This window comes from Nostoc sp. (assembly GCF_036919615.1).
GTDB lineage: Bacteria > Cyanobacteriota > Cyanobacteriia > Cyanobacteriales > Nostocaceae > Nostoc.
Genome location: NZ_JBALCN010000083.1, coordinates 1 through 55,738, shown reverse-complemented (window position 1 = coordinate 55,738; position 55,738 = coordinate 1). Strand labels below are relative to the sequence as shown.

General features: G+C 42.0%; 52 protein-coding genes and 4 pseudogenes. 31 read left to right on the top strand and 25 right to left on the bottom strand.

The annotated features are described in order from the left end of the window. The first annotated feature begins 205 nt into the window (after window positions 1–205). Window positions 206–2,500 carry an FAD/NAD(P)-binding protein gene (locus V7K48_RS23355; RefSeq protein WP_335075804.1) on the top strand — a complete coding sequence of 765 codons (2,295 nt, stop codon included), beginning with the start codon at window positions 206–208 and terminating at the stop codon, window positions 2,498–2,500. 13 nt (window positions 2,501–2,513) lie between these two features. Here the strand turns inward: V7K48_RS23355 and V7K48_RS23350 are convergent, their stop codons facing one another. Both V7K48_RS23350 and V7K48_RS23345 read right to left on the bottom strand, forming a co-directional pair. Then, window positions 2,514–3,044, bottom strand: a complete 531-nt coding sequence (locus tag V7K48_RS23350; protein WP_335075802.1) for an SDR family oxidoreductase — start codon at window positions 3,042–3,044, stop codon at window positions 2,514–2,516. Then, window positions 3,025–3,204, bottom strand: coding sequence for an SDR family NAD(P)-dependent oxidoreductase (locus V7K48_RS23345; RefSeq protein ID WP_335075800.1), 180 nt, complete (start codon window positions 3,202–3,204; stop codon window positions 3,025–3,027). The genes V7K48_RS23350 and V7K48_RS23345 overlap by 20 nt, the downstream gene beginning before the upstream one ends. 435 nt (window positions 3,205–3,639) lie before the next feature. On the opposite strand from V7K48_RS23345, the gene V7K48_RS23340 reads away from it, so the two are divergent. Next, on the top strand, window positions 3,640–4,593 hold the full coding sequence (locus tag V7K48_RS23340; protein WP_335075798.1) for a D-2-hydroxyacid dehydrogenase: 954 nt from the start codon (window positions 3,640–3,642) through the stop codon (window positions 4,591–4,593). 57 nt (window positions 4,594–4,650) lie between these two features. Here V7K48_RS23340 and V7K48_RS23335 read toward each other — a convergent pair whose 3' ends face one another. From V7K48_RS23335 to V7K48_RS23310, 7 genes are all read right to left on the bottom strand, one after another. Then, complete coding sequence (locus V7K48_RS23335) at window positions 4,651–5,523, bottom strand: bile acid:sodium symporter family protein (protein ID WP_335075796.1); 873 nt, start codon at window positions 5,521–5,523, stop codon at window positions 4,651–4,653. Between the two features lie 162 nt (window positions 5,524–5,685). After that, window positions 5,686–8,067, bottom strand: a complete 2,382-nt coding sequence (locus V7K48_RS23330; protein ID WP_335075794.1) for an arylsulfatase — start codon at window positions 8,065–8,067, stop codon at window positions 5,686–5,688. Between the two features lie 13 nt (window positions 8,068–8,080). Continuing rightward, window positions 8,081–9,139, bottom strand: a complete 1,059-nt coding sequence (locus tag V7K48_RS23325) for a formylglycine-generating enzyme family protein (RefSeq protein ID WP_335075792.1) — start codon at window positions 9,137–9,139, stop codon at window positions 8,081–8,083. 489 nt (window positions 9,140–9,628) lie between these two features. Then, window positions 9,629–10,120, bottom strand: coding sequence for a GNAT family N-acetyltransferase (locus V7K48_RS23320; RefSeq protein ID WP_335075790.1), 492 nt, complete (start codon window positions 10,118–10,120; stop codon window positions 9,629–9,631). Window positions 10,121–10,481: 361 nt separating this feature from the next. Next, a complete protein-coding gene (locus tag V7K48_RS23315) occupies window positions 10,482–11,330 on the bottom strand; it encodes a class I SAM-dependent methyltransferase (protein ID WP_335075788.1) in 849 nt (282 codons plus the stop codon). Window positions 11,331–11,374: 44 nt separating this feature from the next. Then, window positions 11,375–11,539, bottom strand: coding sequence for a hypothetical protein (locus V7K48_RS35125; RefSeq protein ID WP_442949462.1), 165 nt, complete (start codon window positions 11,537–11,539; stop codon window positions 11,375–11,377). Next, complete coding sequence (locus tag V7K48_RS23310; RefSeq protein WP_335075786.1) at window positions 11,491–12,123, bottom strand: hypothetical protein; 633 nt, start codon at window positions 12,121–12,123, stop codon at window positions 11,491–11,493. The genes V7K48_RS35125 and V7K48_RS23310 overlap by 49 nt, the downstream gene beginning before the upstream one ends. 274 nt (window positions 12,124–12,397) lie before the next feature. Between V7K48_RS23310 and V7K48_RS23305 the strand changes: the two genes are divergently transcribed. The 3 genes from V7K48_RS23305 to V7K48_RS23295 all read left to right on the top strand — a co-directional run bounded on the left by V7K48_RS23305 (window position 12,398) and on the right by V7K48_RS23295 (window position 14,733). After that, entirely contained in the window at window positions 12,398–13,069 is a 672-nt protein-coding gene (locus V7K48_RS23305) for a glutathione S-transferase family protein (protein WP_335075784.1), read from the top strand. An 84-nt stretch (window positions 13,070–13,153) separates the two neighbouring features. Continuing rightward, window positions 13,154–14,020, top strand: a complete 867-nt coding sequence (locus V7K48_RS23300; protein ID WP_335075782.1) for a CmcJ/NvfI family oxidoreductase — start codon at window positions 13,154–13,156, stop codon at window positions 14,018–14,020. Window positions 14,021–14,151: 131 nt separating this feature from the next. Further along, on the top strand, window positions 14,152–14,733 hold the full coding sequence (locus tag V7K48_RS23295) for a beta-class carbonic anhydrase (RefSeq protein ID WP_335075780.1): 582 nt from the start codon (window positions 14,152–14,154) through the stop codon (window positions 14,731–14,733). Here the strand turns inward: V7K48_RS23295 and V7K48_RS23290 are convergent. The 5 genes from V7K48_RS23290 to V7K48_RS23270 form a co-directional block, all read right to left on the bottom strand. Beyond that, on the bottom strand, window positions 14,711–15,754 hold the full coding sequence (locus V7K48_RS23290; RefSeq protein WP_335075778.1) for an Mrp/NBP35 family ATP-binding protein: 1,044 nt from the start codon (window positions 15,752–15,754) through the stop codon (window positions 14,711–14,713). The genes V7K48_RS23295 and V7K48_RS23290 overlap by 23 nt on opposite strands. 14 nt (window positions 15,755–15,768) lie before the next feature. Beyond that, on the bottom strand, window positions 15,769–16,728 hold the full coding sequence (locus V7K48_RS23285; protein ID WP_335075776.1) for a HEAT repeat domain-containing protein: 960 nt from the start codon (window positions 16,726–16,728) through the stop codon (window positions 15,769–15,771). A gap of 19 nt (window positions 16,729–16,747) precedes the next feature. Then, window positions 16,748–16,975, bottom strand: coding sequence for a 4Fe-4S dicluster domain-containing protein (locus V7K48_RS23280; protein WP_012408944.1), 228 nt, complete (start codon window positions 16,973–16,975; stop codon window positions 16,748–16,750). Between the two features lie 188 nt (window positions 16,976–17,163). After that, a complete protein-coding gene (locus V7K48_RS23275) occupies window positions 17,164–17,625 on the bottom strand; it encodes a GNAT family N-acetyltransferase (protein ID WP_335075774.1) in 462 nt (153 codons plus the stop codon). Window positions 17,626–17,649: 24 nt separating this feature from the next. After that, entirely contained in the window at window positions 17,650–18,432 is a 783-nt protein-coding gene (locus V7K48_RS23270) for a class I SAM-dependent methyltransferase (RefSeq protein ID WP_335075772.1), read from the bottom strand. Between the two features lie 203 nt (window positions 18,433–18,635). Between V7K48_RS23270 and V7K48_RS23265 the strand changes: the two genes are divergently transcribed. Further along, window positions 18,636–18,785 (top strand): hypothetical protein, encoded by a 150-nt coding sequence (locus V7K48_RS23265; protein ID WP_442949461.1) that lies wholly within the window; start codon window positions 18,636–18,638, stop codon window positions 18,783–18,785. Window positions 18,786–18,982: 197 nt separating this feature from the next. Beyond that, a pseudogene (locus V7K48_RS23260) lies at window positions 18,983–19,216 on the top strand (RNA-dependent DNA polymerase); the annotation flags it as partial. A gap of 288 nt (window positions 19,217–19,504) precedes the next feature. On the opposite strand, the gene V7K48_RS23255 reads toward V7K48_RS23260, so the two are convergent. Further along, window positions 19,505–19,900 carry a hypothetical protein gene (locus V7K48_RS23255; RefSeq protein ID WP_335075770.1) on the bottom strand — a complete coding sequence of 132 codons (396 nt, stop codon included), beginning with the start codon at window positions 19,898–19,900 and terminating at the stop codon, window positions 19,505–19,507. Window positions 19,901–20,994: 1,094 nt separating this feature from the next. On the opposite strand from V7K48_RS23255, the gene V7K48_RS23250 reads away from it, so the two are divergent. Further along, complete coding sequence (locus V7K48_RS23250; RefSeq protein ID WP_335075768.1) at window positions 20,995–21,303, top strand: four helix bundle protein; 309 nt, start codon at window positions 20,995–20,997, stop codon at window positions 21,301–21,303. Window positions 21,304–21,777: 474 nt separating this feature from the next. Here V7K48_RS23250 and V7K48_RS23245 read toward each other — a convergent pair. Beyond that, window positions 21,778–22,064 (bottom strand): annotated as a pseudogene (locus V7K48_RS23245) (hypothetical protein); the annotation flags it as partial. 186 nt (window positions 22,065–22,250) lie between these two features. Between V7K48_RS23245 and V7K48_RS23240 the strand changes: the two are divergent. The 6 genes from V7K48_RS23240 to V7K48_RS23215 all read left to right on the top strand — a co-directional run bounded on the left by V7K48_RS23240 (window position 22,251) and on the right by V7K48_RS23215 (window position 26,449). Further along, window positions 22,251–22,571 carry a 2Fe-2S iron-sulfur cluster-binding protein gene (locus V7K48_RS23240; protein WP_335075766.1) on the top strand — a complete coding sequence of 107 codons (321 nt, stop codon included), beginning with the start codon at window positions 22,251–22,253 and terminating at the stop codon, window positions 22,569–22,571. 140 nt (window positions 22,572–22,711) lie between these two features. Then, window positions 22,712–22,927: a hypothetical protein gene (locus V7K48_RS23235; protein ID WP_335075764.1), complete on the top strand. Its 216-nt coding sequence runs from the start codon at window positions 22,712–22,714 to the stop codon at window positions 22,925–22,927. Between the two features lie 240 nt (window positions 22,928–23,167). Further along, complete coding sequence (locus V7K48_RS23230) at window positions 23,168–24,229, top strand: DUF3326 domain-containing protein (protein ID WP_335075762.1); 1,062 nt, start codon at window positions 23,168–23,170, stop codon at window positions 24,227–24,229. Between the two features lie 142 nt (window positions 24,230–24,371). Continuing rightward, window positions 24,372–24,977, top strand: coding sequence for a CPBP family intramembrane glutamic endopeptidase (locus V7K48_RS23225; protein WP_335075759.1), 606 nt, complete (start codon window positions 24,372–24,374; stop codon window positions 24,975–24,977). Window positions 24,978–25,086: 109 nt separating this feature from the next. Next, window positions 25,087–25,362 (top strand): GAF domain-containing protein, encoded by a 276-nt coding sequence (locus tag V7K48_RS23220; RefSeq protein WP_335075757.1) that lies wholly within the window; start codon window positions 25,087–25,089, stop codon window positions 25,360–25,362. Window positions 25,363–25,585: 223 nt separating this feature from the next. After that, window positions 25,586–26,449 (top strand): isocitrate lyase/PEP mutase family protein, encoded by an 864-nt coding sequence (locus V7K48_RS23215; RefSeq protein ID WP_335075755.1) that lies wholly within the window; start codon window positions 25,586–25,588, stop codon window positions 26,447–26,449. A gap of 256 nt (window positions 26,450–26,705) precedes the next feature. On the opposite strand, the gene purN is transcribed toward V7K48_RS23215, so the two are convergent. Continuing rightward, on the bottom strand, window positions 26,706–27,368 hold the full coding sequence (purN, locus tag V7K48_RS23210) for a phosphoribosylglycinamide formyltransferase (protein ID WP_335075753.1): 663 nt from the start codon (window positions 27,366–27,368) through the stop codon (window positions 26,706–26,708). Between the two features lie 270 nt (window positions 27,369–27,638). Between purN and V7K48_RS23205 the strand changes: the two genes are divergently transcribed. Together V7K48_RS23205 and V7K48_RS23200 are read left to right on the top strand one after the other, a co-directional pair. Continuing rightward, window positions 27,639–27,944 carry a caspase family protein gene (locus V7K48_RS23205; protein WP_335075751.1) on the top strand — a complete coding sequence of 102 codons (306 nt, stop codon included), beginning with the start codon at window positions 27,639–27,641 and terminating at the stop codon, window positions 27,942–27,944. 133 nt (window positions 27,945–28,077) lie between these two features. After that, window positions 28,078–28,275, top strand: a complete 198-nt coding sequence (locus V7K48_RS23200; RefSeq protein ID WP_335075749.1) for a hypothetical protein — start codon at window positions 28,078–28,080, stop codon at window positions 28,273–28,275. A gap of 37 nt (window positions 28,276–28,312) precedes the next feature. On the opposite strand, the pseudogene V7K48_RS23195 reads toward V7K48_RS23200, so the two are convergent. After that, window positions 28,313–28,393: pseudogene (locus tag V7K48_RS23195) on the bottom strand (phosphoribosylglycinamide formyltransferase); the annotation flags it as partial. 36 nt (window positions 28,394–28,429) lie between these two features. Between V7K48_RS23195 and V7K48_RS23190 the strand changes: the two are divergent. Further along, the gene (locus V7K48_RS23190) at window positions 28,430–29,311 is read left to right on the top strand and encodes a carbohydrate ABC transporter permease (RefSeq protein WP_335075747.1); all 882 of its coding nucleotides are present in this window, start codon (window positions 28,430–28,432) and stop codon (window positions 29,309–29,311) included. A 113-nt stretch (window positions 29,312–29,424) separates the two neighbouring features. Here the strand turns inward: V7K48_RS23190 and V7K48_RS23185 are convergent, their stop codons facing one another. Further along, window positions 29,425–29,997 carry a thermonuclease family protein gene (locus V7K48_RS23185; RefSeq protein ID WP_335075745.1) on the bottom strand — a complete coding sequence of 191 codons (573 nt, stop codon included), beginning with the start codon at window positions 29,995–29,997 and terminating at the stop codon, window positions 29,425–29,427. A gap of 186 nt (window positions 29,998–30,183) precedes the next feature. Here V7K48_RS23185 and V7K48_RS23180 point away from each other — a divergent pair, with 186 nt between their 5' ends. The 7 genes and pseudogenes from V7K48_RS23180 to V7K48_RS23150 all read left to right on the top strand — a co-directional run bounded on the left by V7K48_RS23180 (window position 30,184) and on the right by V7K48_RS23150 (window position 41,524). Next, window positions 30,184–30,927, top strand: a complete 744-nt coding sequence (locus tag V7K48_RS23180; protein WP_335075743.1) for a ferritin-like domain-containing protein — start codon at window positions 30,184–30,186, stop codon at window positions 30,925–30,927. 737 nt (window positions 30,928–31,664) lie between these two features. Beyond that, a pseudogene (locus V7K48_RS23175) lies at window positions 31,665–35,414 on the top strand (nitric oxide synthase oxygenase); the annotation flags it as partial. Window positions 35,415–35,510: 96 nt separating this feature from the next. Then, window positions 35,511–36,098, top strand: coding sequence for a hypothetical protein (locus tag V7K48_RS23170; protein ID WP_335075809.1), 588 nt, complete (start codon window positions 35,511–35,513; stop codon window positions 36,096–36,098). Window positions 36,099–36,113: 15 nt separating this feature from the next. Next, window positions 36,114–36,266 (top strand): nitric oxide synthase oxygenase, encoded by a 153-nt coding sequence (locus V7K48_RS23165; protein WP_335075806.1) that lies wholly within the window; start codon window positions 36,114–36,116, stop codon window positions 36,264–36,266. Window positions 36,267–36,645: 379 nt separating this feature from the next. Beyond that, window positions 36,646–39,123 carry an adenylate/guanylate cyclase domain-containing protein gene (locus V7K48_RS23160; protein WP_335075741.1) on the top strand — a complete coding sequence of 826 codons (2,478 nt, stop codon included), beginning with the start codon at window positions 36,646–36,648 and terminating at the stop codon, window positions 39,121–39,123. A 4-nt stretch (window positions 39,124–39,127) separates the two neighbouring features. Next, window positions 39,128–40,585, top strand: coding sequence for a mechanosensitive ion channel domain-containing protein (locus V7K48_RS23155; protein WP_335075739.1), 1,458 nt, complete (start codon window positions 39,128–39,130; stop codon window positions 40,583–40,585). A gap of 591 nt (window positions 40,586–41,176) precedes the next feature. After that, the gene (locus V7K48_RS23150; protein ID WP_335075737.1) at window positions 41,177–41,524 is read left to right on the top strand and encodes a winged helix-turn-helix transcriptional regulator; all 348 of its coding nucleotides are present in this window, start codon (window positions 41,177–41,179) and stop codon (window positions 41,522–41,524) included. 82 nt (window positions 41,525–41,606) lie between these two features. Here the strand turns inward: V7K48_RS23150 and V7K48_RS23145 are convergent, their stop codons facing one another. The 3 genes from V7K48_RS23145 to V7K48_RS23135 form a co-directional block, all read right to left on the bottom strand. Then, a complete protein-coding gene (locus tag V7K48_RS23145) occupies window positions 41,607–41,999 on the bottom strand; it encodes a salt stress protein, Slr1339 family (protein WP_335075735.1) in 393 nt (130 codons plus the stop codon). 28 nt (window positions 42,000–42,027) lie between these two features. After that, on the bottom strand, window positions 42,028–42,633 hold the full coding sequence (locus V7K48_RS23140; protein WP_273764637.1) for a vWA domain-containing protein: 606 nt from the start codon (window positions 42,631–42,633) through the stop codon (window positions 42,028–42,030). A 250-nt stretch (window positions 42,634–42,883) separates the two neighbouring features. After that, the gene (locus V7K48_RS23135; RefSeq protein WP_273764635.1) at window positions 42,884–43,489 is read right to left on the bottom strand and encodes a vWA domain-containing protein; all 606 of its coding nucleotides are present in this window, start codon (window positions 43,487–43,489) and stop codon (window positions 42,884–42,886) included. A 411-nt stretch (window positions 43,490–43,900) separates the two neighbouring features. Here V7K48_RS23135 and V7K48_RS23130 point away from each other — a divergent pair, with 411 nt between their 5' ends. From V7K48_RS23130 to V7K48_RS23120, 3 genes are all read left to right on the top strand, one after another. Continuing rightward, window positions 43,901–44,632: a PAS domain-containing protein gene (locus tag V7K48_RS23130; RefSeq protein ID WP_335075733.1), complete on the top strand. Its 732-nt coding sequence runs from the start codon at window positions 43,901–43,903 to the stop codon at window positions 44,630–44,632. Between the two features lie 6 nt (window positions 44,633–44,638). Then, a complete protein-coding gene (locus tag V7K48_RS23125; protein WP_335075731.1) occupies window positions 44,639–47,071 on the top strand; it encodes a PAS domain-containing sensor histidine kinase in 2,433 nt (810 codons plus the stop codon). Window positions 47,072–47,474: 403 nt separating this feature from the next. After that, entirely contained in the window at window positions 47,475–48,536 is a 1,062-nt protein-coding gene (locus V7K48_RS23120; RefSeq protein ID WP_335075729.1) for a PstS family phosphate ABC transporter substrate-binding protein, read from the top strand. Between the two features lie 436 nt (window positions 48,537–48,972). On the opposite strand, the gene obgE is transcribed toward V7K48_RS23120, so the two are convergent. Together obgE and V7K48_RS23110 are read right to left on the bottom strand one after the other, a co-directional pair. Further along, complete coding sequence (gene obgE / locus V7K48_RS23115; protein ID WP_335075727.1) at window positions 48,973–50,001, bottom strand: GTPase ObgE; 1,029 nt, start codon at window positions 49,999–50,001, stop codon at window positions 48,973–48,975. Between the two features lie 74 nt (window positions 50,002–50,075). Beyond that, entirely contained in the window at window positions 50,076–50,753 is a 678-nt protein-coding gene (locus V7K48_RS23110; RefSeq protein WP_335075725.1) for a Mo-dependent nitrogenase C-terminal domain-containing protein, read from the bottom strand. A 443-nt stretch (window positions 50,754–51,196) separates the two neighbouring features. Between V7K48_RS23110 and V7K48_RS23105 the strand changes: the two genes are divergently transcribed. From V7K48_RS23105 to V7K48_RS23090, 4 genes are all read left to right on the top strand, one after another. After that, on the top strand, window positions 51,197–52,297 hold the full coding sequence (locus V7K48_RS23105; RefSeq protein WP_335075723.1) for a glutamate--cysteine ligase: 1,101 nt from the start codon (window positions 51,197–51,199) through the stop codon (window positions 52,295–52,297). A 513-nt stretch (window positions 52,298–52,810) separates the two neighbouring features. Further along, window positions 52,811–53,167, top strand: a complete 357-nt coding sequence (locus tag V7K48_RS23100; RefSeq protein ID WP_335075721.1) for a hypothetical protein — start codon at window positions 52,811–52,813, stop codon at window positions 53,165–53,167. Between the two features lie 382 nt (window positions 53,168–53,549). Further along, complete coding sequence (locus V7K48_RS23095; protein ID WP_335075719.1) at window positions 53,550–54,089, top strand: Dps family protein; 540 nt, start codon at window positions 53,550–53,552, stop codon at window positions 54,087–54,089. Between the two features lie 324 nt (window positions 54,090–54,413). Continuing rightward, complete coding sequence (locus V7K48_RS23090) at window positions 54,414–55,181, top strand: ChaB family protein (RefSeq protein ID WP_335075717.1); 768 nt, start codon at window positions 54,414–54,416, stop codon at window positions 55,179–55,181. A 72-nt stretch (window positions 55,182–55,253) separates the two neighbouring features. On the opposite strand, the gene V7K48_RS23085 is transcribed toward V7K48_RS23090, so the two are convergent. Continuing rightward, the gene (locus V7K48_RS23085) at window positions 55,254–55,619 is read right to left on the bottom strand and encodes a TIGR02588 family protein (RefSeq protein WP_335075715.1); all 366 of its coding nucleotides are present in this window, start codon (window positions 55,617–55,619) and stop codon (window positions 55,254–55,256) included. Window positions 55,620–55,738: the final 119 nt, after the last annotated feature.

Genomic DNA, 55,738 nt, shown 5'->3' with positions numbered 1-55,738 from the left:
AACGCTACGTAAATACACTATCTCAAAAGTATCCTAGCGTTATCATTTCATTTGGTTAGCCACCTTTAGATTTACTTTATAAATAGCCTCTAAGAATTTATAAGAAATCAAATCTGAATTTTTTTAGCTGGGTTGGAAAAGTATTTAGTTCCAGTAAAGAGACTTGATGAAATCAGCGTAACTATTGATTCTAGCTAAGACCGCCATGAACCCTAGTTTTTTAACTGCCCATACTCCAACCACGATCGCTATTGTTGGCGGAGGTTTTAGTGGTTCTCTAGTCGCTACCCACCTATTGAAGACTGCCAGTCAACCTCTCACCATTAAGCTGATTGAGCGTAGCGATCAAATTGGCAAGGGAATTGCCTACAGCACGGATACCAACTGTCATTTGCTGAATGTATCGGCAGGCAATATGAGTGCATTTGCCCACGATCCAGGACATTTGTTACGTTGGCTTCAGCACAACCGCGATGAGTTAACAGCATTTTTTTCAGAAGAAGTCAATGCCAGTACCTTCATACCTCGTAAGGTCTATGGTTTATATATTCAATCAGTTTTGGCAGAAGCAGAAGCCACAGCACCTAGTGATGTGCGACTAGAACGCTTGACCGATGAAGTGGTAGGGCTACAGCCTGAAGAAAAAGGCGCAATGATTTCTCTGCGTAGTGGTCGCTGTTTTGCCGCAGACAGAGTTGTGTTGGCATTGGGGAACTCACCTTCTGCACCTCCCGCCATACAAAACGCCAACAGTAATGATGAAAGTTATCTACGGAATGCTTGGTCAGCCGATGCCCTAGCAGACCTTGATGCTGATGCACCTGTGCTGCTAATTGGTACAGGACTGACGATGGTGGATATGGTTTTATCTCTGAGCGATCGCCAACATCGGGGCAAAATTTATGCTGTGTCCCGACGAGGATTATTTCCCTTAAAACATCAAGCGGCTCAACCTTATCCCTGCTTCTTGACCTCAGAAAATTCACCAAAAAGTGTACGCGGCTCGTTACGTCGGTTACGTGCCGAGGTGGAAATTGCTGCTGCCCAAGGCTACGACTGGCGAGCAGTAATTGATTCTCTGCGTCCCATGATCCAGAAAATCTGGCAAAAACTACCGACCGAGGAACAGCAACGTTTTTTGCGTCATTTGACACCCTATTGGGATGTGCATCGTCACCGCATTGCCCCAAAAGTGGCGGATGTTGTCACTGAAATGCTGGATTCTGCTCAACTCACCATTACCGCAGGGCGGATTCGGGAATATCAAGCTTTGCCGGACGGTGTGGCAGTGACTGTGTGCCAGCGCAAAACCCAAACTAATAATATCTTGCAGGTTGGCCGGGTAGTTAATTGTACGGGGGTAGCAGCAGATTATCGCCGATCGCCTCATCCTTTGATTACTAATTTGCGATCGCAGAAATTAATTCGCCCCAATGCCATCGGTTTAGGATTAGATACAGATACCCACGGTGCTTTATATGCAGCAGACGGTAACGTTTCGACGCTGTTTTATACCTTGGGAACTCCCCGCAAGGGCGACTTGTGGGAAAGTATTGCCGTTCCAGAATTACGGGCACAGGCGCAGGAATTATCTAAGGCGTTGTTGCAGTCGCTACCAGTACGTGTGCGGACTATTGCGACGATGCCTTTGTTAAGCGTAACTGATGGCAGTGCAGAGATACCCCAGTCAACTTTCCTATTTCGGCAATTTTTTGACCCTGAAACTAGTAGTTACACTTATTTAATTGCTGATCGGCAGACAGGAGATGCTGTTCTAGTCGATCCTGTATTAGAGCAAGTTGACCGCGATTTGCAATCATTGGATGAACTGGGATTAAAGCTACGCTACTGTCTAGAAACTCACCTTCATGCTGATCACATCACAGGAGCAGGCAAACTTAGGCAAAAAACAGGTTGTCAGGTGATTGTTCCTCAAAATACTGCTGTGACAAAAGCCGATCGCTCCCTTGTCGGTGACGAAATCCTAGAGGTGGGATCGGTAATCATCGAAACAATTTCCACGCCAGGTCACACCACCAGTCATATAGCATATTTGGTGAACAAAACCCATCTGTTAACTGGTGATGCCTTATTTATTCGTGGTTGTGGACGCACAGATTTTCAGGGAGGCGATGCTGGAACTCTATACGATATGGTGACACAACGCTTATTCGCCTTGCCAGATGATACTTTGGTATATCCTGCCCATGATTATAAAGGACGCACAGTTTCCACCATTGGCGAAGAAAAGCGGCTTAATCCCAGATTTAGCGATCGCAGCCGTAGTCAATTTATTACCATCATGAATAATCTCAAATTGAGTTATCCCCAAAAGATGAATGCAACAGTACCTGTGAATGAATACTGTGGTGATTTTATTCCTCAAGAAAGCTTAGATCAGGCTACAAGTTCGGCAACAGATGAAGAACAGAAACAAATAGAACTCACAGTCATGACTAATACAGAAATCTACAATGATTACTTTGCTATGTATATCTAAAGCAGAGTGAAAATCAAAATTTTTCTACCCAAGGTCGCAATTCAACTTCCCAAGTCCAAGCATTGCGAGGTTGGCGGAGAATGTTCAGATAAGTTTGAGCGATGGCATCTGGATCAAGTAAACTATCTGGTTGATTATCTGGTTCTATCCGGGTAGCAGAACGAATTCCTCCATCAATCACAAAATGCGCCACATGGATATTCTGAGGAGCCAATTCACGGGCAATGCTTTGAGCCAAACCCCGTAAAGCAAATTTACCCATTGCAAATGGTGCAGACTGAGGATAACCCTTAACACTGGCGGAAGCACCTGTAAAAAAGATAGCTCCTCTACCCACAGCTAACTGACGTTTTGCCGCCGCTTGTGCTACTAAAAAGCCATCATACGCAGTAATTTCTAGTGTTTTGGCAACATCGGCTGCGTCAAGTTCCACAAATGAACCCCGAACGCGCCAGCTAGGATTATACACAACCAATGTTGGTACTCCTAGTTTTTGTTCGACATCTGTAAATAGTTGTTCAACTTCATCTAGTTGAAGAAGCATCGGCAGTAAAACTGACGGCTCCAATTTCATCAGATAATGCTTTGAGCTTATCAATTTGTCGCGCTGCTAAAGCAATAGTAAAGCCTTCTTTTGCCAATAAACGGGCTAGTGAGGCACTGAGTCCACTACCAGCCCCAACAATCAATGCAATATTTGCCATACCTTTGATTTTTTCCTCATAATTTCATACAAACTCTCACCCTATAGAGTGATTAGCAATTTGTGATAGACTAAAAACTACAATAAATCTATCGATAAACAGTATTTTGCAGTTCATGCACAGTATCATGGAAATTCAATCCAGATCAAGTCTGCTTGGATTCCAAAAATATATATAGGTGATCCCCAGAGTCTGAATGACGGGTTACGAGAACGGGAACTAGCACCGCGTGTTCGCAAATCGTAGAATTTGTCTTTACAAGAAAGTGGGGTGAGACTTCATCTTTACTCTGGAAGTAGTAAGGAAAACTGTTAACTAGATTATGCGATGGTCGCTTTGCGAACCGCCGCAGGCATCGCTGTCTGCTCGTGATAGATGAGTAATCAGCAACATCCTCAGTAATTCAAAAATTAACATGGTATAAAGGATTAACGCGTGGTCAAACTAATTTTACCTATAGAGCTTGCTGCCGAGATTGAGCCACATCTACCATCGGATACAAAATTTGTGCGGGTAGATAGTGATGGTAATTTTGATGGTGATGCTAGTGATGCTGAAGTTTATCTCAGTGGGTTAGAATTGAAGCCCACGACTCTACATAAGGTGCTGGCAGCTGCTCCTGGAATACGTTGGCAACAGACTCCTAGTGCTGGTGTGAATCACATCTTGACACCCATTTTTCTCGAATATGATATTATCCTCACTAATGGCGCGGGGGTTCATGCAATTCCCATTTCAGAATTTGTCTTAACTTTGATCCTCTATCACGCCAAGCAGTTACGGGAACTGCAAGCAGATCACGATCAACGCATATGGGAAAAAAGCTGGTTAGTACTACCAGAGTTAGCAAATTCAACTGTGTTAATTCTTGGGACTGGGAATATAGGTCAAGCGATAGCATCTCGCGCTAAAGCATTTGGAGCGAGAGTTTGGGGTGGTCGTCGTCGTCCTGAACCTCTAACAAACTTTGATAAAATCGTCGTTGGCAATGAATGGCACGCATTGTTACCAGAAGTTGACTATTTAGTTGTAGCCACACCTCTGACACCAGAAACCAAAGCCTTAATTGATGAAACAGTACTGTGCTCGCTACCCAGTCATGCTTATTTAATTAATGTGGGTCGCGGTGCAGTTGTAGATGAATCAGCTTTAACTAAGGCTCTCACTGAAGGCTGGATTGCAGGTGCAGGATTAGACACAGTTTCTATTGAACCCTTACCGCCAGAAAGTCCTCTATGGTCATTACCTAACCTCTTGATTACACCCCATACTTCCGCAATTTCCCCAGCATTGAAAGAACGCATTGCCGCCTTGTTTCTCGATAATTTAGAGCGTTACCGAGTCGGTCAGCCTTTAAGAAATGTAGTCAATAAGCAAGCAGGATACTAAACAAGCTCCTGACTTTTTGTCAAAATGAGCAACAGAGATATTTTTGCAGTTAGGATTTCAACCTTCTACCTGCTCTATCTCTACACTGGTTCCTTGATCTAATTCTATGAACTTTGGCCCGGCGATCAAAACTACGATCATCATTAAAATACTCGTCACCATGATGATGCTCACTACGCTTGGATCTTCAAAATTACTTGTAGCTACTAATAATGCTGCGGCAAAATTACGTTGAGCTGTTCCTACTCCTAGCACTCGTTGAGTATCGATACCAGGGCCGCCCAAAAGATAACCCACAGTAAAAGAGAAGACTATGAAAACGGCACAAACTAAGATTGCACCTGTTTGTAATAAGCCAATGATATCGTTAGTGTGAACTATCAGCCTGACAACCAGACCTAAAAGCAATCCAGCATTAGATAATTTGAACAAAATTGGCTGGATAATGGGGGCGATCGCACTCAATTTTGCTTTGATGAATAACCCAATGATTAATGGGCTGACCATCATTAACAATAAGGGTTTGGCAATGTCCCAGGAGTTAATTTGTACACCTTCCACCACTAAGGGCAATACAATCGGCATATAAAAAATTGTGCCCAGCATTAGCAACATCATTAATCCCACCGAGAAAGCTATATTGCCTTTGACTATGTAGGCAAGTTTAGGTAGTGCTGGAGGCCCTGATGCTACTGCCATGATCAGTAAGCCATCTCTGAGTGGTTCACTTAAATGTACTACTTGTAGTAACAAATATACAAAAAGCGGCACTAGCACAAAATTTGTCAGCAGCGATGATATGACTAAGCGAAGGTTGCGGAGTGGTTCCCAAATCTGTTGTACAGTTAGACTTAACCCTGCACCCAGCATAGTGAACACGATAAATGTAAAAAGTGCGAGTTTGTCGATTAGTGACAAGATTTCGTTCATGATTTTTTTCTCACGCAGAGACGCAAAGGGGCAGAGGAGCAGGGGGGCAGGGGAGCAGGGGAGCAGGGGACAAGGATGGAATTATTGAACAAGTCTCTCCCTTGTCTCCCCCCTCTTCCTTGTCTACCTTGTCTTTTCTCCATGCCCAATGCCCAGTCCCTATTACTTCAATTCCAGGGTGACTTGCTGTAAGTTGCCGGTGAATGCAAAGGGTGTTTGGTAAGTATCTACCGCAGGTGTGCCAGTATCTTGACCAACATCAAAGGTTTCATCTAAACCAAATCGGTAGCCTATGGTTTTATCAATGCGGCCTTCTGCAACCTGCTGATCATTAATCAAGAGCTTACCAGTACCACCTGCTCCCGGAGCGCCACCATCATAAGTAAAGTCAAATTTGATTTGGGATTTGCCGATCGCAATTGGTTGAGAAGATTGAATGATTGTGCGATCGCTATTTAATAAGTTGTAAGCAAAGGTGGGTTTACCTTCTTTCAAAAAGAAACTCCAACCCGCAAAACGTCCGCCTTGGGTGACTAAAACGCCTTCAGTACCAGATGAAGCAGCATCCACATCGGCAGTGATGCTAAAGGAGCGATTTTTAATATTGGGAGCGCTACCTTCGGGAATCCCTGCAACAGATGTGTAATAAGTAAAGCTATTGCGTCCTGTGATTAGGTTGGAACGGATTTTGACATCAAACCGTTGAAGTAAGCGATCGTCCAAGGGTAGAACTTTATATTTCTCTGCTTCCTTCAGAAATAGATTTTGTAGTTGCGCTAACTTGTCAGGGTTCTGCTTGGCTAAATCGTTGGCTTCACTAAAGTCTTTGGTAATATCGTATAGTTCCCAATTATCTTCATCGAAGGTGGTTTTGGAGACACGCTCCCAAGGTAAGCGTCCATGACGGGCGGCTGCTACCCAACCTTGATCGTAAATGCCACGATTGCCAAGCATTTCAAAATACTGGGTTTTGTGATGGGATGGTACAGCAGGATCATCAAAGCTATAGACAAGGCTAGTACCTTCGATGGGTTGTTGTTTTACACCGTTGACTACCTCTGGTTCTTCAATCCCCACAGCTTCCAGAATTGTAGGCGCAATATCAATTACATGATGGAATTGGCTCCGCAGTCCACCACGATTTTTGATGCGTTCGCCCCAAGCCACAACTAAACCATTGCGGGTTCCGCCGAAGTGAGAAGCAATTTGTTTTGTCCATTGGAAGGGGCTATCCACTGCCCAAGCCCAAGCTGCATGAAAATGATTGAAGGCTTTCGGCCCACCTAAATCATCTAAAGCCGCGAGAACTTCTTGAGGACTTTCTGCTACGCCATTAAAGACTTTTAATTCATTAACACTACCTGTTAAGCCGCCTTCAGCACTCGCACCATTATCGCCGGCGATGAAAAAGACTAAGGTATTATCTAATTCACCAAGTTGATCAATCGCGTCAATGACTCTACCAATTTGTGCATCGGTATGGCTGAGGAAACCTGCAAATACTTTCGCCTGACGCGCATAAACTTTCTGCTCGGTGGGAGTGAGGGAATCCCAAGCCGGGAGTTCCGCCGGGCGAGGAGTCAGTTTAGTATTGGCGGGAATTACACCCAAGGCTAGCTGACGAGCAAAGATGTCTTCGCGTAATTTATCCCAACCTCGATCAAATTTACCCTTGTACTTGTCGATCCATTCCTTAGGCGCATGGTGTGGGGCATGGGTAGCGCCAGTGGCAAAGTAGGTAAAGAAGGGTTTATCAGGAGCGATCGCTTGTTGGGTACGAATCCACTTAATTGCATGGTCTGCTAAATCGGGGGTGAGGTGATAATCAGGGCGATTTGGTTTCTGAATATGTTGGGTATTTTCCACCAAAGCTGGACTCCATTGATTGGTATCACCGCCCAGAAATCCATAAAAGTACTCAAAACCTAAAGCTGTGGGCCAGCGATCGAATGGGCCGGCTGCACTGGTTTCATAGTCTGGGGTATTGTGCCATTTGCCAAAGGCCGCCGTGTTATATCCATAATTTCGCAATACTTCGGCGATCGTTGCTGCACTTCTAGGTAAAATCGCAGTATAACCTGGATAGCCTGTGGCTAACTCCGTAACCACACCTGTACTCACAGAATGATGGTTGCGTCCTGTGAGCAATGCGGCTCTGGTAGGAGAGCAGAGTGCTGTAGTGTGGAATTGGTTATAACGCAATCCCCTTTCTGCTAGACGGTCTAAATTAGGCGTATCGATCAGACCGCCAAAGGTGCTGGTTTGTCCAAAACCGACATCATCAAGCAACACCAACAAAACGTTTGGTGCATTTTCTGGAGCCTTAATAGGTTTAGGGAAGTCTGGTTGGGATTCTTTGTAAGTAATGCCAATTTTGCCTTGAAAAGATGGTTGGGGTAATGGCAATTTGTCGCCGTAGTCCGCCCAAGCAGGTAGAGGTAAGAGGCTAGAAAATATTAGCGTCAGGGCTGTCAAAAAGGCGATCACACCAGAAGTTAACTTGAGAGATACATACAAAGAATCTTTCTTGTGAGGATCAGTCATACAATTTTGGATTTTAGATTTTGGATTTTGGATTTATAAATAGTGTGCTGGAAGGCAAATTTTTAACTAGCCGAAACCCGATATGAGTAGTTCCCGTATCGGGTGATTCTGACTCCCGCGCCGCCGGACGGAAGCGGCTACAGTAATTGGGAGCGCAGAGATATGATCCCCCCTTAATTACGTGTAACTTTGATTCATCGGGCTTTTTGGGATCAAAGCTTTGATTTAAGGCAATAGGATTAATTTGATCGGATTTGCGATCGTGTCCGACTTGAAAAAAATCAGTAGTCCATTCCCAAACATTGCCGGTCATGTCATAGAGTCCATAACCATTGGGTGCAAAAGAACCGACGGGAGCAATGCCCAAGTGACCATCGGCTTTAGTGTTGAAAAAGGGAAAAATTCCTTGCCAAGTGTTGGCTTTATGTTCAGAATATTTATTGCCCCAAGCATAGGTTGCACCATCCAAGCCACCACGGGCGGCATATTCCCATTGAGCTTCGGTGGGTAGGGATTTTCCTGACCATTTGGCGTAGGCTAGGGCATCTTCGTAAGCTATGTGAACAACTGGATAATTGGATTTGCTAGCGATGCCTGCAACGGGCTGCACCAACGCACTGTCTGGGCCAAAGGGATGTTGCCAATTCGCGCCAGTAGTCCAATGCCACCAACTCAGAAAGGAAACTTGCTTGACACCTGGTTTTGGCATCTCAAACACTAGGGAACCCGGTAATCGCTGCTCATCGGGTAAATCGGGAAACTGTTCTTGAGATAAGGGACGCTCTGCAACTGTCACATATCCTGTTTCCTTGACAAATTCACTAAATTGTGCATTTGTTACCTCATATTTATCAATACAGAAGTTAGTCACCGTTACATCTCCAGGCGATCGCTCTTCCACAAAACTGGAATTATCAGACCCCATTTTGAACGTTCCTCCTGAAATCATCGCCATACCTTGGGGACAGGGATTGACTGTGGCTGCCAATGCGGTTGTATTGATGAATAAGAGTGCGATCGCTATTCCCTGAATAAATATTAATGTGAGAAAGCAATATTTTTTTCCATACATAATATTCTCACTTTTGCTATTTCTAATTGAATGCCTGTAGTTCATCAATAAAATTCAACTTTTCTTAAAACTTATATCATTTTGGATTTTAGATCAACAATCCCCCTTTTCGTTGTATTTTTCAGTAATCTATTTCTCGCATTACATTATTTATTGTCGAAAAATCTATATTTTATAACAATATATCTTAAGCAAACTTTCAATCTTTGATACTATGCAGAAACTGTTAACTCTAAACTCAGGCTAATTTACAATAAATATCTTTATTTATGTTAAGGGACTTCCAAGAAATAAATTACCCAAATAAACGCAGACGCATTTGCGGAGCGTCTCGTCACAGGCTACCACAGAGGCATAGATAAATGAGGAAGAGAGAGTTTTTGAGCTATTTTTTTATTTGCAATTTCCTAAAATACTAAAAACCGATTAATTTACCGATGTTTTATCTAATATTGATAAATTACATCTTGTGAAAATATAAGTCAAGCACTATATATATTTAGCTACAAAAAAGCTTAACACCACCTCAGTGAGATATTGGTGTAGCCACAAAACCAGTTTTGATACCCTTCTTAAACCCAGTTTTTCGTAAAACTGGAGTACTTCCTTGGTTTGACTTCCACTTTGGAGCATTACTTTGTAACAATTATGACTCCATACAGATTGTAACGCATGATGTATCAGGCACTTTCCTCCACCTTGGCGACGATAATCGGGATGAGTAATTACATTCTCAATTAGTCCATAGGGACGAGCGCCTCGCGTCAGATTAGGGACGATCACCAAAATACAAGAGGCAATTAAGTTTCCCTCCCAGTCTGCTACAAAGCAATTAATCTTGCTATCGCTCAATATTTCGTTCCATATTTTCTCAAGAGTTGATGCATCAGGTAAGGGAGCATCCGTTGGGTTCAGATGTTTGTACAGATATAGCAGTGCTGATAATTCATCTTGCTTAACGCTGCGTATTGAAATATCCATAATTTATCTAAGGTTTTAAATTGCTTTGTAAACCCATATTTAAAACTTAGCCTCAGAGGATAGATTAGTTTTTAAAGGGTACGAAGTTGAGTCACAAAATCTTGTGGCATCTTTCTCCCTAGTCTTTGCTCAATGACAGCAAGACAATCAGCCATTTTGCAACCTTATAAATAACAAAATGGCTTTTTCAAGTTTCAATATCAGGCCAAACTCGGCGACAAATTCAACAAGAATACGATTACCCAATGTCTCGCTGTCTACCAATACTCCATCACAGTTGAAAATAACCAGTTCTGTTTGCACTTAATATTTATTTTTCTTAATTAACTAAGGTTTGATAAGGTTAATGTGCATCTTGCTGTCAGACTGCCACTTTTTTAGCAATAGCCATAATGTGAGCGCTCACACCTAGCGTAGAAGGTTCAGTCTCTATCCAACGAATAGCTTGTAGGAGTCTTTGACGGCAACTTTGTTCACTCCAATGTTCCTCAAAATTTTGTAGTAATTTGCCTGGGCCTTCTATGGCTAACAGCTTTTCACAATATAACCCTGCTTCTTCTACCTCTGCTTTTAGTTCATCAGGATGATGAAAGAAGGCTGTTGTAAAGTAAGCAGGATGGTTACTCGGATTACGATGCTGCCCTTCAAGCAAGTCTTGATGAGCAATTTCCACAAACTTCGGATCGTCTAGCCATCCCCGAAATAAACCGTCTAAAAGCGAAGCAAAGCGAGAACAAGCAACGCCAAAAACAAGACCTCCGCTCTTTAAAACACGATCAGCCTCGCGTAACGCTTCTATGCGATCGCTACGTTCGATCAAGTGATACAGTGGCCCAAATAGAAGAACTGCATCGACGCTGTTGTTTGCTTGATTTAACTGACGGGCATCTCCAACTTCTGCGCTTGCAAGTGGATAATCTGGCTGAACCTGAGAAGCAGAACGGGCTTGTTCTACGTGCAAAGGAACTGCATCAATCAGATGAACTTTATACCCTAGCTGGGCAAGCCAACAAGCATAGATGCCTGAGCCGCCACCAACATCGAAAATCACTGCGGGAGGAGGAGGCAAGTAGCGGCTAAGAAGCTCTTGGGTGCGAACTAGTTCAATCGGATTTGTACGCTTTGATAAGCGTTCAGCTTCTAAACCACGCTCATAATGACCTAGTACCTCATCTAAAAGCGGGTTTTGTAAATTAGACTTGTCTGACATGAAATTTCCTCTTTTTAAGATTTAATCTATGAATTGCTCTATGACTAAATAGCAAAGAGTTTTCCTCTCGGACGAAGTGCAGATTCAATAGAAGCACGCCTTGCTAAACTCCATATTGTGGCTTGGTTTGCTGTGACTACAGGAATATTTAAATCATTCTCTAATTCCTTAATAACCTCAAATGTTCTCCATGCTGTACAGGGCAACACAATAGCATCTGCACCTTTGTGAGATACCTCTTTGATGAAAGCTGCGGCTTCATCGGGTAACTAATGCCAAAGTAATTATTTTTCACTACTTCTTTTGGGCGTTCATCACCTTTAAACCCCACTATTTCAAAAGACGCTTCACTCAAAAACGTTTTTAGCGTTTGGTTGTTCCATTCTGGATAAGGGGTGACTACAGAAATTTTCCTAATTTTTAGGTATGTCAACGCTTCTAATAGAGCTAAAGCAGGCACAATAACGGGTACTCCTAGCGCCTGTATCAAACGTTGCTCTAATTTTTCAGCAAAAACTCGCACTTGGTAAAATGTTGCTGTTGTGAAGCCGTATGCTCCAAAATGTATCCCGGCTCTAGCTAATTTTTTTACTTCCTTAACAGCTTCTTCGTTAATGTCATCCATTGATTCATAGTTCTCAGATGCGTGGGAGCGTTGGGCAATCACGCGATGGCTATGAACACTGACTTGACTGGAAAAAGCACAGTGAAAGTCAGGCTCAAACGTCGTGTTACCTACGGGTACTAGCAAGCCAAGACGGATCTGCCTACTAGAGTCAGATTTTGAGTACATAAGAATACCTCTTTTTGACAACCTTGATTATGTCTAGATATTTATTTAATTACACTAATAATTAGGTTTGCATATTTTCATAAAGACTGTATAATATTTAAAATACGTTAAATCGACCGATAAGCTGTAGTATACATCTAACTGACGCAGATACCTGCCAGTCAATTATTTAACTGCACTAATCAACACATCTTGCTTCTGTCTTATTGCTTTAGTTGGAGTTGTGCAATCTCAAATAGTCTGCATGTCACGATAATTACAAGGAAAAGATTTTATGAGTAACATACAACTGTACTTCGCCAAAGCCTCTACCTTCTCTCAACGGACTCGTGTAGTCTTACTGGAAAAAGGCATTGACTTCACCCCGATAGAAATTGACTTACAAAATAAACCAGATGGGTACACGCAGATTTCCCACTATGGCAAAGTTCCAGCTATCGAGCATGGAGATGTTAAAATTTACGAGTCCGCTATCATCAATGAATATCTAAATGAGGTTTTTCCCGAACCAGCTTTATTACCCCGCGATCCCGCAGCTAAAGCGATCGCTCGGATTTGGATAGACTACGCCAATACTCGCCTTGTCCCAGCTTTTAACAAATTTCTGCGCGGTAAAGATAGCACCGAACAAGAGCAAGGACGAAAAGAGTTCACAGAAGCACTTCTATATATTGAACAACAAGGATTAGGCAAAGGTGATTACTTGTTAGGAGATCACTTTAGCCTAGTTGATATCAGCTTCTATCCTTGGTTTGAACGTTTACCACTCTTAGAACACTTCCGTAAATTCACACTACCAGCAGAAACACCTCGTTTGCAGACATGGTGGAATCTGGTAGGCGATCGCTCCTCAATCCAAGCAGTAGCAAACCCTGTAGACTTCTATTTGGAAAGATTCGCCAAAGTTCTCGGTGAACCTGTTCCCGTTGGTGCATCTCAAAAATAGGATAAAGGGGTGTGGTAATGGAAGTGAATCATTAACTGTTAAGTATTGACCAAAAATTAACCAAAATCCAAAATGGGATGACCTATGAGCTTAAATAACCAAGTTATAGACAGACCGATTTCCCTGGATCTGCCATCCGTAGAGGCTAACCTCACTTACCTGATTCCAACGGCAGAAAAACCTGTTAACTATACTTATGAACCGCCAGCCGGGATTCCCCGCACGAATTCAACTTATCAGACGCACAAACTGCCAATTTACAATGCTCGTTCTATCTCAGAGAACATCTCATTAGATAAAGAAGGATTCGCTTTTACTGGACATAATACTAATGTCCGCGACTTTTACGATGAAGACGAAGTACGCCGCGTCTACTATCCAGAAGCCGAGCAATTATTAAAAGAGGTGACAGGTGGAACTAAGGTAGTGATATTTGATCACACTCTGCGTAACGCCGGTCAGTCAAAGCCAGGTGAGAATAATATTAAAGAACCTGCCTTGCGCGTACACAACGACTTCACCGCTAAATCTGGCTATACTCGCGCCCGTTTGGAACTAGCAGCGCAAGGCATAGATGACATTAATGCGCTACTAAAACAACGATTTGCCATCATCAATGTTTGGCGAGCGATCGCACAACCAATTCAGGAGTCACCATTGGCAGTGTGTGACGCGCAAAGCATTGCAATAACAGACCTTGTAGCTGGTGATTTAGTGTACCGCGATCGCGTCGGTGAAACTTATGGAGTCACGTATAACTCCAAACATAAATGGTTCTACTTTCCGCAAATGCACAGAGACGAAGCACTATTTATCAAATGCCTCGACTCCGCAGGAGACGGACACGCCCGTTTTGCCGCCCATACAGCCTTTGAAGACCCCACCAGCCCAGCCAACGCTCCCCCACGAGAAAGCATCGAACTACGAACATTGGTCTTTTACCCCGCATAAATAGCAAAAACTTGTCTCAAACTCCTACTCTCTGCGCCCCTAGGACAGGTGTGGTCTATTTACTTTTGGTTTGCTAATCTAGCGGTAAGCGTTAGCTATGCCGTCAGGCTTATCGCCCACATAAATTCAAAATGAGCCAAATTGTAGAAGAAGTTCTAGCAGCTAATCTTAGTTACACTGATAAATTCGGTGATAAAGGTAATCTCACTATACCCCCATCTCGTCGGTTTGCAATTCTCACGTGCATGGATGCTCGACTTGACCCAGCTAAATTTGCTGGACTAACTGAAGGAGATGCTCATGTAATTCGTAATGCAGGGGGACGTGCTAGCGATGATGCGATTCGCTCTTTAGTAATTTCTTACAAATTACTTGGGACGCGTGAATGGTTTGTAATTCATCACACTAATTGCGGGATGGAAACCTTCACTAATGAAATCATCAGTAATTTACTTTCTAGTAGCCTCAAAACAGCCAAGCTAGATGAAATAGGTTGGTTAGATATTGGATCTGGGTCGGGATCAAGCGAAGGCAAGTTTATCAATTGGTTGACTATTGATGACCAGGCTAAAAGCGTCTATATAGATGTACAACGGATTCGTTTGCATCCATTAGTTCCGAATGAAATTCCTATCTATGGCTATATCTACGATGTCAAAACAGGGCAATTAATTGAAGTTCCTGAAGCTACTAAACTTGGTCAAGCTGCGTAGTTTGATCGTGTAACATAAAAGTAGTATTTAATGAAGTAGCTATTTGTGTAAAAACCTCCTTTGCTGGTGAAGCGTATTCGCTTATCGCAATCGGATTTCCAGTATCACTACCGCTACAAATGCGGGAATCAATGGGAATTTGTCCCAAGAGAGGCGCTTGTAATTCTGCGGCTAGTTGTTCGCCGCCACCACTACCAAAAATCGGTGTGCGTGAACCACAATCACTACAAATTAAATAACTCATATTTTCAATGATGCCAAGGATAGGAACACCCACTTGGCGAAACATATATATGTTACGTCGTACATCTGCAACAGCCACTTGTTGAGGAGTTGTTACTAAAATGACTCCACCAATTGGGCTTTCTTGGATAATTGTAATTTGAGCATCACCTGTACCGGGAGGTAAATCTATCAATAAATAATCTAATTCCCCCCATTCCACATCTTGCAAAAATTGCGTGATAATTTTATGCAATACAGGCCCTCGCCATGCCAAAGGACGATTTGCTTCTGCAAGTAAACCCACTGACATTATTTTTATTCCCTGAACTTCTAGAGGTAAAAACTTATCACCTGTGGGAGTATTAATCACTTGAATATCAGCTTGTCCTAAACCCAACATCTGGGGAACATTGGGGCCATAAATATCAGCGTCTAATAGTCCTACTTTTGCACCTTGTAATTTTAAAGCTGCGGCGATATTAACGGCTGTTGTGGATTTGCCCACACCACCTTTACCACTAGAAACTGCAAGAGTTATTTTAACACCGGGAATTGTACAAATTTGAATATAAGTTTTTTTACACCAAGATAGAGATGATAATTTAGATTCAATTTCTGGCTGTAATTGGTGCTGATGAGAACCAATATATAAACGTAAGTAAATATAGTCATCAACTATGCGTAAGTTTCGGATCATTCCCAAACTAACGATGTCATTTTTTAAGATAGGTTCGATAACCTGTTTGAGGAGTTGGACTACTTGTTGCTGATAGAAATTATCCTTTGATTGCATCATTATTGTCAATTCACTTAACCCAATACGACTTTTTTATCTGTTTGAATCTTTTGAATTGCCCGTTGTGCTTGGATAGACACTTCTTTGTCAGGATCATCTAAGGCTTGTTGTAGGGGGTTAATAACGTCGGGATGAGCTAAATTCCCAAGTGCGATCGCAGCTTCTTTGCGGACATATGCATATTCATCTGTTAAGGCTTGAATTAATCTCGGCATAACTTGAATATCTGGAATTTTTTGCAAAGCTTGTGCTGCTGATTTTCGCACTTGCCAATGTTGATCATTTAAAGCTATTTCTAATACTGAAATTGCTTGATTATTTGCATGAATAGCCAGAGATTTAGCTGCATTCCGGCGAACTTGCCAGTCACTATCATTTGTAAGTGCTTGACAAAGTATTGTAATCACTTCTGCATCTTGTAAATGTTCTAAAGTTAAAGCAGCAGCACAACGTACACTTGCTTTCTCATCAAAGATTAAATTTAAAGCTTGCGGACATTTTTCTAGTTGATTGATATATCGCAGTGTAGTAACGGCTGCTTCTCTTAACTCAGAATTTTTTGATTCTAAAAATGGTAAAATGTCAGGTAAAGATTGAATATCATGTATCTTCCGCAAAAGCAATAAAATATTTAATTGAATATTTACATCATTACTTTGGAGTTGCTCTAGTAAAAGTAACAATTCTTTTTGTGTAACTAACTCGTTTAATGCTGATGCGGCTTCAGTGCAAATATCTGTATCTACTGAACCAAGGCATTCAATTAAGGCAGGAATGGCAACAGGATTAGCAATTTCCCAAAGGGCAGATATTGCTATTTTCTGAACAGTAATATGTTCGTCTTTCAAAGCGATAATTAAAGCATCGATTGTTTCGTCATCGCCTAGATGTTGCAAGGTTTTGACAGCTACTATACGATCATTTACGTCAGGCGATCGCAACATGTCTAGCCAATGTTTGAGGTCATCATTCATTAATTTTTACCACAGATAGTTAACGTAATAAAAAGGGAATTTGCACAGTAATTGCATTGGTTGGACATTCTTTTTCACAAGGTAGACAAAACCAACACTCATCATATTTCATGTAGGCTTTGCCTGTTTCTGGATTTTTTGCCAATACATCCAAGGGACAAACTTCAATACAAGCTGTGCATTTTTCTAGACATTTCGATTCATCAACGATCACAGGAACATCTATTCTCTGATTGATTAAAGCCATAAAATAACTCCATAATTTTGTACTGAAACTGCTAAATGGTAAAATAAATGGGGTAAGCTTGCATAAATTATCTCACCATTGTAGGTTGTTTAGATGCATACGATGTAGTTTATTCAAATATTTAAATCCCAGACGAGCATTAAGCAGACGGGGAGTGGCAAATATATTAATTAACTGCATATTTTTCACTAAAACAGGTTTTTATTAAAAGTTAATGATTGCTTGATATTGGTATAGCCAATTTTCTCATAAAACAAGTGAGCTTCTTTGCGCTTAATATTAGAACGTAACAGAACACTATCACATCCAGCCAGAGAAGCCCACTGTTCAATTTGTTGCATTAAAAAACGTCCAATTCCACTATGATGATAATCTTTATCTACAAATAATCCCAAAATAATCGCTGGAGTTGGAATAACTATTGAGTCACAAATATGAGCGTGTACCCAAGCTATTACATATTCATCTTCTAAAGTGGCAACATACACAATATGAGCATCGTTATTTTTAATTTTAGTAAGGCGCTGCTCTATTTGTTGGTTTGTCACAGAATATTCAAGTTGTTCGCAAAGACTAGCAATTCTATCGACATCTTTAATCTCAGCTTGTCTAATTTTAATTTTATCACTTACACTAACTTTGTTTGTCATAATTTAATTTTAAATTACAATGATTTAGTTATCCAGCGTTGCACGGATAAAACGATAGCCTATATCAATCTCTATCAAATTGTGAATATCATCATATTTTTTGCTCCATTCTCCACTACTTAAATCTGCTGCAAGTAACTTTACTCCTTGTTCTGCTAAATCTTGATTAGCTAAAGCAAAAGATGATATTCCTGCACGTACTTCTGGTTGAAGATATAACTCTGGTCGTCTCCAGCCTGCTGCTGCGAATAAATCAGATAAATCATATGGTAACAAAAGGGGTATAGCTTCAACACGCCTTTTAGTATTACTCTGAATTAAATTAATCTGTTTGTTAAGTGGTAAAAATTGTAACGCATCTTCCCACAAAAACGGAAAATAATCATAAAGCCATATCTTCTGAGCTAATCTAATATCAAAACTTAACAATATTATTGCCCCATCTCTAATTATTCTGTGCATTTCCTGAAAAGCTTTTGCGAGATGAGAAAAGTGATGAGTTGCCAGGATACTTACAACAGCATCAACAGACTGATTTGGTAAAGGTAAATTTTCTGCATAGCCAGTAAACCACTTAATTTGCTGATGTTTTACTGCTTGTTTTTGCATCACTACAGAAGGTTCAACAGCATTAACAAGAAATCCTTTATTAGCTAGCGCTAGACTGTAACCACCAGTACCAGCGCCAATATCAGCCATAATGCTACTTCTGGGTAAATTGAGTAAATCAATTAATTTATTGACAATACGGATATCAGGAACGCGAGTTTTTGAGTATTGTTGACCGATTGAATTATATATAGACATATTAGAAAATTCCTCCAAATAATTTAAAACAAACTATTTAAAATTTAACTTTAGATTAATAAAGAAAAAATCTGTTAATTAAAAAAATCCAGCAAATTTAAGAGTTCACTTATCATAAACTTTGGTTTTGCTTCTTGTGGTAAATTTTGATTTTTTCTGTTGTAATAGGCATCGCCTAAATCGTTTGGTGCTGATTTGGGTTGATGCTGGCTATCAAGGTAGAAGGCTTTATGAGATGGGTGATGGATACTTATCACTGGATTTTGGAGGTTGTGCGTCGTTCGGTTAATACTAAAGGCTTTGTTCTGTTGCCAAAGCGTTGGGATGTGGAGCGTGTGCGATTCGTTGCTTAGTGAATTACGGTAATCAGTCTGTACATAATTAAGCCAGCCTGAAATCCCTCACATTTGAAGAACGCTTCAATAGACCTCTTGCAAAAATCCTTGAATCACCCCTCCCCAACCCTCCCCGATGTATTGGGGAGGGCGCAAGATTTCAAGTTTCCCCCCAATATATCGGGGGGATTAAGGGGAGTCTATTCGACTTATGCAAGAGGTCTAATCTAGAAGAACTACTCAAAATGAATAGTGGAAATTGGAAACATCAAGGCTTAAAGGAAATTTCCATTCCTAAAAAGGACGGGACTACCAGAATGCTTAAAATACCAACTATCGCAGATAGAGCCTGGCAATGCCTTGCAAAATATGCACTTGAACCAGCACACGAAGCCACTTTCCACGCCAGGAGCTATGGGTTCAGAACTGGGCGAGATCGCAATGATTCGGTTAATGCTGAGAAGACTCGCTTAATTGAGTTATTTAATACTTTCCAAACATCCTCTTAGAAAAGTCGGGGATCTAGACACCTTGAATGTCACCTTCGGCTGATTACTTTTAATTTTTCATACCTCACCCGAAATACACTTAACTTTAGTCGCTTAAACTTCCGCGCAACGGTATTAGTAGAGGTCGGCGGAAATAAACCTACCATTCAAAACAGCCAGAAAGCCAAAAATTAAAACCTTTTGACTTTTGACTTTTGACTTTTGACTTTTGACTTCCGTTTTACGGTACTAAGCGGTTACTGCATTTTCATTTGATGTTTTATCTGTGTTAGCTTTCAAGCGTGTCAATCTGCTTTTACGGATGCGTTCGCTGTCTCGAACACCACCTGCAAGTTCATATTCATCGCTATTTTTGCCGTACTTAAAACCAACCCCCACCAGCATCTTGTCTGAAACCTGATTTAAGGTTTTTTCCATCTCATCCAACTTTTTTCTAGAAGATTCAATCATAGCTATACCAGCATTATAATCATCAAGCATATTGTGAAACTGCTCTATTAATTGACTCAGGTTTTGCAAGTTGTAAGTATCATCAAAATTGATATTTGGATCGATAGCTTTCAATCCGGCAACTCTAAACTCAGCTTTGTCTAAAATTCGGGAACTACGTTTTGTTCGAGGCATAAATTTACACTTTTAATAGCTCTATAGAACTATTTTGTCTTAATTGACCTGTATTCTGGTTCAGCAAAAAGCGCATTTTTCTGAGTAAAAGTTTTTATTAATGCCCGTGATTTCTCGGAATTTAATCACGAAAGGTTGATTTTCAGTGAAATAATATTATGTTTAAGTTGTACGAAAATTACAATGTTGTTACAAAAACGTAGGCATAGCCCATCGTAGACATCGCACTTTTACTTCTATAGCGGTTCTTGTACCCTGCGGGTTCGCTCTTAGCGTTCTCCCAGAGTAGCCGCTACGCGTCTATGGATGCAATACACAATAGGGCATAGCATTGCTCATTGGTGTCAACTTAACGTGAAACCCTTGTCAAAAAGTGAAATTGAGTTCATTCACTTACCATTACTTACCGCGTCACCCTACCCCGGTTTTGTCTAAAGCCAAAACCGCCCCTCGCCTTGGTAAGGTAAAACTACGGTGTACACACAAGTCTCTTATAGTTTACTCACTGAGTTTTCGTGTCAGTTTTACCCCACCCTAACCCTCCCCTTGTAAAGGGGAGGGAACCGGAAATCTTATTTCCCCCCTTTATAAGGGGGGATTAAGGGGGGTAATTCAACTTTTGTGTACACTGTAGCTTGATAAGGGGAAGGTTTGGGGGTGCAGTAAAACGTATATTGGGTAGGCATTTCAGGTTAAGTTGACACTTATGAGCATTGCTGTGCCCTACAAATGGTTTGTATTCCATGCAATTGAGAAGCGTTATGAGCGATCGCTTTAACTTTAAGGCTTAATATTGTAACCTGAAGCCTTGATGTTCTAGCTTTAAGGCTTAATGTTGTGACTTTAAGCCTGAATGTTGTAACCTGAAGGCTTCATGTTCTAGCTTCAAGGCTTAATATTATGATCTTAAGGCTTGATATTCTAACCTTAAGAGTTAAAGTTATAACATTTTCTCAAAAGTTTGTTGGTGAGTGCATTATAGCAACCGGCCCCGTTGGGGAAGTCAAAAGTCAAAAGTCAAAAGTCAAAAATAATAATTGAGCTTTGATAAGTTGACGTACAATTTAGACGCCCGACAGCCTATACTTTTTGGTATGAGTAATCACATCCCAATTCCTGATAGAGCATTTGAATTCGCTGTCAGAATAACCAAAATTTGTGCTTATTTAGATAAACAGCCAGGAACACCAAGATTATTAGCTGCTCAGTTATTCAGATCGGGGACATCAATTGGTGCAAATATTGAAGAGTCTCAGTTTGCTGAAAGTGATAGGGATTTTATCAGCAAGCAATCTATAGCACTAAAAGAACCAAAAGAAACAAAATACTGGTTGAAGCTGTTAATCAAATCAGAAATGACGACTGAAACACAAGTAAAAAACCTTTTAGATGAGTGTGAATAGTTAATTAAAATTATTGCTAAATCAATCGTAACAACTAAAGCAAAGCTAAGACAATAAACTTTTGACTTTTGACTTTTGATTTTTGACTTCCCGTTAGGGAGGGGTAGTCGTTTTTTGCCTTCTTTGAAGAATAAAGGTAAGAAGAAGTCACCGGGGCAGACGAGTTTATCTTGGGATAAGCAAAAAGTAACTGAAGATACTGAAGGTGCATGAGGTAGCAGAAAAATTTATTCAGGCGAACTATTATAACCCCGCAGTGCCAGGTATCGGAATTCGGAAATGTTGATTTTACTGTGCATCTGGGGTAGGTAATAAATCTTTATAAATATCTGAAAGCCTTAAATGTTACAGTTTACAAGTCTCGATGCGAGAGAAGAAACACAACCAACCACCACCACAACCGAACCCAACCGCCCCCCAACCCCCGCCAGCGGAACCATCATACCGAGAGGTATCCTTTGGGTGAGGCTGTATCAAAACAGCAATGGCAATTCCCCCACTGAATCACGAGAAGCACCTACATCTGGCCCGGCGGCTTTGAGAACTTCACGGGTAGTGCCAAATAAACTATAAAGAGAGTTCATCGCTTCCCGTACCAAACTCTGGTCAACTTCTAATGGTTGCACAGCAATGCGCGTCACCAATTCCACATAAAGCGACCAAGCGGCTTTCTTTTGTGTGGTGTCAACTTTCCACGACATCGAACCAATGCCAAAAGGCAGACTGACAGATACAGTTTTTAAGACAACGCGATCGCGCATATATATTTATAGTAAATTTAACTAATAATTCAAATTATAGTAATTAATGTTACTAGTCTACAAATTGTTCAGAATTAGTGACTATAATCTCAGGATTTAACCTAAACTTTTATGCTAGTATCTAGATATTTTTAACTATTTCAGATAAAATAATAAATTTGTTCGTTGCATCACCTTTCTTTGTATATGCCTAAAAATTACACCGTAGAAATTCATCACCAAGGTGAAATTCATACCTTGCAAGTCCCTGAAGATGAAACTATCTTATCAGTTGCCGATGCTGCTGGTTTGGATTTGCCGAGTTCATGTCATGCAGGTGTTTGCACAACTTGCGCCGGTCAAATAAGTGAGGGAACTGTAGATCAAACTGATGGTATGGGCGTTAGTCCAGATTTGCAAAAGCAAGGTTACGTATTGCTTTGTGTTGCCAAACCTCTTTCTGATTTGAAAGTTCAGACGGAAAAAGAAGATGTAGTTTATCAGTTACAATTTGGCAAAGACCAATAATCAGTAAATAGTTATCAGTATCGGAATTGATTATTGATAACTGTTCACTTAACATTACCAAATCTGATAAATAACATAAGTTTTTCACAGCAACTGATATCAGCTATTCTAGAAACTACAAATCAACAGGATTTACCAAGATGACGACTCACTTTATTACCGCAGAAATTGATTTACAAGAAACTCCCGCAGAATTACTAAAAGTAATTGAAACAGAGTTGAACAAACAAGGGGAACCCCTCCGTTGGGCAGTTACCTCTGTGGACGTTGACGAACAAAAAGCTACAGTTGAAGCCGTAGTGATAAAGAATACCCAGTCTTTAGTAGTGAGTGCTGAGTTAGAAGTTGATAGTTGAGAGTAGGCAAAGAATATTTCATTTTCATCTAGCCCGCCTCAGAATGAATTCACCAGTCTAATAGCGAAAGTCGTCTAAAGACGACTGTGAAAAGGTTATAGTCCTTTAAAACGGACTTTAGTTATGAGGCGCGGAACTTTAGTTCTGGGCGGTTCATGTCTAGAACGAAATAGCCCTGGAGAGTGAGAAGTAATTATAATTTTTACTCATAACTCATAACTGGGCACTGATAACTATAAGATGAATCGTCCCTACACAGCTATCTTAATTGTACCAACTGGCGTTGGGGCTGCCATTGGAGGTTATGCCGGAGATGCTTTACCTGTTGCCAAAGTTATAGCACAGGTTTGCGATCGCCTAATTACTCACCCCAATGTCCTTAATGGCGCAAGTTTGTATTGGAATCTCCCAAACGCTTTCTATGTTGAAGGTTACGGGCTTGACAAATTTGCTTCTGGATGCTGGGGTTTGCGTCCAGTCCGCACTAACAAAGTAGGTTTGCTTTTAGACCAAGCGATTGAGCCAGAGTTGCGATTACGACATATACAAGCAGCAGATGCAGTTAGAGCAACTCTGGGATTGACTTTAACAGATTATGTAATTACTGATGCACCATTAAATGTAGAATTACGGTCTACAGCATCGGGAGCTAGTTGGGGAACAATTGGCAACCCGGATAGCTTGTTACGGGCAGCTGAGATATTAATTAAAAAAGCGGGTGCAGAAGCGATCGCAGTTGTTGCCCGTTTCCCCGATGATATGGATGAGGAAGCAGTACAGAAATACCGCCACGGTGAAGGCGTTGATTCTTTAGCGGGTGCAGAAGCCGTAATTAGCCATTTGCTAGTGCGAACCTTTCAAATTCCTTGCGCCCATTCTCCTGCCCTTTTGAGCGAACCTCCACAACCTGATTTATCTCCCCGTTCCGCCGCTGAAGAATTGGGCTATACCTTTTTGCCGTGTGTGCTTGTAGGATTAAGTCATGCCCCACAATTTATAATAGAGAAAAGACTGATCCCATCAGAGCAAGAAGATATTTGGGCAGATCAAGTGGATGCTGTGATCGTACCTGCAACTGCCTGTGGTGGCAGTGCCTTATTGAGTTTAAGCCAAAGACGATGCAAAATAATTACAGTTGAAGAAAATAAAACTCTTATAAAAGTTCCTCCCCAACCCTTGGGGATCAAAACTATACAGGTAAACTCATATTTAGAAGCAGTGGGTGTATTAGCAGCACATAAAGCAGGCATCAATCCCTTTGCTCTCCGTCCCAAATTATTAGCTTTGGAGCGAGTAATTTAAGAGTTGGGAGTAGAGACGCGATTAATCACGTCTGTACAGGAGTTAGGAGTTATAAGTTATTTTTCCCCCTGCTCCCCTGCCTTTTCTACCTCTTTTGCCCCTGCTCTCCCCACTTTCCACTCCCCACTCTCCTTAAAAACCCGTGGTTGAACAACACAAACAAGAGCCAGAAATTCCATACCTGACGCGCATGCAAGTACTTGGGGCGATGGGAGCGACTGCAATCATTTTGTTGATAGTCGCCAAAGTTTCGTTGCACTTTGGCAACTTTTCCCTATTTTCTTGGGACTACTTGAACCAAAGAGAGTTGCTGTTGGGTATAGGGTTGGGGTTCGTCATCACCGCCTTAAGTGGCTTAACTTATCGCCTTTGGACTGCCTATCGTAAAAGTGCAGATTATTACCTAGAAGTGGTACTGAAACCTTTAGCTTTACCAGACTTAATTTGGCTGGGGTTGCTACCGGGGTTGAGTGAAGAATTATTATTTAGAGGTGTGATGCTGTCAGCTTTAGGCTCTGATCTTACAGCTGTAATTGTATCCAGTCTTTGCTTTGGCATTTTGCATTTTAGCGGTTCCCAACAATGGCCTTATGTGATTTGGGCAACGATTGTCGGGATGATATTGGCATATAGCGCCCTGCTCACAGGCAACTTATTAGTGCCGATTGTCGCTCACATTATTACCAATTGGATTTCTAGCTATTTCTGGAAAATGTGGCAATTGCGACAATTAAAAAATAAATTTTGAGCTTGGATCAATTAGTGCTTAGGCTAGCAAAAACCGCAGGCATCGCCCACTATTACCGCTGCGCGGAAGTCACTCATTCAATAGATATAATACCTTTTATGCTAATTGGTTGGGAATTATAATTGCCGAATCAGTGGTTCCAGGTTATCCCAAAGTTTTGCGGTCTAAAATCCACGACCCCTGTTTCACTCAAGGCTATGTAGAAAAGTACCAGTCTGGTCGCGTTGTCGCAATCAACAACATTTATGATTCTGGTTTGGCTGATTGTCACATTAGCCTGCTTGAATCCTTTGCTGTGAAAGCAAGTTTAGTAGCACCCATTATCAAAGATCAGCAGCTATTTGGCTTGTTAATTGCACACCAGTGTTCTGAACCCCGTGATTAGCAACAGCCTGAGATTGATTTATTTGCCCAGATAGCAATGCAAGTAGGATTTACTCTCGATCATGCTAGGCTACTACAAGCGTATGAAGCTGCTGAAGCTAACTCTAATTAATAGCTTTGTGGGAGAGTAGGAAAAGTACCGCCGTTATTAGCGAGAATTTGTAGAGTGTGCCTAAGTCCTACTCAAGTTTCTGCAATTTTGAATTTTGAATTTTGAATTTTTTATGTCTTCTTCTCAAAAACTGCGGCAGTTACTTACACGTCCTGAAATTATCGTTATCCCAGGTGTTTATGATTGTCTGGGAGCCAAGCTAGTTGAACAGACAGGTTTTGAAGTAGTGGTTACAAGTGGCTTTGGGATTGCCGCTTCCACAGTGGGTTTACCAGACTATGGTTTTGTCACCGCTACCGAAATGCTCTATAGTGTGGGACGAATTGCTCAGTCGGTGAATATTCCCCTAATTGCAGATTTAGATACTGGTTATGGCAACGCTTTAAATGTTGTCCGTACGATTAAGGATGCTGTCCAGTTGGGGGTGGCTGGTGTACTACTAGAAGACCAAGAATGGCCGAAAAAATGTGGACACTTTGAGGGCAAACGAGTTATTACCCAGGCGGAACACGTTGGTAAAATCAGGGCAGCAGTGGAGGCACGGGGTGATAGCGGTTTAGTGATTATTGCTCGTACTGATGTCCGTGCGTCACTAGGTTTAGAGTCAGCGATCGCTCGTGGTCGGGCTTACATTGCCGCTGGTGCAGATATACTATTTGTAGAGGCTCCCCAGTCTATTGAAGAATTAAAAGCGATCGCCGCAGCTTTCCCGAATGTGCCACTAGTAGCCAATATCGTTGAAGGTGGTAAAACTCCCGAAGTTTCTGTGGCAAAGTTACAACAATTGGGCTTCAAAATTGTGTTTTTCCCTCTAACTGCCCTACTAGCTGTGACAAAGGTAATGACTGCTTGTTTTCTTCATTTAAAAGAACAAGGAACCAACACTGAATTACCTGATTTGGTTAGCTTTCAAGATTTTCAAGAACTTGTCGGCGTTCCTGAATATCTGCAAATAGAACAGAAGTTTAAATCATAACTGTTGTTCCTCGTCATACCCAAATGCAACAGAGTGTTAGCTGTTTATTTATGACTGTTTTATATTATCGTCAAAAACATCTTACCCCACCCTAACCCTCCCCTTTTTAAGGGGAGGGAACCAGATTTCCGATCTCCCCCCTTTCCAAGGGGGGATTAAGGGGGGTAATACGACTTGTGTATACACGGTAGCCCCGAAGAGCGGCGAGAGGTTGGGGGTGGGGTTCTTTTATGATCGCCAACAACATCATGTATTTTTACGTTAGGCTTGGTGTACCTTTTGAGGAAGAGGCTGCCAGAGCGATCGCTAGTGGCAAAATCCGATGTTCCTGAATTTGAATCCTGGCGTGGAGTGTTTCTGCTGTATCATCCGGCAATACTGGTACTGCGGCTTGCATCAATATTGGGCCACTGTCCATTTCTAAACAAGTTATATGCGCTGTACAACCAGTGATTTTTACCCCAGATGCCAAGGCTTGTTCTACGGCATGGATTCCCTTGAAACTAGGTAACAAACTAGGATGGATATTAATAATCCTCTCAGAAAAAGCATCAATTAATACTGAGGTTACTAGTCGCATCCAACCTGCCAAAATCACCCATTCCACATCGTAGTGCCGCAATGTCTGCACAATTTTCTCATCAAATTCTTCTCGATTTTGATAGTTGCGGTGATTCAATAAAACAGCTTCTACATTTCTATTGGCTGCTCTTACGGCTGCTTTCGCCGAGGGGTTATTGTAAATTAAAACTTGAATTTGGGCATTTAGCTGCCCATCTTGGATAGCTTGAGCAACTACATCAAAATTGCTGCCATTCCCAGAAGCCATAATTCCCAGTTTTAAAGGGGCGACTTGTCGGTAAACATCGCTAATGTTAGGAGAAACTAAGCTAAAGGTAGAATCAGGGCGCAGGGTCATAACAGCTAAAAGGAAAAATTATAGATGCCAAAAAAATATACTAAATCGTGGTTGGATAATGATACAGTAGCTGCTTGGATTTTTCTCACATAAATAGGTAGAATTTCATCCTTGTTGCGTGCGATGTCTACGACTGGCTACGCCTACGCTTGATTAAATTTTGCTCATAATTAGTCCAATTGATATATGTGATATTTTAATACTTGGTATGAAGGGAACAACACAGAGATTAAACCCGCAGAGGATTTGCTCGCAGCATAGGTGAGTTTAATGGCAAAGTTAGCGTTGCTGATTGGGGTCAGTGTGTATGAGCCAGGGCTGAATCCGTTGCCCAGTGCAGTTAGAGATGTGGAAGCTGTGTACGAGGTGCTGCTGCATCCAGAGATGGGCGAGTTTGCTGCGTCAGATGTTCTCCGGCTAAAAAATCCTGAACGACAAACTGTAGAAATGGCGATCAAAACGCTGTTCTCCAATCGGCACAAGGATGATTTGCCGCTACTGTATTTTTCGGGACACGGCATCAAAGACGATCGCGGTAGGCTGAAACAGTTCTGGTGTAATTTCCGGGCAATCTGATAAATCAATGTCTTCATCGCTCATAGCATCAAGCCATTGCCAATCAGTCTGAGAATTGCTCGAAATAGATTCGTTGCTCATATTTGGTTGCCTTTCTTGCAGAAATAATCCGTGTTAAATCATCACGATCTGTATGGATAATAGCAACGACTCACCCTTGCAACAAGCCAAACGTGACGAAACGCTGCTCTGCGTAGCTGTAGCGATCGTCTTCAACTGTCACCCTTCGGGTTCGGCAGTTCGCAACCGACGGAAACCGCCAGAACTGCGACTGCCTCACCGTATCTCCATCAAATACTGCTGGGATATCGTTTGTAAAGATTCTAACTAAAGGTAATTATGAACCAAGAGCTTACTCAAGCGATCGCCTATGGTAAAATCCGATGTTGTTGAATTTGAATTCTGGTGTGGAGTATTTCTGCTGTATCATCCGGCAGTACTGAGACTGCGTTACATAATTATTAAGCTAAGAGGAAAAATTATAGATGCCAAAAATATATACTAAATCATGGTTGGATAATGACACAGTAGCTGCCTGGATTTTTCTCACACCAGCACTAATTTTGTTGGGTATTTTTATCATTTGGCCGATCGCCTATTTGTTTTACCTCAGTTTCACCGCTGGTAGTTTCACTTCAAAAGGTATTTATTGGATAGGCTTAAAAAACTATTGGCGCTTGCTACTCAATCCCGACTTCTGGCAAGTTATGGGTAACACCTTTTATTTTACAGTTGCCACCATCATTCCCAGTTTAGTTATCTCTTTGGGATTGGCAGTGCTATTAAACCGCTCCATTCCCTTGCGGGGCATCCTGCGAAGTGCCTATTTTATACCTTCAATTATCTCACTTGTGGCAGCAGGTTTGGGATTTCGCTGGCTGTTTCAAACATCAGGGCCAGTTAACGGACTTTTAGATTTTTTTGGCATTCCAGCCATACCCTGGCTAGGAGACACATTTTGGGCAATGCCGGTACTTATTTTAATGAGTATTTGGAAACAACTAGGTTTCAATATGGTGGTTTTTTTAGCAGGGTTGCAAGCAATTCCTCCCAGTCGTTATGAAGCAGCAGATTTGGATGGAGCAAATGCTTGGCAACAATTTTGGTATATTACTCTGCCCGGATTGCGCCCTACTGTGATATTTGCAATCATCACTACCGCGATTTTTACATTGCGGAGTTTTGAGCAAGTTTATGTGATGACGAGCGGTGGGCCACTGAATTCGACTAATTTGCTAGTTTACTACATTTACCAAGAGGCTTTTGGTCAGTTTGATTTTGGTTATGCAGCAGCAGCAGCGACGGTGTTATTCGCAGTGACGCTGGTACTAGTGTATTTGCAACTGCAAACTTGGGGAGAGGAGTAGGGGAGGCAGGGGAAGCAGGGGGAGGAGGGGGAAATTTTGGAAGTTGCTAAATCATCTCGCAAATATGCAATGCGAAAAAATGTCGTGCATTGAATTAGAAACAGCTAAAGTTTTTACTTCTTATACTTATATAAGCTGCGATATTCCCAAGGATTAACAAATTTAGTATCACTCCAAATACCAAGCCGTTGTTCCTTTGCCTCAGCTTCGGCTTGTTGAACTAAGTTTTTACTAGGACACTTGTTTAAATAGGGACGATAGACTTTTGCCAACCCTTCTTGCAACAATACTTGTTGTACAAAAGTGCCATCTTTTAAACGGACTTCAGCAATTTGGCGTCCATAACGATCGCTATCTGTGATATTCAATGTCACGCGCGAGCCTCCTTGTTGCACCAGTTGTTGCACTCGTTCTCGTGCTTTCACACCCCAAGTAAATTGATTGCGATCGCTAATGCGTTTACTCTGCTTTTCTTTGTTAGTATGAGCTATTTCTGGCGCATCTAGACAAGCAAAACGCACGGTAAGATTTTTGCCATCAGCATCTTTAACTACTATAGTATCCCCATCACTGACTCGCTCAACTGCTTCTCCAGAAGTACCAATAAAGCGATCGCAGCCGATCAAACCCAAAATTATGATAGTTGCACTAAGCCAAAATTGCACTGGTTTAGTTAATTTCTCCATCCAAACTCACCTGCATTACCTCTGTGGGATGATATTAGCAAAATCAAAAGATATATTTGTTAACTGTTGACATACTGCTACAGGTAATTCAAAATCCCAAATGGTAAGACCCTTTGGCAGCAACCGAATAGAAAATGCGGATTAGTATAAGAATTGTAACCTTCCAATTGTCAGCGGGAATTCCTGATGAACTTCTTGACTCACATTCTGCATCTAGCTGGTTCAGGTGTCTTTGCCTATTACTCTGCTGCTCAAATTCGTGATTTGAAAACCCGCCCCAATATCCTTGCGGGGTTTCAGTTGGCGGAATCTGGCTCTGTGCCGTTTTTATCTGCACTTAGCGATCGCGCAGCTGCCGAAGGCGATACATGGCTAGCGGAAAAACTAGCAAAACATGCATCAGATGAAACTAGGCATGGTAAAATTTTTGCCCACGCCTTACAACAGTTGGATAAACAAGTTATAGATTTCAAGCGTCAACCCCAAACTCCATCCACAAACAAATCACAGCAGCGTAGTCCTTTTTTCGCAGCATTCTTTGAGGGCTACCCTCAAGAACAGCTCAAACCTGCTGTGATTGATTGGGATGTATTTATGGCTAGCACATACATTCTGGAGTTAGATGCTAGCAAAGACTTTAAGCGAATGGCGAAAGTATTACCTGATCACGAGCCAACCGCTCGGAACTTGAAGTTAGGAATGCTAAGTATTGCCGAAGATGAAACTGGACATGCTGCTTATCTCTACGAAGCGATGATGCGGCAGATGTCTGCTACTAAAGTGCAAGAACTTGTAGATATGTGGCGAACCCGCAAGGTAAACGCCTTGTTGGCAATGGTTGGCGGTATTCTCCAGCGCAACGGTGAAACGCGATCGCTAGTTCAGGATAGTGCGCCGTCAGAAATCGATTCTGAGTTGGTAGCTACGTAATTATAGATATCCTTGAGTGTCTAATGTTGAAAAATTGAGAACATTTAACATCTAGCTTGAAAGGCAGGAGGTCTGCCTCTTGCCTTATTTAAATATAATTCCCCACTTCTTTCCTTGCCGATTCATATCTAAACTTTAGGTAATTTCACAATGGTTTTAACCATCACATACGCTGATAACCATTATTGCTTGTAGCTCTAGGGAGTTGCGGCGTGTTGTGTCTATTTATCAACTGTTGGAGTTGATGACACTCATCATCGCTTAAATTGGGTTCCAGGTTTTACCGAGACGATGGGTATTTGAACATACTTTGGGGTGGTTAAGACGTTATTGACACCTGAGTAAAGATTACGAACTAAGTAGGTCGGCGTAAAAATTTTTTGTTGGGATAAGGCAGAAAGCAGGAGGCAGGAAGCAGGAAGGAAGAGGGTTTTAGCCTAGTTTATTTTTGTTTACATAGTTTGGTTTTATCATGCCAACTTACTTATTGATAGAGGTAAGTGAGTTGATAATTTATGCAGATATCGTGGAACTGATGCCTCGTCATTTCGCCTCTTGAGTATTAGTTTAAACTCTCAACCCACGTCTTTATGTTTACTTTATAAATTAAAATGTTTACTTTACAAATCAAATTTTATTATCTACCTTTAAATAATTAAGGTAAATTAAAAAAATGTAAATTTCTGCCGATCAGTACATTTAACTACGCACTTTTCTCACTCACTGACTTTTCAAGCATGAATGACAATCAACGAATTATCCACCTAACTGAGATTTCTGCACTCGATTTCCCGGCTTCAAATAATTATAAGTATAAATGCCATTTGCAGGTAGTTTCCGAAGAGGGACAAAGCTTATTGTCAAGGGATCTGCTGAACCGCACGCAACCCAGTTGGTTGGTGGATTTGAAAAACAAGGGAGACTGCACGATCGCCATTACTTTGCGTTACCGGGAAGGGGACATCACTCAACCTTGGCAGGATGCTGGAACAGTCGCGTTTGCCACCCAGGAGTGCCTGAATGGAGAGCGCAGCACTGAGTTAGAATTTCCGATTACAACTTGGAAGCAGGCACCCCAATTGAAGCTAAAAACTCGCCTGACTCAGAGTAGCACTGAGGGAAGTAGCAGCACCTTTACAATTTTGGGGAATCAAAACGGTACTCGCCGCACTCACAGCAAAGGGACTCAGACAGAGGGTGAGTTCGAGATGCCAGAATCTGTTCCTCTCTCGCCGCAAGAAGAAGTGATTGTCAAAGACGCTTGGAACAAGCTGCGGGCGTGGAAAGAATTGCAGATGGAAAAGTTCTTGAAGCGGCTGTTGCTAGAGTCACCTGAACTAGAGTACATCTTCGGGGAAGCGATTAACAGCATCAATGACTTTTTCTTTGAGTTGTTTGATTGCTGCATCCACCAACTTCAGCCGGAAACTCAGAATATAATTGGAGAACCCTTAATGGGCGTACCTCCAGAAAAAGGGGATTCGTTTGACACGGTTGAGGATTACGGTGCGCTGTTTGCCGATATCGGAATGCGTCCCCAGCACTGGTTGAAGGCACGGCAGGTGTGGATGTGGATGCTACCATCAATTCCTTACCTGGAAGAGTACGATCACCAGGATTTAGCAAAAGGCGCAAACTCTGCCCTCTACCGCTTCTTCAATACCCATGTGATTGTGCCGATGGTAGAGGCAAATCACCGCTACAATCGGGCATTGCCCCCAGAAATGCTGCAAAAGATGATTGGATCTTGGCAGGTGTTTAGCCAGAATAAGCAAGTCATGGGGATGGAGTTTTATCAAATCCTGTTTGAGAAATATCCCTTTGTATTGCCGATTTTTGGACGAGCAGACATGGATTACCTGTCTCTACACCTGTTTCAGGCATTGGAATTTCTCGTCCAATCCCTAAGAAGCGGCAGCAGTGATGAGATGATCCGAGAGTTACGTTTCTTAGGGCAGGTGCATACCAGTGCAGGGGTGCCATCCTGTGCTTATCCGGCAATGACGGATGCTATCTTTACCTTGTTTGAGCGGCACGTACCGGATTTCACACCAGAGTTACGGCAGGGATGGCAGACGTTAATCGATCGCGCTGTGAATGTAATCAAGCTGCCCAAGCTGAATGAGGAACGATTGCTCAAAAAAGCCAAGCAGTACCTGGAGCTAATTGCCACTGAGCAGGCATGGGAACCTGAGGACAAGACACGACGCTGGGCAGAAATTCAACAGGAAGTACACGCCACCGGAACCTATACCCACACGTATGAAGAAGTCGCGTATGGGGCACAAGTGTCATGGCGGAATGCATCCAAGTGTGTAGGGCGGATTCAGTGGAATAACATGGTGATCCGCGATCGCCGCCACGTTACTGACCCTGATGAGATGTTCCGTGAACTCCAAGAACACCTACAGTCGGCTACAAACGGCGGTAATCTCCAGATTACCATGACCGTCTTTCGTCCCAAACATCCTAAAGAACGCTGGGGGCCACGCATCTGGAATCCACAATTAGCTCGTTATGCAGCATACAAGCAACCGGATGGTAGTATTCTCGGTGATCCTGCCAACCTGGACGTGACCAAAGCGATTATGAAATTGGGCTAGCAACCCCCCCAACCACTCACAGAGTATGACATTTTGCCTCTAGTGATTGAAGCTGCGGGTATGGAACCGAAGATGTACCACTGGAATCGGGATGAGATTTTGGAAGTGGAAATCGATCATCCCACGATTTCTGAATTCAAATCATTGGGCTTCCGTTGGTACGCTGTCCCTGCAATTACCAACTTCTCAATGCACGTTGGCGGCATCAATTATGCCTGTATTCCTTTCAATGGCTGGTACATGGGCACTGAAATCATGCGGGATTTCCTGGACGAGTACCGCTACAACAAGATGGAGGACATCGCCAAAGTCCTTAAGCTCGATACTAGTTCCGAGCAGACATTATGGCGCGATCGCGTCGCATTGGAACTCAACGTTGCCATCCTGTACTCCTTCCAAAAAGCGAAAGTGACGATGGTAGACCATCAATCTGCCTCTCGTCAATTCCTAGCGCACGACTTACGCGAGAAGAAAGCAGGACGCGAGTGTCCGGGGGATTGGGGTTGGGTCGTACCCCCATCAGGGGGAAGTGCTTGTCCGGTCTGGCACCACCAAATGCGTGACTTCTACTTAGAGCCAGCCTATCACCATGCTGCTGATCGCTGGGCAGTTGAAGATGGTATTGACCTGGAAAAATTCATCGCCACTACCGACGAGGACGACAATAAGCAAGACCGCATCCTGATTCTCTACGCTTCCGAAACAGCTACAGCTGAAGGCTTGGCGCGCAAAGCCGCTCGTCAACTTCAGCGATTCCGTCCCCAGGTGATGGCGCTGGATGAATACAACACCGATACCCTGGCATCGGAGAAACTCCTACTTATCGTCACGTCCACCTTCGGCAATGGCGAAATACCTGGAAACGGCAAGAAGTTCCTTCAGTGGTTGAAAAAACAACCTGCGCGTTCCCTTGACGGTTTGAATTACTCCGTTATCGGCATTGGTAGTACCGTTTACGAAAACTTCTGCGCTGCCGGAATTTCGGTAGATAAGGGACTTGCCAAGGCAGGAGGTAACTGTATTGTGCCACTTCACAAAGGTGATGAAATTAAGGGACAAGCCGACACCTTCAAACAATGGTTAGGACTGGTTTCCCGCATTCTGGGTGAAGATGCGACCTCCGCCGATGCAACAGCCCAAGCTGCACCTAAACTAAACGTTACGTTTTTAAGTGAGACGGAAGCGGCAAATATTTCACCAGTAAAAGTGAGTGGAGACAGAGGTGTGGAAGTACCTCTAGTTGCCAATAGCGAACTGCTCAAAGAAGTAATTCCTGGTAGCCGTTCTACTCGCTATCTTGTCTTTGATATTTCTGGTAGCGATTTGCAGTATGAAACAGGCGATCATGTTGCAGTTTATCCTGGCAATCCGGTGGAGTTGGTGAATCAGTTGTGCGATCGCCTCTCAGTATCCCCCAACACCTATTTCACAGCTCGTTATCTAATGCCAGATGGTACAGAATTGTCAGAAAAACCTCCTGTTACTGTTCCCACAACCATCGGACAGGTTCTCTTGGAAGACCTCGATCTGACTTTGCGCGAACCATTCAATGACCTGCTTACTTATCTGTACTCAGTAGCACAAAATCCCCAGGATAAACAACGCCTAGAAATCTGGTTGGAAATTCTGCGGCAAGGAGATGAACATCCCGACAGTATTACGCTCAAGAAAACGATCACGGATAACTTCATCAGCGTTGTTGATCTGTTCAATGAGTTTCCTTCTGCTCAAATTACACTAGAAGTCCTGCTAGAGTTGTTGCCGAAGCAAAAACCACGCCTCTACTCCATTTCCTCCTGTCCTCTGCTTCATCCTCAGCACATCCAAATCACTGTTGGAGTGTTGCAAGTTAAAACGGATGCAGGTAAAATCCGTCAAGGACTTTGCTCAAACTACCTTGCCGGACTGGAAACGGGGGCAAAGGTTCGGATCAGTGTTCGCACTTCTAGCTTCCGTCCACCCACCGATCCACTCGCGCCAATGCTGATGGTTGGGCCGGGTACGGGGGTATCGCCGCTGATTGCCTTCCTCCAGTATCGGCAAGCCCTATTGCAGCAGGAGACAGAATTAGGTAATGCTTGCTTGTACTTCGGCTGTCGCGATCGCAGTGACTTCCTCTATGGAGAGCAACTTGTAAGCTGGCAGAATCAAGGCGTGCTGTCAGGGTTAGAAGTAGCCTTCTCGCGTCTGAACGACAAGAAAGTCTATGTGCAAGGCTTAATGGAAGAAAAAGCTGAAGAACTCTGGCGAATACTCAGCCATCCTCAATGTCACTACTATGTCTGTGGCGATGCCAAGATGGCAGACGATGTGTTTGAAGTGTTTATGGCGATCGCTAAAACGGAAGGGGGATTATCGCATATTGAAGCTGTTAGCTTCTTCAACAAAATGAAGCAAGAAAAACGCTTTTTCAGTGATGTTTGGGGCGTAGTGCTGAACTTCAAGGAAGCGATTAAAGAGGTACAGCATGACAACTACTCGAAAGCTGAAAAATGGCTTGAGCGTGTGCAGGAATCTGCTGATAGTCAAGCCGCCGTTCAGGAGGAATTGCAACTGTTAACTATCTAAAGAAGGGAATATCGCATTTCGCTGATTCCACCAAGATCAGCTTCTACGACTCCGGTGTATACCGTAAAGTTTGAAAATCGTCTCCTGAAAGCTAATTATTTCTATCAATGTGATCCCTGGCAAATAAAATCTGCTGCTGCTAAGTGTCCATTCCATCATCAGGCTTAAGCAGGCAAAACGGGTGTAAGGGTATAAGGAAAGATAAATCTTCTTTTATACCCTTACCCATGCACCTCTCGCCTCTAAGTTTTCATACATAAGTCCTAAATATTTTGGGTATAGGTACAACATTATGATCTGGTAGGTAATGGTATGAAACACTTTTTCGCACGTGGTTTCAACAGGTTTTACAAATTACACGAGTTTCAAAATGAGAGGAGTAGAGTCACATTTCCTGGTTGCACTACTAAAAATCTGATGGATTGCCAAAAAACTTCCTGTAAACTAGAGAAATCTAAGTAATTTTTCAGATTTCCACCTCATAAAAAGATAAATAACTATCAGCCTGTACTATGCTCTTTGGGAGCCGGAAAAAATCATAACAAATATGCAGCTACCCGTCTTTAATCGGTTGACCATCAAATCCAAGCTTATTATCGTAGTCCTATTTGTCAGTTTTAGCTCGATTTTAATAATTGCCTATTTAGGGTGGCAGATGGGCAAGAGATCGCTAACTCAGTCTGTTTCTAACCAACTTACCAGTGTTCGCGCTGCTAAGTCCGATGAAATCAAAACTTACTTGCAAACTCTACGCAACCACGTTAAAACCCTGTGTGAAGACCGGATGGTTATTGCCGCGATGGTAGATTTGCATCAAGGATTTCGGGAACTGAATGAGAAATCAATTCCGCCCCAGTGGGAGCAGTCTTTGCAAAATTATTATGAAAAGGAATTTTTCCCCAAAATTTCTGACAAAGGTTCTGGAGAACTCCGTTTTAATAACTATCGTCCTGTAAGCCTAGCTGCTAAATATCTCCAGCATTACTACATTGCTGCTAATTCCCATCCTTCGGAACAAAAAGCTCAACTTTTAGATGCTAGTGATGGTAGTGCATACAGTCGCTTTCATGCTCAATATCAACCTTTATTTCAAAATCTAGTTCAGAGCATGGGCTGTGACAATTTATTACTAATAGATTACAAGACAGGCGATATTATCTACTCAGTCCGCAAAGAACCGGACTACGGCACTAATCTCAATACTGGCCCCTACCGCACCAGTCAACTAGGCAAGTTAGTGGAGACTGTGCGTCAAACCTTCGATCCTGGAGCAATTCAAACCACGGATTTTGAGGCTTATCGACCAGTCTATGGTTCCCAAATGGCGTTTATCGCTGGCCCCATTTATGACGGTTCTAAGCTGGTGGGAATTTTAGCGGTGCGACTATCCGTTGCGGAAATTAACCGCATCATGACCAATAACCAAAGCTGGGTGAGTCACGGTTTAGGAAAGTCCGGGGAAGCTTATTTGGTTGGCTCAGATTATCGGATGCGATCGCCCTCCCGATTTGCCCTCCAAGATAAACTAAACAAAATCCAGCCTCTAGAAACAGAAGCCATAAAAAGAGCCTTGGCAGGTGAAACTGGTACAGACATCCTCAAAGATTATCGTGGCATTTCAGTACTCACTGCCTATGCTCCTTTGAAGATTGGCGATCTCAAGTGGGCAATATTGGCACAGATGGATACAGCCGAAGTCTTGGCTCCTGTGAACAATCTACAGTTGTGGCTGTTGAGCGCCAGCACAATTTTAATTGTCATGTTCACATTTTTGAGCATCATTGTTGCTTATTTTGTGAATCGCCCGATCGCAGCCATCAAAAAAGGAATTCAACAACTGCAAGCCGGAAATTATGAGACCACAGTTAATATTAATGCTGACGATGAATTTGGAGAGATCGGGCGGGCATTTAATGCAATGGTGATTAGTTTGGGCGAAAAGTTAGGAGAAATCGACCAAAAAAATCGGGAAAACGAAGCTCTAATGCTCAACATTGTACCTTTTACCATTGCCCAACGCCTTAAACAGGGTGAGTTACTAATTGCTGACCATGTGAAACACGTCACTATTTTATATGCGCGTGTGGTAGGTATTGCCGAACTTAGTCAACGACTCCCAGCCTCTGAAATTATTCAACTGCTGACTCGCTTATTCCATGAATTTGATCAGGCTGCGGAACGCTTTGGGCTGGAGCGTAAAAGTACAATTGACACCGACTACATGGTCATCTGCGGACTAACGATTCCCCGACTGGATCACGTTAAACGCACCGTTGATTTTGGGGTAGAAATGTTGAATATCTTGCATCGAATGGAGTTGGGACAAAATTTAGCTTTGGGGTTGAGAATTGGTATTCATACTGGTTCGGTAACAGCTGGGGTGATCGGTACTAAGAAATTTGGTTACAACGTTTGGGGAGAATCGGTTTACTTAGTCATGCGCTTATACACTCAAGCGGAACTCAACAGCATTGTGATGACTCGCGCTGCCTATGAATGGGTAGCAGACTCTTATACTCTGGTACAATACCGACCAATGCATATTGACATCATTGGCGAGGTTGACACATGGATTTTGGTTGCTGCTACTAGGGTGTCAATGAGCAAAGTTGATCTAGTGCAATCATCCTTTGCAAAAGTTCAGCCGATCGCTGATACAGTTGCTGAACTATTTTATCAACGATTATTTGAATTAAGTCCCTCTTTGCGGCCTCTGTTCAAGGGAAATATGGCAGATCAGCAACGCAAGCTGATGAGTACACTAGCGATCGCCGTTGAAGGATTACGCAAACCAGCAGCAGTTATCAAGGTTGTGCAAGAACTGGGCAAACGACACGCCGATTATGGAGTAAAGGCAGAGTATTACGATGTGGTGGGGGAGGCTTTATTGTGGACACTAGAGCAAGGGTTAAAAGAAGCATTTACCCCTCAAGTCCGGCGAGCCTGGGAAGAAGCCTATAATTTTTTGAGTGAAATTATGAAAGATGCTGCGGCTCAGGTAGAGCATCAAAATATTGGGGTTTAGGATCATGCGCCAAGACATTTTAACTTGGGGAATTGCCTTGATGCTGGGAGTTCCGATCGTGGCGATCACCCTCAACGAAGTGATTGAGAGATTACAACGGCAGAATATACCGTTAGTAGAAACACTGCAACATTTGCGGAATCTTGTGTTACCATTTCTGACTGCATGGCTAGTTATGCGTCAGATTCTCACTCTCGATCCTTCAGGAAACTTGATCCGTGCAATTGAAAGCTTATTTTGGGTGGCAATTATGTACACCGGACTATCTTTTTTAAACACTACTCTGACAAACCACAAAAAACCCAAAGCTTGGCAAATTCGAGTACCAAATCTCTATTTGTTGCTAGCAAGGGCATCAGTTATATTACTCATTGGGGTGCATATTTTTTCTAATATTTGGAAAATTGATTTAGCACACATTACAGCTGCTCTTGGGGTTGGCTCTCTAGTGGTAGCGTTAGCTCTAAAAGATACATTAGGCAATCTAGTTTCAGGTTTTCTGCTGCTCTTGGAGAGACCCTTTGAAGAAGGAGATTGGATAAAATTTTCGCAGCGAACAGGCACAAGTTTTGACGGAGAAGTAATTGAGATGAACTGGCGATCTGTTCGCCTGAAAACCAGAAATAGAGACATCATTGTCATCCCAAATGCAGAACTTGGACAAACAACTTTTGAAAACTATACCTTACTCAATCCCATCCATGCAGAAAGGGTTTTCCTCAAGTTTTCTCATAATGATTTGCCTAATCAAGTTATAAATATTCTGCAACAAGCTGCATTAGAAACTTCAGGAATTATTACCGAGCCAGAACCTAAAACACGTATCAAGGAATATGGTGATTTTTTCATCAATTACGAGATGAAAATATACATCAATGATTATCCTAAGAAAGATGATATAAAAGGTGATTTATTAAAACGAGTCTACTACGCCATCAAGCGTCACAAGTTAACAATTCCCTTGCCAACTCAAATAGAATATTCCCTCAATCAAGCTTTGTTAACAAGCGAAGTTCCACAAGAAAGAGTATTGGAATATTTGGAAGCGCTGCCTTATCTTGTTTTTCTCGACCCTAGTACTATCAATAAACTTGCTCGTAGTGCCATTGTTGAAGAATACGGCGTAGGCGAATGTGTTGTCAAAGCTGGAAATCTCGACAAAGGATTTTTTATTGTTTGGGATGGATGCGTTTGCCTCTCCGTAAAAAACTCTCAAGGGAAAGAGCAAGAAGTATTTCGTTTGTCAAGCGGCGATTGTTTCGGTGAAATGTCACTCTTAGCAGGACAACCCAGTTTAGTGACTGTCACGGTGGTTCAAGATTTACAGGTGATCATGATTTCGACTGAGGTAATCATTAACCTTGCAGAACACAGTGCTAAGTTTGCCTTAGAAATCAACCGCTTAATTGAGGAGCGAGATAAGGCAATCAAGCTAGTTCAAGGAATGGTGAAGCCCTCTTGAACTAATTTGTACAGATATTTCAAATGATCAATGTAAAACCAGCAATCACCCCATATCTTACTCTGTGAGAAGGGTACACAGCATTAAATCATCACCCTAGTCACCCTTGTTGCCATGTGACTGACCACAATCTTAGCAAGTCCGGTATCAATCACTGCTGTTGACGATTTGCAAGTTCTTGTTATCTACTCAGATGCTGTAAATTTAATGATTGAACGTCAACCAAGCTAGGGGCGTGAAATAGGTAAAATTATAGAAGCGCGAACCAAAGCGGTAAATATGGCTCAACAGGCAGATGTTTCGTTCAATGCTGAGGTTGAATTGCCTATAAGGATTTTGAAGTAATTGAGGTTCTTGAGTATTCTTAAAGAAATTAAGAAAAATCAGCAAACACTAGTTATGGAAGACCTAAAACAAGCAATAATCAGATAACTAGTACAGCGCGGCGGAAATAAACAACCCATTTCAAATCAACGAAACGTTTACGCTGTATTCCTTTTGACTTTTGAATGAGTGACTTTTGACTTCCGCCTTGCGGTACTAGCGATACTACCCAGCAAACCTGAGTCAGGTTCTTCCGACAAAAAAACTATGAAAGCTGAAGCAGAAAACCATCGCAGGCTGACTTGTGAAGTAGAAACTACCCTAAAGGTGATTGGCGGACGCTGGAAAGTTTTGATTATTAGAGAATTAATGACTGATGTCAAACGGTTTGGTGAGTTACAACGGGCTTTACCTGGAGTTACGCAAAAGATGCTAACCCAACAACTCAGAGAAATGGAGGAAGATGGGATTATTCATCGAGAAGTTTATCCCCAAATTCCACCCAAAGTAGAATATTCTCTAACGCCTTTAGGAGAAACTTTACAACCAATTCTCTATGCTATGCATGAATGGGCTGTTCAACATTTAGCTCAAACAAATCACCATCAATATTGAGGATAGGTAATAAATAATAATTGCTAACTTATAATTTGAGCTAGCAGATTTATCAGTAAGGTTTTAAATTTTGACTTATTTATTAATTGCTTCTTAAATATTCAATCGCTGCCTCTAATTTGGAAGAGTAACTTTCAGCAAACCTTTCAAACCAAAGTCCTTCGGACGAAAGTGGATCTACTTTAGCTAACCATTCTTTAGCCTGCACTTTCAAAGCCTCTAGTTGTTTGGCTTTGAGTTGTTCTTGTCGAACTCTTTCCTGTTCTAGTTCTTGCTGTCTTTTTAACTCAAGAGCAGCATCCTTTTGTGCAAAATCAGCCTGAACTTCTGCCAAAAGGTTATCGATAAAAGATGCCGATTTTGGCGATGGTGGGATAAAAGATTTGGCTGTGGCTGATTTTGACTGCTGCTGTTGAGGTTGTACTTCTTTGTATTCACTTTGCAGTTCAGCTAACAGCTTATCAATGGAATCCATTTTTGTAATTCCTAATAATATAGTATAGCTAGTCATTAATGGCATTGAGCAGCACTTCGGATAGACTCAAATCTTCCATATCTTCCATAGTAATGGTGTCACAGATATCAAACTTAGCACCAGCACTTTGAAGTTCATCGTCTAAGACTTTGAGAAAGCGGGTAGCTTGGGGATCTGTACCGACTTGAATGAAGGAAATTGCTAATTCTTCATCTCGATCGATGCGGCGAGAAGCTTCAATAATCACTTTCATGACTGCTTTGCGATCGTCTGGTTCACCATCAGTAACCACTAAAATAGTTTCACCATTTGGCTTTGTTTGACCAGCTGCTTTCCGTTGTAAGTAATCATCAGTTGCGTGTTTTAACACACCTGCTAAATCAGTTGTACCAGAGGGATCATTTTCTCTAAAGATTTGCGCTACTATGTTAGATGTCACATTTTCGTATCGCTTAAATTTACCAGAAAATACATAGATAGTGATGCCATCGGGGTCAAATTGCTCACACTTACTAGCTAAGGCTAAAGTAGATTCCTGTGCTGCAACCCATCGACTTCTACCACCCTTTTGATCTTGGGTTGCCATGCTGCCGCTTTTGTCGATAATTAAGGTATAGTCACGATTTTCTAGCATTATTTAATTCTCCAGTTAAGACTCAATCAATTTTGGATTTTGGACTTTCCTGCGGAACGCTACGCGAACGGCTACGCTCAGTCGAACGATTTGAGATTTTAGATTAACCGTTAATCTAAAGATAGGGGATTGAGAAAGTAATTTGGGATTTAGGATTTTTCCCTAACTAGGCTTTAATTTTGAATCCTTCAATCCAAAATTTAAAATTTAAAATCTAAAATTGCTTATTGGACTATGGGTGATTAACACATTAGTCAGTTATTGCGTTCGTCAATACATCTACAAGACTCATTTCTTCTAAGTCGTCTAAAGTGACGGTATCGCAGATATCAAATTTAGCACCGACACTTTGCAACTGGTCATCCAAAGCTTTGAGGAACTTAGTTGCTTGGGCATCTGAACCGACTTGAATGATCGAAATTCCTAATTCTTCATCACGTTCCATCTGGCGAGTAGCATGAATGATGACTTCAAACACAGCTTTGCGATCGTCTGGTTCACCATCAGTAATGACTAAAATTGTCTCTCCGTTTGGTTTGCTTTTACCGGCAGCTTTGCGTTGAAAGTAATTATTTAAGGCATCCTGGAGTACACCTGCTAAATTTGTCGTCCCAGAAGGGTCATTTTCAAGAAATATCTGTGCGACTTTGGCTGAGGTGACATCATCGTAGCGTTTAAATCTACCGGAAAACAAGTAAACAGTAATACCATCGGGGTCAAACTGTTCCGCCTTTCTTGCCAAAGCCAGAGTAGACTCTTGGGCTATCTCCCATCTACTTCTACCACCTACTTGGTCGGGTGTGGACATACTACCGCTTTTGTCAATGATTAATGTATAATCGCGATCGCTCATCATAATATTCCGATGATTGTTACCCTGTGGTTCTAGTCTAACTCCGTTTTTTTACGAGCAAGCAAGGCTTTTAAGTATTTGTATCAATTCTGTTAATCAAAAAAGCCGCGCCACAGTTGATGAATGCCATCGCTAGTGCGTCTTTGTTCCCGTAGAGAACGAAATCTTTCTAGTCCCCAGTCCCCTGAAAACATTAAAAGTGAGAGATTGGTTTGCTTGTTGCATCCATATTTAGTCTGGGAATAATAAATACTACTGATCCTGACACACGCAGCTAAATAAACGTGAGTTCGACAAACCTCTCCCTGCCTTGAACAAAAGTTCAAGTCTTTCCCTCTCCGACTCGGAGAAGGACGGTTTTACGTAGTAAAACCTTCTTAGAGGTTTCTTTATTGCTCAATTATAAATTCGGGTATGAACCATCCTAAATCCTCAGATAACGCCGCGCAAAAACAAAACACGCAGCAGCAAAACTTCTCCCCGGCATTTCTGCATCAGATGATCAATGGCATATCTGACTCAATTTTTGTCAAAGACCGTGAACATCGCTGGGTATTAGTTAACGATACCTACTGTGATTTCGTCGGTCATAGCCGAGAAGAATTAATTGGCAAATCAGACGATGATTTTTTTCCTCAAGCAGAAGCTGATGTGTTCCGGCAAAAAGATGAACTGGTTTTCACCACAAATATTACTAACGAGAATCAGGATCTTTTTACCGATGCTCAGGGTATAACCCATCTCATCTTTACAAAAAAGTCTTGCTTTGAGGATGAGACTGGTAAGAAATTTCTGGTGGGTAGTATTCGAGACATCATTTTACAGAATCAAGTCGGGAAAGTTCCAGGTGTGACTGGCAGAGTTACTGATATTACTGAACTCATGCAAAAGAGCGAGGCAGTTCGGGAAACCCTGGAAGAACTGCGCCAACAAAATGAAGAACTAGCGATCGCTCGTGAAACGGCTGAATTAGAGCATCGGCGTTACCAAGATTTGTTTGATCTCGCCCCAAATGGTTACTTAGTGACCGATGGAGTCGGCATGATCAAAGAGGCTAACTATGTAAGCGCAGCCTTACTATCTGTGAGACAAAACTATCTGGTAGGTAAACCATTAATCCTCTTTATCGCTGAACCAGATCGCTAAACCTTCATGAACAAACTGGCAAATTTGCAGCAGGTGCAGGATTGGGAAGTCTATCTACAGTCACCAGGAGGTACAGCCTTTCCTGCTAGTGTCAGGATGGTTGCTATGTATGATTCACAAGGTCAGCAGGTCGGCTGGCGTTGGTTGCTTTGCGACATCAGCGAACAGCAAGCCGCACTGTGCGCTCGCCAGCAAGCAGAGTCAGACTTACACCGCATTAATGCTGTACTCCAAGCTCAACAAGAAGCTTCCATCGACGGAATTCTGATTATTGATGAAAATCGTACAGTTACATCATCCAATCAGAAATTCTCCCAGTTATGGCAAATTCCTGCGGCACTGCTCCAAACACGCGACGATCGCCAACTCTTGGGATGGGTACTAGACCAACTAGTCAATCCAGACGAATTTCTAGCTAAGGCGGAGTATCTTTACCAGCATCCAGAGGAAAGCAGCCGTGATGAAATTTTCCTCAAGTCTGGAAAGATTTTTGAGCGCTATTCTGCACCTGTACGTGGATACCAAGGAGCTTGTGGTGAGATATCACCTTTAGAAGACTATTACGGTAGGATTTGGTATTTTCGCGACATTACCGAATACAAGCAAGCAGAGGCAGAACTTAGGGGTTCACAGCAAAGACTGGCGTTGCTGATTGAACAAACACCTTTAGCCATTATTGAATGGAATACCAACTTTGAGGTTCAGACATGGAATCGGTCAGCAGAAAGAATCTTTGGATACACCACAGAGGAAATGCTGGGGAATCGTTTTGAGATCATAGTACCTGAAAACGCCAAAAAGCACGTAAATGAGATTCTCACCGCCCTGCTAACACAACGTGGAGGAAGTTTTAGTGTCAACGAGAATGTCACTAAAGATGGCAGGACGATAGTCTGTGAGTGGTATAACAACCCGTTAGTAACTCCTGATGGCCAGGTTATTGGCGTTGCCTCAATGGTGTTAGACATCACAGAACGCAAACGATCTGAAGAGGAACAGCAAAAATTTGTCGCCTTGATTGAAAACAGCAGCGACTTTATTGGCATTGCTTCAATGGCAGGGCAAATTCTCTATGTGAACCCTGCTGGACTGAAGATGGTGGGACTTAGTAGCCTGGAAACAGCCAAAACCAAATCCTTGGTTGATTGTTATTCACCAGAAGCTTTTGCAGAGTTTCAGCAAAAAATTACTCCTTTGATATTTCAACATGGTTTCTGGCAAGGGGAGTTTCGCTATAGGCATTTTCAAACGGGCATAGAAATTCCCACTGATTGCAGCCTGTTTCTGGTTAAACATCCTGAAACAGGAGAGCCTTTCTGTCGGGTAGCTGTTATTAGGGACATCACAGAACGTAGACAAGCCCAGGAAGCCCTGCTAAAGTCGGAAGCGCAACTACGACAACAAGCCGAAGAACTTAAAGTTGCACTTCGCGAGCTTCAACATACCCAGACTCACTTAATTCAAAGTGAAAAGATGTCCAGCTTGGGTCAACTAGTCGCAGGAGTGGCACACGAAATCAACAACCCGGTCAATTTTATCTATGGCAACCTCAACCCTGCCAAGGAATACACCCAAGATTTACTTTCACTTTTGCAACTCTACCAAAGTCATTATCCTAAACCTGTGCCAGAAATTGAGGATTTTGCAGAACTAATCGAACTGGACTTTCTGAAGTCAGACTTGCCACAAATATTAAACTCGATGAACGTTGGGGCAGACCGCATTCGGGAGATTGTGCTTTCCCTGCGAACTTTTTCGCGCTTAGATGAAGCCGAAATGAAAGCTGTTGATATCCATAAAGGAATCGACAGTACTCTGATGATTTTGCAAAGCCGTCTTAAGGGTAATGACCAGCGCCCAACAATTGAAATAATCAAAGAATACGGCAAACTACCACTGGTTGAATGTTACGCTGGGCAGCTAAACCAAGTATTCATGAATATTTTGTCAAATGCGATCGATGCTTTAGAAGAGGGAGTGGAAAGTGAGGATGAGGGGAATAACCAATGCCCCATACCCAATTCTCCATACCCAATTCCCAATGCCCAATTCCCAATACCTCGGCTTACCTCGACTTCTCTACGAGACGCTGCGCGTAGCTTGCTTCCCCGGAGGAGTACGCTCGGTACAAGTCGCTTAGTACAAGCGCCCAATTCCCAATGCTCAATTCCGACAATTCACATTTGTACTCAACTACAAGAGTCAAATCAGGTAACAATTAGGATTGCTGACAACGGATTGGGAATACCAGAAGATGTTAAAAAACAACTATTCGACCCCTTCTTTACCACCAAACCCATTGGCAAAGGTACGGGAATGGGGCTTGCCATTAGCTACCAGATCATTACAGAAAGACATGGCGGTTTCTTAGAATGTATTTCGCAGCCAGGACAAGGTGCTGAGTTTATGATTAAGATTCCCCTAATTCAGAATAAGTAAGTCGGCACTAATATTTCAAGCTATATTAATAAATTTAAATCATTGGTGCGTTGCGCTGCACAACAACGCACCGTCAACAATTCAAGGTGCGTTAGCCTACTGCATAACACACCCTAGTTCTACTTCAAAATTATATTTCTTCATATTGATCCAAAAATACTGTCAATAGTCTCAAACTGCCATGCCCCTTTGATTGCGATCTAACAACGATCTCAACAAAAGTCGTAGTTGAGCTATGACTTTCGTTGAGCTAAAAGACAAGACGTTCTTCAGATGCTTCCAGCAAGGGTAAATGCCTAAGATAAAGCTTATTCACTTGACTAGCTGAAAATTCACATCGGCTTTAGCAGAATGTGCATTTGAAATCACAGATATAAACTTAGTTCAGCACAGGGCGGAATGAATGAAAGCAAAAGTTAATAAATTGGCTCTAACGCTCTTAACGCTGGCTCTAGCGAGTAGTTGTGCGGCTGGTTCAACTTCTAGTACTCAAAGTCAACAGTCCCCAAACGCTTTTGAAGTTAGTAACACTTCAAAGGCTAGGACGACAATAAAAATTGATGGTTCTAGTACGGTATATCCAATTACCCAAGCAATCGCCAAAGAGTATCAAGCTTCTCCAAAGAATAAAGTGCAGTTAGCAGTTAACATTTCCGATACTACTGGCGGGTTTGAGAAATTTTGTGCCGGAGAAACAGATATTAACAGTGCTTCACGACCCATTTTGAAGACCGAGATGGAAGTTTGCAAAAAAAATGGTGTAGTGTATATGGAGTTTCCCATTGCTTTTGATGCACTTACCGTCGCCGTTAATCCGCAAAACGATTGGGCGAAAGATATTACAGTAGCAGAATTGAAAAAGATTTGGCAACCGTCAGCCCAAGGAAAAATTACCCGATGGAACCAAGTACGTGCATCTTGGCCAGATCGTCCAATGAATTTATATGGTGCTGGTCAAAAGTCTGGTACTTTTGACTACTTTACAGAAGCGACTGTAGGTAAAACTAGAGCCAGCCGTAATGACTATACAGCAAGTGAAGATGATCAGGTATTGGTGAATGATATAATCAAAGACCCAAATGCTCTAGGTTATTTTGGTTATTCTTATTACGAAAAACACCAGAATCAGTTGAAAGCGTTGGCAATTGACAACGGCAAAGGTGCAGTACTGCCGTCGCGTCAAACTGTGGAGAAAGTCCAGTATCAGCCCCTTGCTCGACCTTTGTTTATCTACCTGAATTTTCGAGATAACCAAGACAAAGGATTAGTGAACAAATTTGTAGAATTTTACATTGATAAAGCACCAATAACAGCCAGCGCTGTGGGCTATATACCTTTACCAGATGAAAGTAAACATCTTAATTACGTTCACTTGTATCAAGGAAAAGTAGGAACAGTATTTGGAGGAAAAGCAGAGATGAACTTGACAATAGGGGAATTATTACGGAAGGAAGGACAGTTTTAATTCTGGCTCCAGCTACCCCTGAACTCTCACTTGAGGAAACTCTTCGAGTCTGGCACGTTTCATGTTGGCAGGCGAGTAATGGTAGTTCAATTCTGGTGCTTCTACAAAAAGGGGGCTGTGTTCAATCAGGCTCACCTTTTTTTTCTTGCTCATTCCCCATTTAGTCTAAAGTCCAGTACTTACGTCAACATAATTCATAATTGATAATGACCGAAGAAGAAAAGGATACAAGCCCCTAAATTTATTTATGGGGATTGTAATGCATGAATTTTGAATTCCCTGAAGGGGTTGATGCTCCTGCGTCGCTAACGTAATTCGTAATTTTAAAAGCTTTCATCCCATGAGCAAAAAACAAAGTATTTTTACTACCGACAGCTACTTCTCTTCTGAAAGTAGTAATTACGAATTACGAATTACGAATTACGAATCACACTAATTATCTAAATACCTCCACTTCTTCAGGAACCTTCATTTGATCAAGAATTCCCCAAATTTCCTGTAACATCGGCTCTAACCCGGTGCGGGTAACGGCTGAAATCACAAAAACCGGGGCGTAGGAGAGATGATTAAGTTGGGTAGCTAACGCCTCCAAATCGACAGTTTCCCGATCAACTGCATCAATTTTGTTCAGCGCCAAAATTTGCGGACGTTCTGCTAAACCCTGTCCATAAGCTTGTAGTTCTTGCTTAATTATGTTATAATCTCTAACCACATCATCACTAGTGGCATCAATCAAGTGAAGTAGCACTCGTGTGCGCTCGATATGGCGCAAGAAATCATGTCCTAGCCCAGCCCCGTGAGCTGCTCCCTCAATTAGTCCGGGAATGTCGGCGAAAACAGTACCATCGCCAGTAGGTTTTCGCACTACACCCAAATTTGGGATCAGGGTAGTGAAGGGGTAGTCTGCAATTTTTGGACGTGCAGCTGATAAAGATGAAATTAGAGTGGATTTACCAGCATTTGGTAAGCCAATAATCCCCACTTGTGCCAAAAGTTTTAACTCCAGGCGCAGCTGCTTTATTTCCCCTGGTAGTCCTGGGAGGGCGTATTCTGGGGCGCGGTTACGATTACTCAAGAAATGTTGATTTCCTAGTCCGCCTTTACCACCTTGGGCAATTCGCAAAGTCTGCTTAGGCTCAGTTAAATCCCCCAGCAATTCGCCAGTTTCAGCATCATAAATGGTTGTACCACAGGGAACTTCGATGATCAAATCTTTTCCTCCTGCCCCAGTGCAGTTATTTGGGCCACCACGAGTCCCTTTTTCTGCCTGAAAGCGATGATTGTATCTGAAGTCCAGCAAGGTTTGCAGGTTTTCGTCAGCAACGAAAAATACTGAACCGCCTCGTCCCCCATTACCACCAGAGGGTCCACCAGTCGGCACATATTTCTCCCGCCGGAAGGCGACAATACCATCGCCACCCTTACCGGCTTCAACCTCAATTTCTGCTTGGTCGATAAATTGCATACTTAAATAATAGTGAGAAGTGAGGAGTTTGGAATTAGGAGTAAAAAATTATAACTCCTCACTCTTCACTTTAACTAAATATATGGTGAAACATCTTCACCACATTTATCTGCCAAATAAGAGAGGGCACGGAAACGTAAGCCCACCAGTTGCTCATACAACGGGTTAATTTTACACATCGGTGGGATATGGACAATCTTACGTCCAAATAGGGTGACATCCCGTTCAAAGGGACAATGGGAGGGAATCATTTTACACAAAAAGTGGGCAACTCTTGGGTCTTGGATATCTAGCCCATCGAGCCAGTCACGCAGGGGGTGTAGTGCATTAATTTGACGCTTTGTAAGTCCAGGGCTGGGGATAGTGGGGGTAATTTGCTGTGGGTGTTCCAGGGTGTGGCGAAGGGCTTCCAGGAAATTCTCTGGCTCTTCCAAGGCTTGGCAGAACTGTTGCAGAACCTGATCTTCGCTGGGAGAATAGGTCCCATCTGCGATCGCTACCATTATCGCTGTCCTTAAGAAATTTTCCGCGGCTGGCGTACCTTTACCCAATACTGCGGCTAATTCCTCTGGCGTAATTACCTCTAGTGAGTCCCATTTAATCCCAAGAGCTAATTCATCTTTAGTGATGCTGGCAATTAATTCCTGTTCTTGAGGATCAAAATTACCATCTGCCCAAGCAATGGTGAGCAGTCCACGCAACCAAGCGGCAATCTGTTCGCTGCTGTAGGGGGATTGAACGGTACTTGTCATAAACTCACGTCTCAAGCTTTCGTCAGTCACTACTAAGCTAGCCTACCCAGTGACTATGAAGATGTGGGGGCAACAGAGAAAAATCAAGAAAGCGCGACGCCGAATAGCCAGTCGTAAGCATCGCTGCATACCAACCAAACATAAACCAAAGAAGTTTTCAAATCACAACAGTCGGTCTTGGGGTAAAATCCATCTGAGAGTTATCTTGAGAATTTTTCTACTTAAACTGAATTTGATTGGGGTATTTCAAATATTCATAAGATTCAAGACCGGAATTCGCGCTACGAAGTGATGGAAGTTTGTAAGTATGCTAACCTACCAGCTAAATATATCAGTGTTTTCCTCTAATGAATCATTTACTGATGTTACGTCCTCCTCTGTGGAATTCATATCGCTTGGCATTAGTTAGATTAAGTTAGCTCTAAGCAATTAAGGTATAGAGAATGTTTTTATTTGGTATTGAGCATGAAGTCGCTTTCCTAAATAATGAAGGAAAGTTTGCTGATTTTTCCCACACAAAATTTACTGATTTCAATCAAATTATTGAAAAGCTACCCACATACATTAGCGATTATCCTCAACTGCGCATCGGGGACGGTGGTATCAAACAGAAGAGATGGTACATTGAGGGGTTTGAAAGATTTGCAGATTCTGATAAGCCGATTGACTGTCTACCCAAAGGCATCGAAATTAGAACAACTATACACTCTAATATTGAAACTGTTATTACCGAATTATCAGAAAGTTTTCGCCTGCTACGCGAGGTTGCTGCTGAATTCGGTTTCTCACCAAGTTTAACCAGTTTTAATCCTTACAACCCTGTTTTTGAGCCTAAACCTCCATTAAATGATTATGAAATTAGACGAAGACAAGCTTCTCCTGAAAAACAAACTGCCCATATTCCTATGCTTACTTATGGGCCAGACTTAAATATTTCAGTGGCAGATTTGTCTACTGAAGGTGTGATTGATATTGGCAGAAAGTTAACTTATTACAGTCCTTATATTGTTCCTTTTAGTTATAGTTCTCCTTTTTATAACGGAGGTTTATGGGATGGGCTATCGGTACGAACGTTTATCAGAACCGGAAAAAGACCAGCAGCTCTGGTTTTTGTTCAGAAACAGGAACAACTGATTAATAGCATACCTTCTTTGACAAAAATCGCCCGCATTCCATCAGAAGTAGGACGTATTGAATTTAAGGCTTGTGATAGTTGTGATAATTTTTTCATCTATGCGGCTTTGCTGACATTATTGAAAGGTTTGGTATTAGATGAAACCTTGCTGGGTAGAGCAACTGTACCTGATGCAGGATTACATCAACTTTCTGCAAAAGAAGGGTTTGACAACAAGGATATTTTTAGGAATGCGACAAAAGTCTTGCAAGCAGCCGAAGTTGCCTTGGAAAATGACCCAGATATTCATTATTTAACACTGTTAAAAGTGCTGCTGGCGAAGCGAAAAACAAGATCCCATGAACTAATAGAAATGTTCTATCGTCTAAGTTCAATAGAAGAGGTGATAAAGCAGACTTATCAAGTTTAGAGGAAATTGGGAATAGGGACTCTTAAGAGGCAGGGGAGAGGGGGAGTAAGAGGCAGAGGAGCAAAAGAGTGGAGTTCTAAGGTTTGATTGGATAAAGTCGAGCTAACTGAACATAAATAGTAGAGCCATTAACCTGCCAAAACTAGATTAAGTCGATATACCTAGAGACTGATTTTATTGCCAATAGAGATCCCGGAAATTTCATTCTAGAGATTGATGCAGGCTTTAGCGTTTTCAAAGTAAAAGTAGAAACAGGGAACTTTGAGAAAAGAATGTCAGATACGAAATCTAATGTTTTTGCTAATGAATTAAGGTAGGATTTGCTTATTATCCCTTATTAATTCGATGCAGAAATTTCAAGACAATTTCTTCGTCAAGTTCGTTTTTAAAAAACTTCAAGATTGAAGCGGAGCTTGCTAGTTTTATTATTGCTCAGATGTGCCAAATAAAGGTATAAGCTCTGCTCTTTAAGTAAAAGTTTTGTGTTGTTAAAGCTGTTATCGAGGATTTCAGATGAAAATTATTGCTTCTGTTTTATCTATGTTACGTCCAGTACGTTTTCTAGTTGTAGCTTTTACTTGTGGCTTACTATTATTATCTAGTGCTTTTCCTGCTTTTGCAATCGAAAGCAACCAAAGTGATCCGACCGAAGCTACTACACAACTGCTTGACATTCAACGCAAAACTGACGAAGCCGCTAAAGAACCACCAGCTGGACTGAAAGAAGTTCAAAGAAAGTCAAACGAAGGACTCAATGAGGTTCAGGGAGCTGCTGATATTGACAAGCAGAAGCGTCCTGATAATTCACAGGGTGCAACCTCAGCGGAAGACAAAGTAAAGAGTTTTTTGGATAAAGTTACAGGTAAGTAACAAAAATAATAGTTTGGTAATTTTTCGCTAGTAATGGGTAATTGCGTAAAAGTAGTGAACCCATTACTAATTTGTAATGTGAAGCTAGCAACTTAAATTAACTATAAAATTATCTGAAGATTTTTGGGAAAATCGCGTTTAGATAGTTTTGATTACAGATATCTTAATTTATAATTATATTTAATGTTTTTATGGTTGTAATTGCAAAAATCAATAAAATTTGCTAATTACTAAATTATTAGCCTAATCCTACCTATTAAGGCATAGGTATTATTATGCATATAATAATAAATTATCAACTCACAATATTTCTTTTGGTTGATGTCGATTATGTTGGAAATTTGATAGATTAATAAATAAGTTTGCTTAGGGATGGAAAATAATGCGTGCGATAAACATTGGTTTGACAGAAGAACAGCGTCAAGGTGTAATTAATCTGTTGAATCAAGATTTGGCAGATGCCTATCTACTGTTGGTGAAAACCAAAAAGTACCACTGGGATGTGGTCGGTCCTCAATTCCGCTCTTTGCACCAGCTTTGGGAAGAACACTACCAAAAGCTAACTCTAAATATTGATGCAGTGGCAGAGCGGGTTCGTGCTTTGGGCGGTTATCCAGTTGGCTCATTGGAAGGATTTCTCAAGATTGCTTCCCTCAAGGAACATGCTGGTAGTGTTCCCACAGCAACAGGGATGGTAGCTAATCTAGTGGAAGATCATGAACAGGTTATTCGGAATTTAAGGGATCATGTTGATCAGTCTGGTGAAAAGTTCCACGATCAGGGAACAGCTGACTTTTTAACTGGATTGTTAGAACAGCATGAGGAAATAGCTTGGATGCTGCGTTCATTTATTGAAGGGGAAGCAATAGACGCAGATGGTAGACAGCCAGCAGCAGGGGCTAAGACTCCTGTTGGTGTATAGCTTATAACGTCACCGAATTTTGGATTTTGGATTGAAGATTCAAAATCCAAAATTTAAAAAGGTCTCAGAGCAAGTGAATTTAAACGCGAGAATAATTCTTTAGTCCAAAATCCTTGCACTAATTGACTTGCCCCTGACTTGATTCCTATGCTTCAATTCTTTAATCTAGAATCCAAAATTGATTGACCAGTTGAGGATAGCTGACTGTTCAAACAAGTTGAGGGAGGAATCAATCCTCCCTCAACTCGTGTGAAAGGATTAATCTTTGCATTTACCTATTCACCATATTCATTGTAAAAACAACATAATACAAGGATTATTTAAGTGCCAGAAGTATATAAAGCAGAACGTACTATCTCTGCTGTATTTAAAGAACAGAAGCAAATTGATGATGTGATTCGACGTTTACTAGACAGGGGTGTACCTAGAGATCATATTTCGGTCATGGGTAGAAACTTCCAGTCGGAAACTAGAATCGCTGGCTTTATTAGTAAAAAAGATGTGATTTTGGGAGGTTTGAGAACAGGGGCAGTTTTTGGTTCCTTGTTTGGTTCCTTTCTCAGCTTGCTCAGTGGTGTAGGCGTATTGTTTATTCCCTTTGTCGGTTCAATCGTGGCAGCAGGACCTATTGGTGCAGTGCTGTTAGGGGCTGCTAGTGGAGCGATCGCAGGTAGTGCAGGTGCCGGTCTAGTATCGGTTTTAACTACTTTGGGGATGCCAGAAGATAAAGCGGCTATCTACCAAACCCGCTTACAAGCTGGTGAGTTCTTATTGATGGCAGAAGTTCCGAGCGATCGCGCTGGCGAATTTCAATTGCTGCTCGAAAGTGCTGGTGCCGAAGAAATTCACACGATTGAAAAAACCTTTGCTCGCCCTTGTCCTGGACAGTGCAACAGTCCAGAGGACTTGTCTCCTGAGGTTCGCGCTCATCTTTCTAATAAAGCTCAGAGTACATTCATTGAGCGCTATAATACTGTTTTCAATGAGAAAAACGACGAGTTCACAGCTGAACAAGCTGCTTGGGAGTCTGTTCATCAGCAATATGATGAAGATGAAAATGGTGTTTGGTCAAAAGCTAAAGTTAAAGCTTAAAGATTTCTAAGTAATAAATTATCCAATCTTATCGGGTGGCTATCTTGTCAGCCTTGAATTAATGGCGCTTTACTATGGCAATTTATAGCTACCAACACGCAAATTTAACTGACCTTGGCGTGGGTTCTTGCTAAATATAAATGCGCCTTCTTCACTTTCACCACTAGATAAAAAGTCGATCTGTTGCTCTCCTGTTTCTGCAACTTTACCGTTAATCAGTAACTCAGCCATAATTTGAACTGACTCGGCTGTGTCTCCTCCACTATTCACAACTTCAAAGGGAACATAAAATTGGCCATCAATCTCCCGAATTGTTTGTTTTTTGGTGACAGAAAGGATAGGAGGTTGATTCTTTTCGTTCAGCCAAGTGTAGCCCACCAGACTCACAATGATTGCTAGGATAAGTGAGGCAACGCTGAATGTCACCCACTCAGCCATTGATAGCTTTGGTTTTTGTTCTGTTTTATACCAATTTTATATGAAGCTGCATATAATGGAGAAAAGAAACTCGATAAATTAAAATAGCCATGAGCCGCCCTTTTAAGATTGAAATCGCA

Coding starts and splice junctions, on each gene's coding strand:
- V7K48_RS23355 (WP_335075804.1), top strand. CDS start 206: ATGAACCCTAGTTTTTTAACTGCCCATACTCCAACCACGATCGCTATT.
- V7K48_RS23350 (WP_335075802.1), bottom strand. CDS start 3,044: ATGCTTCTTCAACTAGATGAAGTTGAACAACTATTTACAGATGTCGAA.
- V7K48_RS23345 (WP_335075800.1), bottom strand. CDS start 3,204: ATGGCAAATATTGCATTGATTGTTGGGGCTGGTAGTGGACTCAGTGCC.
- V7K48_RS23335 (WP_335075796.1), bottom strand. CDS start 5,523: ATGAACGAAATCTTGTCACTAATCGACAAACTCGCACTTTTTACATTT.
- V7K48_RS23330 (WP_335075794.1), bottom strand. CDS start 8,067: ATGACTGATCCTCACAAGAAAGATTCTTTGTATGTATCTCTCAAGTTA.
- V7K48_RS23325 (WP_335075792.1), bottom strand. CDS start 9,139: ATGTATGGAAAAAAATATTGCTTTCTCACATTAATATTTATTCAGGGA.
- V7K48_RS23320 (WP_335075790.1), bottom strand. CDS start 10,120: ATGGATATTTCAATACGCAGCGTTAAGCAAGATGAATTATCAGCACTG.
- V7K48_RS23315 (WP_335075788.1), bottom strand. CDS start 11,330: ATGTCAGACAAGTCTAATTTACAAAACCCGCTTTTAGATGAGGTACTA.
- V7K48_RS23310 (WP_335075786.1), bottom strand. CDS start 12,123: ATGTACTCAAAATCTGACTCTAGTAGGCAGATCCGTCTTGGCTTGCTA.
- V7K48_RS23305 (WP_335075784.1), top strand. CDS start 12,398: ATGAGTAACATACAACTGTACTTCGCCAAAGCCTCTACCTTCTCTCAA.
- V7K48_RS23300 (WP_335075782.1), top strand. CDS start 13,154: ATGAGCTTAAATAACCAAGTTATAGACAGACCGATTTCCCTGGATCTG.
- V7K48_RS23295 (WP_335075780.1), top strand. CDS start 14,152: ATGAGCCAAATTGTAGAAGAAGTTCTAGCAGCTAATCTTAGTTACACT.
- V7K48_RS23290 (WP_335075778.1), bottom strand. CDS start 15,754: ATGATGCAATCAAAGGATAATTTCTATCAGCAACAAGTAGTCCAACTC.
- V7K48_RS23285 (WP_335075776.1), bottom strand. CDS start 16,728: ATGAATGATGACCTCAAACATTGGCTAGACATGTTGCGATCGCCTGAC.
- V7K48_RS23280 (WP_012408944.1), bottom strand. CDS start 16,975: ATGGCTTTAATCAATCAGAGAATAGATGTTCCTGTGATCGTTGATGAA.
- V7K48_RS23275 (WP_335075774.1), bottom strand. CDS start 17,625: ATGACAAACAAAGTTAGTGTAAGTGATAAAATTAAAATTAGACAAGCT.
- V7K48_RS23270 (WP_335075772.1), bottom strand. CDS start 18,432: ATGTCTATATATAATTCAATCGGTCAACAATACTCAAAAACTCGCGTT.
- V7K48_RS23265 (WP_442949461.1), top strand. CDS start 18,636: ATGCTGGCTATCAAGGTAGAAGGCTTTATGAGATGGGTGATGGATACT.
- V7K48_RS23255 (WP_335075770.1), bottom strand. CDS start 19,900: ATGCCTCGAACAAAACGTAGTTCCCGAATTTTAGACAAAGCTGAGTTT.
- V7K48_RS23250 (WP_335075768.1), top strand. CDS start 20,995: ATGAGTAATCACATCCCAATTCCTGATAGAGCATTTGAATTCGCTGTC.
- V7K48_RS23240 (WP_335075766.1), top strand. CDS start 22,251: ATGCCTAAAAATTACACCGTAGAAATTCATCACCAAGGTGAAATTCAT.
- V7K48_RS23235 (WP_335075764.1), top strand. CDS start 22,712: ATGACGACTCACTTTATTACCGCAGAAATTGATTTACAAGAAACTCCC.
- V7K48_RS23230 (WP_335075762.1), top strand. CDS start 23,168: ATGAATCGTCCCTACACAGCTATCTTAATTGTACCAACTGGCGTTGGG.
- V7K48_RS23215 (WP_335075755.1), top strand. CDS start 25,586: ATGTCTTCTTCTCAAAAACTGCGGCAGTTACTTACACGTCCTGAAATT.
- purN (WP_335075753.1), bottom strand. CDS start 27,368: ATGACCCTGCGCCCTGATTCTACCTTTAGCTTAGTTTCTCCTAACATT.
- V7K48_RS23205 (WP_335075751.1), top strand. CDS start 27,639: ATGGCAAAGTTAGCGTTGCTGATTGGGGTCAGTGTGTATGAGCCAGGG.
- V7K48_RS23200 (WP_335075749.1), top strand. CDS start 28,078: ATGGATAATAGCAACGACTCACCCTTGCAACAAGCCAAACGTGACGAA.
- V7K48_RS23190 (WP_335075747.1), top strand. CDS start 28,430: ATGCCAAAAATATATACTAAATCATGGTTGGATAATGACACAGTAGCT.
- V7K48_RS23185 (WP_335075745.1), bottom strand. CDS start 29,997: ATGGAGAAATTAACTAAACCAGTGCAATTTTGGCTTAGTGCAACTATC.
- V7K48_RS23180 (WP_335075743.1), top strand. CDS start 30,184: ATGAACTTCTTGACTCACATTCTGCATCTAGCTGGTTCAGGTGTCTTT.
- V7K48_RS23170 (WP_335075809.1), top strand. CDS start 35,511: ATGCTGATGGTTGGGCCGGGTACGGGGGTATCGCCGCTGATTGCCTTC.
- V7K48_RS23160 (WP_335075741.1), top strand. CDS start 36,646: ATGCAGCTACCCGTCTTTAATCGGTTGACCATCAAATCCAAGCTTATT.
- V7K48_RS23155 (WP_335075739.1), top strand. CDS start 39,128: ATGCGCCAAGACATTTTAACTTGGGGAATTGCCTTGATGCTGGGAGTT.
- V7K48_RS23150 (WP_335075737.1), top strand. CDS start 41,177: ATGAAAGCTGAAGCAGAAAACCATCGCAGGCTGACTTGTGAAGTAGAA.
- V7K48_RS23145 (WP_335075735.1), bottom strand. CDS start 41,999: ATGGATTCCATTGATAAGCTGTTAGCTGAACTGCAAAGTGAATACAAA.
- V7K48_RS23140 (WP_273764637.1), bottom strand. CDS start 42,633: ATGCTAGAAAATCGTGACTATACCTTAATTATCGACAAAAGCGGCAGC.
- V7K48_RS23135 (WP_273764635.1), bottom strand. CDS start 43,489: ATGATGAGCGATCGCGATTATACATTAATCATTGACAAAAGCGGTAGT.
- V7K48_RS23130 (WP_335075733.1), top strand. CDS start 43,901: ATGAACCATCCTAAATCCTCAGATAACGCCGCGCAAAAACAAAACACG.
- V7K48_RS23125 (WP_335075731.1), top strand. CDS start 44,639: ATGAACAAACTGGCAAATTTGCAGCAGGTGCAGGATTGGGAAGTCTAT.
- V7K48_RS23120 (WP_335075729.1), top strand. CDS start 47,475: ATGAAAGCAAAAGTTAATAAATTGGCTCTAACGCTCTTAACGCTGGCT.
- obgE (WP_335075727.1), bottom strand. CDS start 50,001: ATGCAATTTATCGACCAAGCAGAAATTGAGGTTGAAGCCGGTAAGGGT.
- V7K48_RS23110 (WP_335075725.1), bottom strand. CDS start 50,753: ATGACAAGTACCGTTCAATCCCCCTACAGCAGCGAACAGATTGCCGCT.
- V7K48_RS23105 (WP_335075723.1), top strand. CDS start 51,197: ATGTTTTTATTTGGTATTGAGCATGAAGTCGCTTTCCTAAATAATGAA.
- V7K48_RS23100 (WP_335075721.1), top strand. CDS start 52,811: ATGAAAATTATTGCTTCTGTTTTATCTATGTTACGTCCAGTACGTTTT.
- V7K48_RS23095 (WP_335075719.1), top strand. CDS start 53,550: ATGCGTGCGATAAACATTGGTTTGACAGAAGAACAGCGTCAAGGTGTA.
- V7K48_RS23085 (WP_335075715.1), bottom strand. CDS start 55,619: ATGGCTGAGTGGGTGACATTCAGCGTTGCCTCACTTATCCTAGCAATC.